General features: G+C 62.9%; 43 protein-coding genes (1 of these 43 cut by a window edge). 14 read left to right on the forward strand and 29 right to left on the reverse strand.

The window, feature by feature from the left end:
• From trxA to NKH16_RS20740, 12 genes are all read right to left on the reverse strand, one after another.
• Positions 1 to 137, reverse strand: partial view of a thioredoxin gene (gene trxA / locus NKH16_RS20685; protein WP_023677558.1) — the start only. Its footprint begins 187 nt before the window's first position; only the first 137 of its 324 coding nucleotides appear in the window; it begins with the start codon at positions 135 to 137; the stop codon falls past the left edge of the window.
• A 73-nt stretch (positions 138 to 210) separates the two neighbouring features.
• Positions 211 to 3,723 carry a double-strand break repair helicase AddA gene (gene addA, locus NKH16_RS20690; protein WP_352901548.1) on the reverse strand — a complete coding sequence of 1,171 codons (3,513 nt, stop codon included), beginning with the start codon at positions 3,721 to 3,723 and terminating at the stop codon, positions 211 to 213.
• Positions 3,720 to 6,857, reverse strand: coding sequence for a double-strand break repair protein AddB (addB, locus tag NKH16_RS20695; protein ID WP_352901551.1), 3,138 nt, complete (start codon positions 6,855 to 6,857; stop codon positions 3,720 to 3,722). Before addB ends, addA begins: the two co-directional genes overlap by 4 nt.
• Positions 6,854 to 7,612, reverse strand: coding sequence for a nucleotidyltransferase family protein (locus NKH16_RS20700; protein ID WP_352451649.1), 759 nt, complete (start codon positions 7,610 to 7,612; stop codon positions 6,854 to 6,856). Before NKH16_RS20700 ends, addB begins: the two co-directional genes overlap by 4 nt.
• Before the next feature lie 41 nt (positions 7,613 to 7,653).
• On the reverse strand, positions 7,654 to 9,165 hold the full coding sequence (gene tsaE / locus NKH16_RS20705; RefSeq protein WP_352451650.1) for a tRNA (adenosine(37)-N6)-threonylcarbamoyltransferase complex ATPase subunit type 1 TsaE: 1,512 nt from the start codon (positions 9,163 to 9,165) through the stop codon (positions 7,654 to 7,656).
• A gap of 8 nt (positions 9,166 to 9,173) precedes the next feature.
• Positions 9,174 to 11,735, reverse strand: a complete 2,562-nt coding sequence (locus NKH16_RS20710) for a sensor histidine kinase (RefSeq protein WP_352454805.1) — start codon at positions 11,733 to 11,735, stop codon at positions 9,174 to 9,176.
• A 188-nt stretch (positions 11,736 to 11,923) separates the two neighbouring features.
• On the reverse strand, positions 11,924 to 13,324 hold the full coding sequence (gene ahcY / locus NKH16_RS20715; RefSeq protein ID WP_023677552.1) for an adenosylhomocysteinase: 1,401 nt from the start codon (positions 13,322 to 13,324) through the stop codon (positions 11,924 to 11,926).
• A 156-nt stretch (positions 13,325 to 13,480) separates the two neighbouring features.
• Entirely contained in the window at positions 13,481 to 13,777 is a 297-nt protein-coding gene (locus tag NKH16_RS20720; RefSeq protein ID WP_352736768.1) for an HPr family phosphocarrier protein, read from the reverse strand.
• On the reverse strand, positions 13,774 to 14,175 hold the full coding sequence (locus NKH16_RS20725; protein WP_023677550.1) for a PTS sugar transporter subunit IIA: 402 nt from the start codon (positions 14,173 to 14,175) through the stop codon (positions 13,774 to 13,776). The genes NKH16_RS20720 and NKH16_RS20725 overlap by 4 nt, the downstream gene beginning before the upstream one ends.
• Before the next feature lie 164 nt (positions 14,176 to 14,339).
• A complete protein-coding gene (locus tag NKH16_RS20730) occupies positions 14,340 to 14,786 on the reverse strand; it encodes an HPr kinase/phosphorylase (RefSeq protein WP_352901557.1) in 447 nt (148 codons plus the stop codon).
• A 31-nt stretch (positions 14,787 to 14,817) separates the two neighbouring features.
• Positions 14,818 to 16,602: a sensor histidine kinase gene (locus NKH16_RS20735; RefSeq protein ID WP_023677548.1), complete on the reverse strand. Its 1,785-nt coding sequence runs from the start codon at positions 16,600 to 16,602 to the stop codon at positions 14,818 to 14,820.
• A 22-nt stretch (positions 16,603 to 16,624) separates the two neighbouring features.
• Entirely contained in the window at positions 16,625 to 17,326 is a 702-nt protein-coding gene (locus NKH16_RS20740; RefSeq protein WP_023677547.1) for a response regulator transcription factor, read from the reverse strand.
• A 342-nt stretch (positions 17,327 to 17,668) separates the two neighbouring features.
• On the opposite strand from NKH16_RS20740, the gene NKH16_RS20745 reads away from it, so the two are divergent.
• From NKH16_RS20745 to NKH16_RS20755, 3 genes are all read left to right on the forward strand, one after another.
• The gene (locus NKH16_RS20745; protein ID WP_352451655.1) at positions 17,669 to 19,279 is read left to right on the forward strand and encodes a phosphoenolpyruvate carboxykinase; all 1,611 of its coding nucleotides are present in this window, start codon (positions 17,669 to 17,671) and stop codon (positions 19,277 to 19,279) included.
• A 79-nt stretch (positions 19,280 to 19,358) separates the two neighbouring features.
• Entirely contained in the window at positions 19,359 to 19,796 is a 438-nt protein-coding gene (arfB, locus tag NKH16_RS20750; RefSeq protein ID WP_023677545.1) for an alternative ribosome rescue aminoacyl-tRNA hydrolase ArfB, read from the forward strand.
• A gap of 130 nt (positions 19,797 to 19,926) precedes the next feature.
• A complete protein-coding gene (locus NKH16_RS20755; RefSeq protein ID WP_352454809.1) occupies positions 19,927 to 20,544 on the forward strand; it encodes an alpha-ketoglutarate-dependent dioxygenase AlkB family protein in 618 nt (205 codons plus the stop codon).
• On the opposite strand, the gene NKH16_RS20760 is transcribed toward NKH16_RS20755, so the two are convergent.
• The 14 genes from NKH16_RS20760 to hisB all read right to left on the reverse strand — a co-directional run bounded on the left by NKH16_RS20760 (position 20,507) and on the right by hisB (position 31,774).
• The gene (locus tag NKH16_RS20760) at positions 20,507 to 22,120 is read right to left on the reverse strand and encodes a hypothetical protein (RefSeq protein ID WP_352901560.1); all 1,614 of its coding nucleotides are present in this window, start codon (positions 22,118 to 22,120) and stop codon (positions 20,507 to 20,509) included. The genes NKH16_RS20755 and NKH16_RS20760 overlap by 38 nt on opposite strands.
• A 91-nt stretch (positions 22,121 to 22,211) precedes the next feature.
• Positions 22,212 to 23,702, reverse strand: a complete 1,491-nt coding sequence (locus NKH16_RS20765) for a hypothetical protein (protein ID WP_352744340.1) — start codon at positions 23,700 to 23,702, stop codon at positions 22,212 to 22,214.
• A gap of 73 nt (positions 23,703 to 23,775) precedes the next feature.
• Positions 23,776 to 24,171 (reverse strand): GtrA family protein, encoded by a 396-nt coding sequence (locus tag NKH16_RS20770; protein ID WP_023677541.1) that lies wholly within the window; start codon positions 24,169 to 24,171, stop codon positions 23,776 to 23,778.
• A 7-nt stretch (positions 24,172 to 24,178) separates the two neighbouring features.
• The gene (locus NKH16_RS20775) at positions 24,179 to 24,949 is read right to left on the reverse strand and encodes a class I SAM-dependent methyltransferase (RefSeq protein WP_352744338.1); all 771 of its coding nucleotides are present in this window, start codon (positions 24,947 to 24,949) and stop codon (positions 24,179 to 24,181) included.
• Complete coding sequence (locus tag NKH16_RS20780) at positions 24,949 to 25,956, reverse strand: glycosyltransferase family 2 protein (protein ID WP_352451661.1); 1,008 nt, start codon at positions 25,954 to 25,956, stop codon at positions 24,949 to 24,951. Before NKH16_RS20780 ends, NKH16_RS20775 begins: the two co-directional genes overlap by 1 nt.
• 77 nt (positions 25,957 to 26,033) lie before the next feature.
• Positions 26,034 to 26,993: a type I pantothenate kinase gene (gene coaA, locus NKH16_RS20785; protein WP_352451662.1), complete on the reverse strand. Its 960-nt coding sequence runs from the start codon at positions 26,991 to 26,993 to the stop codon at positions 26,034 to 26,036.
• 18 nt (positions 26,994 to 27,011) lie between these two features.
• On the reverse strand, positions 27,012 to 27,338 hold the full coding sequence (locus NKH16_RS20790) for a phosphoribosyl-ATP diphosphatase (protein ID WP_352451663.1): 327 nt from the start codon (positions 27,336 to 27,338) through the stop codon (positions 27,012 to 27,014).
• 36 nt (positions 27,339 to 27,374) lie between these two features.
• On the reverse strand, positions 27,375 to 28,169 hold the full coding sequence (gene hisF, locus NKH16_RS20795) for an imidazole glycerol phosphate synthase subunit HisF (protein ID WP_352472589.1): 795 nt from the start codon (positions 28,167 to 28,169) through the stop codon (positions 27,375 to 27,377).
• On the reverse strand, positions 28,166 to 29,002 hold the full coding sequence (locus NKH16_RS20800; RefSeq protein WP_352901564.1) for an arginase family protein: 837 nt from the start codon (positions 29,000 to 29,002) through the stop codon (positions 28,166 to 28,168). Before NKH16_RS20800 ends, hisF begins: the two co-directional genes overlap by 4 nt.
• A gap of 3 nt (positions 29,003 to 29,005) precedes the next feature.
• A complete protein-coding gene (hisA, locus tag NKH16_RS20805) occupies positions 29,006 to 29,749 on the reverse strand; it encodes a 1-(5-phosphoribosyl)-5-[(5-phosphoribosylamino)methylideneamino]imidazole-4-carboxamide isomerase (RefSeq protein WP_352901566.1) in 744 nt (247 codons plus the stop codon).
• 2 nt (positions 29,750 to 29,751) lie between these two features.
• Complete coding sequence (locus NKH16_RS20810) at positions 29,752 to 30,042, reverse strand: DUF1330 domain-containing protein (RefSeq protein WP_352743935.1); 291 nt, start codon at positions 30,040 to 30,042, stop codon at positions 29,752 to 29,754.
• A 3-nt stretch (positions 30,043 to 30,045) separates the two neighbouring features.
• Entirely contained in the window at positions 30,046 to 30,696 is a 651-nt protein-coding gene (gene hisH / locus NKH16_RS20815; protein WP_352901567.1) for an imidazole glycerol phosphate synthase subunit HisH, read from the reverse strand.
• Complete coding sequence (locus NKH16_RS20820) at positions 30,697 to 31,170, reverse strand: DUF2628 domain-containing protein (RefSeq protein WP_352901571.1); 474 nt, start codon at positions 31,168 to 31,170, stop codon at positions 30,697 to 30,699.
• Between the two features lie 4 nt (positions 31,171 to 31,174).
• A complete protein-coding gene (gene hisB, locus NKH16_RS20825) occupies positions 31,175 to 31,774 on the reverse strand; it encodes an imidazoleglycerol-phosphate dehydratase HisB (RefSeq protein ID WP_352901574.1) in 600 nt (199 codons plus the stop codon).
• Between the two features lie 226 nt (positions 31,775 to 32,000).
• Here hisB and hslV point away from each other — a divergent pair, with 226 nt between their 5' ends.
• From hslV to NKH16_RS20850, 5 genes are all read left to right on the forward strand, one after another.
• Positions 32,001 to 32,552, forward strand: coding sequence for an ATP-dependent protease subunit HslV (gene hslV / locus NKH16_RS20830; protein ID WP_254815927.1), 552 nt, complete (start codon positions 32,001 to 32,003; stop codon positions 32,550 to 32,552).
• Complete coding sequence (locus NKH16_RS20835; RefSeq protein ID WP_352736755.1) at positions 32,542 to 33,084, forward strand: GNAT family N-acetyltransferase; 543 nt, start codon at positions 32,542 to 32,544, stop codon at positions 33,082 to 33,084. The genes hslV and NKH16_RS20835 overlap by 11 nt, the downstream gene beginning before the upstream one ends.
• Positions 33,085 to 33,088: 4 nt before the next feature.
• The gene (locus NKH16_RS20840) at positions 33,089 to 33,685 is read left to right on the forward strand and encodes a DUF2585 domain-containing protein (protein WP_352451670.1); all 597 of its coding nucleotides are present in this window, start codon (positions 33,089 to 33,091) and stop codon (positions 33,683 to 33,685) included.
• Positions 33,686 to 33,689: 4 nt separating this feature from the next.
• Positions 33,690 to 35,003 carry an ATP-dependent protease ATPase subunit HslU gene (gene hslU, locus NKH16_RS20845; RefSeq protein WP_254815924.1) on the forward strand — a complete coding sequence of 438 codons (1,314 nt, stop codon included), beginning with the start codon at positions 33,690 to 33,692 and terminating at the stop codon, positions 35,001 to 35,003.
• 180 nt (positions 35,004 to 35,183) lie between these two features.
• Positions 35,184 to 36,143, forward strand: a complete 960-nt coding sequence (locus NKH16_RS20850) for a DUF1402 family protein (protein WP_023677526.1) — start codon at positions 35,184 to 35,186, stop codon at positions 36,141 to 36,143.
• Positions 36,144 to 36,177: 34 nt separating this feature from the next.
• Here the strand turns inward: NKH16_RS20850 and NKH16_RS20855 are convergent, their stop codons facing one another.
• From NKH16_RS20855 to NKH16_RS20865, 3 genes are read right to left on the reverse strand one after another with little or no spacing between them, the layout of a single operon-like run.
• Positions 36,178 to 37,407: an NAD(P)/FAD-dependent oxidoreductase gene (locus NKH16_RS20855; RefSeq protein WP_352901590.1), complete on the reverse strand. Its 1,230-nt coding sequence runs from the start codon at positions 37,405 to 37,407 to the stop codon at positions 36,178 to 36,180.
• Between the two features lie 2 nt (positions 37,408 to 37,409).
• Positions 37,410 to 37,724 (reverse strand): MocE family 2Fe-2S type ferredoxin, encoded by a 315-nt coding sequence (locus tag NKH16_RS20860; protein WP_023677524.1) that lies wholly within the window; start codon positions 37,722 to 37,724, stop codon positions 37,410 to 37,412.
• 40 nt (positions 37,725 to 37,764) lie between these two features.
• Positions 37,765 to 38,892 (reverse strand): fatty acid desaturase family protein, encoded by a 1,128-nt coding sequence (locus NKH16_RS20865; RefSeq protein WP_352701749.1) that lies wholly within the window; start codon positions 38,890 to 38,892, stop codon positions 37,765 to 37,767.
• A gap of 137 nt (positions 38,893 to 39,029) precedes the next feature.
• On the opposite strand from NKH16_RS20865, the gene NKH16_RS20870 reads away from it, so the two are divergent.
• The 6 genes from NKH16_RS20870 (at position 39,030) to NKH16_RS20895 (ending at position 45,162) form a co-directional block, all read left to right on the forward strand.
• A complete protein-coding gene (locus NKH16_RS20870) occupies positions 39,030 to 40,061 on the forward strand; it encodes a LacI family DNA-binding transcriptional regulator (RefSeq protein ID WP_352901579.1) in 1,032 nt (343 codons plus the stop codon).
• A 310-nt stretch (positions 40,062 to 40,371) separates the two neighbouring features.
• Positions 40,372 to 41,313, forward strand: coding sequence for a sugar ABC transporter substrate-binding protein (locus NKH16_RS20875; protein WP_352901580.1), 942 nt, complete (start codon positions 40,372 to 40,374; stop codon positions 41,311 to 41,313).
• A gap of 114 nt (positions 41,314 to 41,427) precedes the next feature.
• Positions 41,428 to 42,504, forward strand: coding sequence for an ABC transporter permease (locus NKH16_RS20880; protein WP_292655972.1), 1,077 nt, complete (start codon positions 41,428 to 41,430; stop codon positions 42,502 to 42,504).
• Positions 42,505 to 42,506: 2 nt separating this feature from the next.
• Positions 42,507 to 43,274 carry an ATP-binding cassette domain-containing protein gene (locus NKH16_RS20885; protein WP_254815918.1) on the forward strand — a complete coding sequence of 256 codons (768 nt, stop codon included), beginning with the start codon at positions 42,507 to 42,509 and terminating at the stop codon, positions 43,272 to 43,274.
• 68 nt (positions 43,275 to 43,342) lie between these two features.
• Positions 43,343 to 44,344, forward strand: a complete 1,002-nt coding sequence (gene iolG, locus NKH16_RS20890) for an inositol 2-dehydrogenase (RefSeq protein WP_352454829.1) — start codon at positions 43,343 to 43,345, stop codon at positions 44,342 to 44,344.
• Positions 44,345 to 44,367: 23 nt separating this feature from the next.
• Positions 44,368 to 45,162: an SDR family oxidoreductase gene (locus NKH16_RS20895; RefSeq protein WP_352454830.1), complete on the forward strand. Its 795-nt coding sequence runs from the start codon at positions 44,368 to 44,370 to the stop codon at positions 45,160 to 45,162.
• The last annotated feature ends 241 nt before the right edge of the window (positions 45,163 to 45,403 follow it).

Raw genomic sequence — 45,403 nt, forward strand, 5'->3', positions numbered from 1 at the left:
ATGGCGATGTCCTCGAGCGCCGGGGCGATCATCTTGCACGGGCCGCACCATTCCGCCCAGAAATCGACCACGACCGGCTCCTTGGCGTTGAGCACGTCGGCCTGGAAATTGCTCTTGTCGACCTTGACGGTGGCCATGCTGAGATCCTTTCGATTTGTTCGTCGCACCAAATGTGGTGGTGATCGCGTCCGTCTTCAAGCAAGTGTTGTGTCACGCTCCCGTGAGTCTAGCAAGCGCATCGTCCATGGCCGCCGCCGGCAGCTCGATCAGCCGCGGCACCTCGGTGAACAGCAGCGCCGCCGAGACCTCGCGTCCCGGATAGAGCGGCTGAAGCAGCGCGCGATAAAGTGCGAGTTGCAGAACATAGGCTTGCGGCACTTCGGCGAGCGTAGCTGGCGCTGGCCGATTGGTCTTGTAGTCGACGATCGAAACCTTGTCCGGCGTTGCTGCCAACCGGTCGATCTTGCCGGAAATCGAGCGCAGTTTGCCCCATACCTCCAGGCTGCCCATGATGGCGACTTCGGCGCGCGAGTTTGGCGCAAACAGCGGCGCGAAGCGGCTGTCGGCAAGAATTCTGAAAACGCCAGCCACGGCCTTGTCGTGCTCGTCGTCGGGCCATTCCGCGCCGGCTCTTGCCAGATAGCGTTCGGCGGCATCCCGGCGTTTTCCCTCGGCGATGCCGGGCAGCATCTGCAGCAATTTGTGCAGCGCCAGCCCGCGCATGACGGCAAAGCCGGGCTCGGCGTCGGCATCCAGTACCGGCGAACGCGTGTCGGCCACCGCTTGCCGCGCCTCATCGATCAGCACCGAGGCGCCGGACGGTGAGAGCGGCCGCGGCAATTCCTCGAAGGGCGGCAGAGGCCGGAACAGGGTTTCAGGCAGTGGTGCAAAGCGTTCCGCCTGTCGTGCCTCATTCACTGCCGCCAGTGGCATGGGCGGCAGTTTCGTCACCTGGAAACGATGCACGGTCTCGCCAGTGGCGGGATGCCGGCGTTCTTCGCTCTCCGCGGCACCGACCAGTGCGCGGCTGACGATCGAATGCCAGGTGCCGGTATTCGGCGCCCGCTTGCCATGGTAGCCGCAGACGATCAGCCGATCCTCGGCGCGGGTCATGCCGACATAGAGCAGCCGGCGGTATTCGTCGTCGGCGAGCTCGCGGGCGCGGGCCGATGCGGAGCGTGAAAACCCATTGGCGACATCGCTGGCCGAACGCCAGAGATAGCCCTTGCCCTCCCAGCAGTCGCCCGAGCCTTCGAACGGCATCAATCTCGGCAGATGCTGGTCGCTGAACGGCGCGGAGCCACCATCGACAAGGAATACCACCGGCGCTTCCAGGCCTTTGGCGGCATGCACGGTCATGACGCGAACCTCGTCGCGGGTCTGGTCCATTTCGCGCTTGATCTCGGGGCCGGCGTTTTCCAGCGTCGACAGGAAGGATTCCAGCCCTGGCAGGCCGGTTCGCTCCTCGGCCAGGCAGAAATTCAGGAATTCGTCGAGGATATCGCCGGCCTCCGGACCGAGCCGCGCGATCATCTTCTTGCGCAGGCCGTCGCGGGCGAGAGCTGCGGCATAGAGTTCGAACACCGGCTTGAATGCGGCCTCATTCGACCATGTGTCGAGCCGGCTGACGACGGCGGCCAACGCCTCGCTTTCGCCGGCATGCCGGCGCAGCGAGGCGATCAGCGAGACGCCCGACGGCCTCTCCGCAGCAAGCGCGAAAAGCTGCTCTTCCGAGACATCGAAGATCGGGCTGCGCAGCACGGCGGCCAGTGACAGATCGTCCTCGGGCTGGATGAGAAAATGACCGAGTGCGATCAGGTCCTTCACCGCGACGTGGCCGGGCAGGCTGAGCCGGTCGGCGCCGGCCACCGGAATGTCGCGGCGCTTCAGCGCCCGCGTCAGCGCATGGACGAAGCGATCGCGCTTGCGCACCAGCACCAGCACGTCGCCGGGGCGGAGTTTCTTGCCGCGGCCTTCGATGACCTCACCGTTGCCGATCCAGCTGGCAATCGTTGCGGCGACGTTTTCAGCGACGCGGACTGCCGGCGCGTGGGCATGGTCGACCGCTTGCGTCCAATCGTCTGGTTCGTCGACGACGTCGGCGCCGATCGACGGCCAGACCTCGACATGACCCGGCGCATCGGTGCGGATCGCCTTGTGGTCGAGCGGATCAGGATCGTGGCTGATGCCGCGCCGCACGTTCGGGTCGGCAAAGACCCGGTCGACGGCGGCAAGAACATCTTCGGTCGAGCGGAACGACCAGGTCAGCTTGAGATCGGCGAAGGCGGCGGCGGCGGATCTAACTTTGCCGGCAAACAAAAGCCGGCTGTCGGCAAAGGAATCCGGGGCGGCTCCCTGGAAGGAATAGATCGACTGCTTTTCGTCGCCGACAGCAAAGATGGTGCGGTGGACCGCGTCGCGTGCGCCGAGCCCGGCAAAGAACTCCTCTGCCAGCCGCTTGACCACCTCCCACTGGTCGGGACTGGTGTCCTGCGCCTCGTCGAGCAGGATGTGGTCGATGCCCTGGTCGAGCTTGTACTGCACCCAAGGGCCGGCATCGGGCCGTGCCAAAAGGTTGACCGTACGGGTGATCAGGTCGTTAAAGTCGAGGAAGCCGCGGGCGCGCTTCAATTGCTCGTAACGGGCGATCAGCCAGTCGGCGATGGTCAGCGCCGCACGCGTGCCTTCCAGCATCCTGAACAAGGCCAGCCGGTCGGAGATTTCGAGAATGGCGTCGACCGCCGCCAGATAACGTTCGGCAAGATCGGGCAGCCGGTCAAGCAATGCCCTTTTAAATGTCTTTGCCGGATCGTAAGGCTCGCCGTCGGCCCTCAGGAAAGCCTTGGAGAGCAAATTCAGGCGACGTACCGGATCCTCCTCGGCGAAGGCAAGGCGGGCGTATGGCAGCAGATTGTTCAGCACGATGCGCGCATCGGCGGCCTCGGCCGCCCGTGAAAAGGTGACGAGATAATCCGGCAGGAAGCCGGGCAGCGGCCAGACCGAGGCGGCTATACCTTCGGCCGTCTGGCCGGCGCGGAAATGGAACTCGTCGAACAGCGCCTGAAACCCATCGCCGCCGGCCGCGGCGATGAACGCACGCAAACCATCGCGCTTGCGCACGATCTCGGCCAGCAGTGCGTCGAGCCCATGCTCGCCGCCGCGCTCCAGCACGGTGGCGAAGGCCTCGGACAATGCCGCATCGCCTGCAACGCCGCCCGAAATCATGTCGCGGCGGGCGGCGGCAAACAGCGAAGCCTCCATTTGCGGATCGAGCATTTCGAAATGCGCAGGGATATTGGCTTCCAGCGGGAACTGATGCAGCACCGATTCGCAGAAGGCGTGGATGGTCTGGATCTTCAGCCCGCCGGGTGTTTCCAGCGCCTCGGCAAACAACCGCCGCGCCCGGCGCATGGTTTCGCGGTCGGGCTGGCGGCCGTCCAGCGCCTCTATCCGTGTCGAGAGCTCGGCATCGCCCAGGGCCGTCCATTGCGACAGGGTCGAAAACACCCGGTTCGACATGTTGGCGGCGGCGGCACGCGTATAGGTCAGGCACAGGATCTTGGACGGATCGGTGCCGCGCAGCAACAGCCGGATAACGCGCTGGGCGAGTACATGGGTCTTGCCGGATCCGGCATTGGCCGACACCCATGCGGAATTGCGCGGATCGGAGGCGCTTGCCTGACTGGCGGCAGTGTCGCTTGGAATGGGATAGGCCTTTTTCATGCCTCCCCTCCCTCGTCATCGGCGTCGCCGCCGGCGGACCATTCGAGCACGCGGGCGAGATGGTCGTAGTCGCCGTCGGTCTCGCCCTCGCGGAACGGCAGCGCCCGCGACAGATAGCCGGTCGCCGGGTCGGCGTAGTGGATCAGCAGTTTTTCCAGCCGCGCCCACGCTTCTTCGGCGAGATCGGCGGCGGTTCGCGGCTTGCGGTTGTATTCGAGGATGGATTCCTCGAACACTTCGCCATTCGGCCTCAGCCGCACGAAGGCCAGTTGAGACGGCTCGCAAGCGCCAAGCTCCTTGAAAGCGCCGCGCCTGAGCAGCGCGCCCTCCAGTGCCAGTTGCGGCGCGAGCAGCGTGTGCGCCTGTGCTTTGGATGGCGAGGAGCCGGTCTTGTAATCGAGGATGTCGGCCATGCCGCCGGCCAGCAGATCGATGCGATCGGCATAGCCGGACAGGGTCACACCGGATCGGCCGACACCGGTCTTTTCGGCGCGTTCCTCGGCGTGCCGCCGTGCCACGGCTGCGGCCCGGCCGCGCTCCCATTCGATGATGCCGGCGGCAAGCTTTTCGAAGCGTGGCCACCACACCGCCTCGACATCGGCGGGCAGGGCCGCGCCTGCAAAGCAGGAGCGGCCTGCGGCGATGAGCCCGACCAGCGCCTCCGGCGCGCACGGGTCGGCCACCGTCGCTGAGAAGAGGTGCAGAACGGCGTGAAACAGCGTGCCACGCTCGGCAGCGCCCGGATCGCGAATGACCGGATCGAGCGGCATCAGGCCGAGTATCCTTCTGGCATAGACCGCATAGGGATCGCGACGCAGCGTTTCGATCTCGGTGACCGAGAAGTGGTGCGGCCGTGCGGCGATCGGCGGTTTCGGCTGCGGCCGCGGCGCAAAGTCCTGCTTTTCGCCGGCATCGAGCACACGCGCCCAGGCAAGCAGTTCATCGCCGCGCCGGCGAAGTGCAGCAGCGTGGTCCTCGCCAACGAATGTAAGGATGCGCTGCAGCCAGCGCGAAGGTACCGACGGTGCGTCGCCGGAGCGGCCGGAGCGAGCCAGCACCACTTTTTTGGCGCCCATGGCCATCTGGAAATCATGGGCGGCAAGGCCGATGCGCCGCTCGGGCGGTTCAAGATCGATGCCGGTCTTCATCAGCCGCGACATGAAGCGGTCGCTCTCCGGCTTGCGCGGCCACACGCCTTCGTTGAGCCCGCCGACGACCAGCGTGTCGACATCCTGAAGCCGCGCTTCCAGCACACCCCAGATTGCGATGTTCCTGTCGGTGCCCTGCGCCGGCTTGACCGTCTCGGGCGCGATCAGCGCCTCCATCACGTCAGGCCATTCGTCAGCGGCGAAGGAGAACGACACCGAGGCCGCGACCAGCCCGCGCAAGAGCTCGGCGAGCTTTTCGCCGGCATCGCCCGCATAGAGTTCGCTCAGGCTGCCGTCAGCGGCGCGGCCGAGACTTTCGAGCGCAACGACGCTGGCGCGCACAAGGGTGGCAAGATCGGCATTCTCGTCGCCGCGAAAAGCAACCAGCGGCGCCAGCGCGGCCGTTAGCCGGATCAGCAGGTCGCGCGCCTGTTCGATGCGCCTGACCGAAAGCCGCGGCCACCAGAAGGGTGGGCGGCGATTGCCGCCGCCGTCGAATTCGAGGAGCCGGGTGTCGAAGAGCTGCGGCAGCGACGCCACGTCCGGACGCCCTGTGCCGCCGCGCAGCCCCACGAGTTCGACGATTTCGGCCGCATAGCGCACGCTTGCCCGCTCCAGGCCGAGGCCAAGCAGGGGATGCTTGAGCAGCGACAGCAGGGCGATGGGGTCGCCCGGGCGGAAGGCTGCCTGAAGCGCCAGCCTGAGCAGGCTGGCGGCTGGTGTGTTGATCAGCGGCGTGCCGCCGGAATCGTCGGCGGCAACGCCGAAGCGCAGCAGCTCGACTGAGACGCGCCGCGCCAGAGCGCGGTCGCCGGTGACGAGTGCGGCGCGCTGGCCGGGCCGTTCGACGGCCTGTTTGAGCGCGACGGCGATCGCCACGGCTTCGTCGCGTTCGCTGGCGGCTTCGAGAAGCGTCACATCGGCGAAGGCCTCGGCAATATCGCCGGCCCTAAAGCGGGCGCGCGTCTCGGCCCAGAGCTCGGTGGTCTCCGCCGGGCGCAGCGCTTCGCCGACAAGTGCGGCGCGCAGCGCAAGCGGTCGCGGCGCAACAGCAATCTCCTCGACATCGGCGCGCGGCACGCCGATCTTGCCGATCAACTTTGCCAGGCCGTATTGCGGGTGGCCAAGCACGGCTGGGCGCGCGCCCGGTGTGGTGATCGCGGCAAAGGACGGCTCGTCCAACGCCCGGTCGAGCCCGGGCAGCACAACGGCGCCATTGGGCAGACCGGCGATCACGGCAAGCAGCTCGGCCGTGGCGGGAATGGAGCCGGTGGAACCGGCGGCGATCACCGGTCCGGCTGGCGGATTACGCTTCAGCCGCGCCGCCTCCAGCCTTATCAGGGCATTACGATGCGCAGCCGGATTGGAACGATGGCGTTCCTCGAGCAGGTTCGGCCAGTTCTCCGTCACGATGGTCAGGAAGTCGAGTGTCACCTGCCACCAGCCTGCAAGATTGCCGGTTACAAGGTCGGCGAGCCTTGCCCAATCCGTGCCTTCGGTGTCGATCTCATCCATCAGGCGTGCAAGGTCGCGCGCCAGCCAGATGGCGTCGGCGGCGGAGGCCGGTATGACGATCTCCTCGTCGAACAATGCCGCGACATGTGCCGGCAGGCGGCGTTTCCACGCCCGCACCAGCGGCGCAAGCAGCAGAAGACGCTCGACCGCGGCGATCGGCGGCGCAAGGTCGATGGCGACCGAAGCTCCTGCCTCGAAGGCGGCTTCATCTTCATCGAACTCACCAAGCGGGCGGATGACCGGCAGGATCGCCGAGCGGCTTCCCGAGCGCGAGAGAGCATCGACGAAGACGCCGCGAAGCGCCCGCGCCGCACGGCGCGTCGGCACATAGATGGTGAGATCGGCCAGCGCCAGCGGATCGCCGTCATAGGCGAAGCCGGGAACCAAGCGCCCCGCAAGCAGCGCCTCGGCCAGCGTCGGCAGGAACGGCGCTCCGGGCGGGATCGAGAAAACGCGGCGGGAGCCGCTCATTTCGACTCGGTAAGAGCGCCGGGTGCCTCAGCAACAGCATTGGGCGTGCCGGCAAGCGCGGCGGCGACCGCTGCTTCCGCCCGCGGGATCGCGTCAGGTGTGCCGACAGTAATCCAGTGACCCTGCATTTTCATGCCGAACAAGCGGCCGGCGGCGATTGCCGCATCGAAATAGGCGTTGAGAGAGTGTGGACCGGCCGGCGCATCCTTGAAGATGCACGGATGGACGATTGCGGCGCCGGCATAGATCAGGCCGGCCGGATCGTTGTTCGCACGCCGCAAGGCGCCGTCCGGCGCCACCAGGAAATCGGTGCCGCCGCTATGTCCGGTTGCCGACTGGAGATCCGCAAGCATCAGCAGAATGTCCATTGTCGCGCCCTCCCATGCAAGGGCAAGACGCCTGAGATTGGAAACGCCGCTGTCGATCCAGAAGGTGTCGGCGTTGAGCACATAGAAGGGCGCCCCTAACCTGGGCAATGCCTTGACGATACCACCGGCGGAGTCAAGCAAGCCCCTACTCTCATCCGAGATGACGATTCTCGGCGCACTGCGGCGGGCTACATGGTCCACGATCTGTTGCGGGAGGTAATGGACGTTGACGACGGCCTTGGCGACGCCGGCTTCGGCTAGGCAGTCCAGCCCCCAGTCGAGCAATGTCTTGCCGGCGACCTTGACCAGCGGCTTCGGCATGGTGTCGGTGATCGGCCGCATGCGCTTGCCGAGCCCGGCGGCGAGCACCATGGCGGTCGTCGGCATCGGCTGCTCATCCGACGCCTTCGGGCCCAAATCCTTAGCCGTCAAATCGAGCGTTCCTCCAGCAAGCCGTGGGCGATGTAGAAATCCTGCAGCCCGGCCAGCGCCGGATGCGCCAGTGCCCGGCGAAGATAGTCGCGGATGCGCGGCAGATGCTTCAGATAATAAGGCTTGCCGTCGCGTTTTTCGAGCCGCACGAAGATGCCGAGGATCTTGGAATTGCGCTGTGCGGCCATGATTGCATAGGTTTCGCGGAATTCGTTCTCATCGAAGGCACCGGCAGCGCGTCGCGCGGCGATGTAGGCGGCGAGCGTGTGCTTTTCGATTTCGGGTGAGATAGTGACGCGCGCGTCCATGGCGAGCGAGGCGACGTCGTAGGCGGACGGCCCGATCAGCGCGTCCTGGACATCGACGACGCCGAGGCGATCGTGACCGGAACGGTCAGCGCGCCAGATCAGGTTGGGTGAATGGAAATCGCGCAGCATCAGCGTGTATTCGCGCCCCTCCAGCCGATCGAGCACCGCACTCCATTCGCTGCGGTAACCGGCGCGCAGCGCCTCTCTAGGCGGAGCGCCTGATATCGCCGGGACATACCAGTCGACCAACAATTCGGCCTCGATCATCATGGCGTCGCGGTCGAAAGGCGGCACCTCGTGGAAGACGCCGGGGCCGGCCTGCATGCGGGTCGGCCATGTTTTGCCGTGCATCATGGCAAGCAGTTCGGCCGCCGCAGCGTAGCGCTCGGCCACCGGCTGGCCGCGCTTGTCGAGAAACCCTTGGGAACCGAGATGCTCCAGCAGGAGAAAACCCTGCTCGAGATCCTGGGCATGGATTTCCGGGACGCTGACGCCGCCGGCCCGCAAGGCCCGGTCGATGGCGACGAACGCCGAAACGGATTGCGCGGTGTGGGCGATCTCGGCATAGGGTTTGCCGTCGCGGACTGGCGGTCCGAGCACCAGCCTTGGCGAGTTCATCAGCACGCGCGGCGGAAATCCGGCGAGCGTGACGATCTCGTAGGAGCGAGCCGAGGCATCACCGATGAAATGTCGTCGCTGCGCTTCGCCCCAACCGGCCTGCCCGAGAAAATCGCGCATTGCCAGCGATCGCGCCGCGCGCTCGAAGGCGGCGCCCTCTCCCGATAGTCTCGCCAGTCGGCCGTCGCCCTGCTGGAGAAGTTCGACCAGCACCGAGGTTTTCGGCAGATATGCCTCTGCCCGCTCCGGCCATTCGACCAGCGCGGCGCCTTGCGTCAGCGCCTCGTCGAAGCCCAGCTCGTCCAGCTCGGATGCCGTGCCCAAGCGGTAGAGATCGAAATGATGAACCGGCACACGCGTGTCGTAGCTCTGGACCAGCGTGAAGGTCGGGCTCGGCACGTCGAGTCCGGCATCGTCGGCCAGTGCCCTGATCAGCGCCCGTGCCAAGGTCGATTTGCCCGCGCCGAGATCGCCCTTGAGGGCGAGCACATCGCCAATGCGCAGCGACATGGCGAGATCCTCGCCGAACCTTGCCGTCGCAGCCTCGTCGGCGAGAAAACGCTCCAGCACCAATACCGCCATCGAACGCGCTACTCGGCCGCCGCGCGGATGCCGGACGGCGTGTCGGGAAAGGCGCAAACAACCGTGGTGCCCTTATCCCTGCCGGTCTCGATGCGGACGCTGCCGCCATGCAGTTCGACAAAGCTCTTGACGATCGACAGGCCGAGCCCGGCGCCACGGCGGCGGCCGCCATTGGTGCGCGGCTCGAAGCGCCGGAACACTGAGTCAAGCAGGTCCGGCGGCATGCCGGGGCCGTCATCGTGAACGGAAAATTCCACGCCGTCGGCAAGTTGGCGGCAGGCGAGCGTTATGGTGCTCGCCTCCGGCGCGTAATTGGCGGCATTGCTGAGCAGATTGTAGAGGATCTGGCGGACGCGGATCTCGTCGCCGTGGAAGGTTTTCGGCGCTGCCGCCGCGTCGATCCTAAGCTTGATCGCATGTTCCTCCAGCCGGTCGGCGACCAGTTCGGCGGCAGCCGTAATGGTTCGATCGATGTGAACTTCGGAAATGTCGAGTTCCATGATGCCGGCATCCACCGTCGCCAGGTCGAGGATGTCGTTGACGATGGTGAGCAGGACCGAGGAGGACGAGCCGACATGCCCGATATATTCGCGTTGCTTCTGGTTCAGCGGACCAGTCGACGCCAGTGAAAGAAGCTCGGTAAAGCCGATGATGTTGGTGAGTGGCGAGCGCAGCTCATAGGAGACGTGCTGCACGAATTCGTTCTTGATCTGGTCGGACTTTTGCAGCGCCTCATTCTTGTCCTTCAGCGCCCGCTCGACATTGACGCTGTCGGTAACGTCGACGAAGGTCATCATCACCTGGCCGTTGGGCAAAGGGATGACGGCGTAGCGCAAAACGGTGCCGTTGTTCAATTCGGTTTGGCCGTGGCGGTCGCGGCGCTCGTCGTCGAAGCCGGTGATGGCGGCAACGAACCCGCCCCACGGACTGTCGACGGCACGGCGGTCGCAAAGGTCGCGGATCGTCGAGACATGGACGTTGGGTTTTGAGGCATCGGCATCCAGCCCCCACAATGCCGCGAACGCCGGGTTCGACAATCTCAGCCTGCCGTCGGGGCCGAACACAGCGACGCCTTCGGCGAGGTTGTCGAGCGTCTCGCCCTGGACCCGGACGGCGGTCTGGTAGCGGCTTTCAAGGTCCATCTTCTCGGTCAGGTTCTCGAACACCCAGGTGACGCCGCCCTTGGGCTGCGGATTGGCGACGACGCGAATGGTCTTGCCGTCCGGCAGATGCCACCAATGCTCCTGCGATTCAACCGCGCGGTAAGCGCCGAGCAGGCTCTCTTTCCAGCGCCGCCATTCGGGCTGCTCGGCGATCTTGCCTTCGCTGCGCAGGCGGTCGAGCAGTAAGGCGTTGTCCGGCGCGCTGTGCAGGAAGCCGCTGTCGAGGCCCCATAGTTTCTGGAACGCCTGATTGAAAAACCGCAATTTCTCGTCGGTGTCGAAAATCGCCACGGCGGTGTTGAGCTGATCGAGCGTGTCGGCGTGGCTCTGCATGGTCCGCTCATATTCGGCGCGAATGGCCTCGATAGCGCTGATGTCGCAGGCAAGACCAGCCGAACCATCCGCTCCGGCAAAATCGGTCACGGCAAACATACGGCGGTCGCCTTCGATGACCGTGGAGAGCGTCTGTTCAAAGACCGCGCGCGACTTGTGCTGCGCAGCGATCGTGTCGCGCGCCTGGCCGCCGAGGAATTCCTTGCCATCGCGGACCGCCGCTTCGGCATTCTCGGCCTCGACCGCTTCGGCATAGGCGCGGTTGACCCATTTCAGCCGCCCGTCGACAGTACGCAGCCATGACGGCATCTTGAGCGCATCCAGAAGACCGATCAGCGTCTCATGGTCGGCGGCTAAGCGCTGGTTCTCGATCTTCAGCCTGGCCTGGCTTCGCTGTGTCTCCGAAAGCGAGACGAAGCGAACCAGCACATGCGCCGCACTCTTGCGGCCGTGAACCTCGAGCGGCTGGCCGGCCTGCGATTCGATGACAAGATCGAACGGCTTTGCCTTGTCCCGCAGTGCCGCGACGGCATGTTCGAGTGCGGCCGCCGAACGCGGCATCAGCCAGCGGCCGAAAGCCAGGAAGGCCGCCCGGTCCTCCGGCGCGCCGCTCTCGATCGGCAATGTCCCGACAAGCTCGGGCTTCTTGTTCTCGGCCGCCCATACCACCACGCGCTGATCGCGGGAATGGAGCAGCGCCTCCGAGCGCTGCAGCGCGGCATTGACGTCGGCGATACGGGTCCTGAGCTCGGCATTTTCCGCCGCGGTGCGCGCCCGTTCGCGGATCAGAAAGATGGCCGACAGCAATGCCGCCCCCATGACGCCGACGAACATCGCGAGTTGCATGACCTCGACCGTGCTGACCGACAGCCCGGCCTTTTGCGCCACGCGGGTTTGGGCATGTGCAGTAAAGCCAAGCAGCGGACCAACCAGCGCGGAAGAAGCAAGCAGCACCCCGACACGGCTGCCGGCGCGCCATAGAAGGCTGCCGCCTCTGGCAGCGGAGCCCGTGATCGAATCGTTATGGCCGCCGGAAACGGCCTGTCCCGCGCAAGGCGGGTTATCCCCCGGCATGTCTTGGTCCTCTTCGCCGCCTGAATGCAAGACCGCCCTGATGCGTGCGCCCGGGCCTCGTCCCCGGACCGCGAATCAGCACCATAGCGCTTGCGCGAATCGGCGTGAAGAATCAATCAGCGCAAAAATAAAGCCGGGCGAAAAGTCAATCGCCCGGCTTCAATATCTAGTGGCAAGTTTCGCCGTGGTTAATAGCGGTAGTGTTCCGGCTTGAACGGTCCCTGCGGAGTGACGCCGATATAGGCGGCCTGTTCGCCGGACAGTTCGGTCAGGCGGGCACCGAGCTTGTCGAGATGCAGGCGCGCGACCTTTTCGTCGAGATGCTTCGGCAGGACATAGACCTGGTTCTCGTACTGGCCGGGCTTGGTGTACAGCTCGATCTGGGCCAACACCTGGTTGGTGAAGGACGCCGACATGACGAAGCTCGGGTGGCCGGTTGCGTTGCCGAGGTTGAGCAGGCGGCCTTCCGACAAAAGGATCATCCGCTTGCCGTCCGGGAAGGTGATCATATCCACCTGAGGCTTGATGTTGGTCCATTTCAGGTTGCGCAGCGAGGCCACCTGGATCTCGTTGTCGAAGTGACCGATGTTGCCGACGATCACCATGTCCTTCATCAGGCGCATGTGGTCGAGGGTAACGACGTCCTTGTTGCCGGTGGTGGTGATGACGATGTCGGCCGTCGGCGCTGCGTCTTCGAGCGTGACCACCTCGAAACCGTCCATCGCCGCCTGCAGCGCGCAGATCGGATCGACCTCGGTGACCTTGACGCGGGCGCCGGCGCCCTTGAGCGAAGCCGACGAGCCTTTGCCGACGTCGCCATAGCCGCAGACAACCGCGACCTTGCCGGCCATCATCGTGTCGGTGCCGCGGCGAATGCCGTCGACAAGCGATTCCTTGCAGCCATATTTGTTGTCGAATTTCGACTTGGTGACGGAATCATTGACGTTGATCGCCGGGAACGGCAGCAGGCCTTTTTTCTGCAACTGATAGAGCCGGTTGACACCGGTCGTCGTTTCTTCGGTGACGCCGCGGATCGCTTCCTTCTGTTTGGTGAAGAAGCCGGGCGATGCCTGCATGCGCTTCTTGATCTGGGCAAACAGGATCTCTTCCTCTTCGCTGCCCGGATTGGACAGCACATCCTCGCCGGCCTCGGCGCGGGCGCCGATCAGGATGTACATGGTGGCATCGCCACCGTCGTCGAGGATCATGTTGGAGGTGCCGCCATCGGCCCACTGGAAGATCTTGTCGGTGTAGACCCAATAATCCTCCAGCGTCTCGCCCTTGACGGCAAACACCGGAATTCCGGCCTCGGCAATGGCCGCGGCAGCGTGGTCCTGGGTCGAAAAGATATTGCAGGAAGCCCAGCGGATATCGGCGCCGAGCGCCTTAAGCGTTTCGATCAGCACCGCCGTCTGGATAGTCATGTGCAGCGAGCCGGTGATGCGCGCGCCCTTGAGCGGCTTCTTGTCGCCGAATTCTTCGCGGCAGGCCATCAGGCCCGGCATTTCGGTTTCGGCGATCTCGATCTCCTTGCGGCCCCAGCCGGCAAGCGCGATGTCTGCGACCACATAGTCCTTGCTACCCGTCATGGCAGTGCTCCGATGCGAATTGATTGCGGGACGCGCCCGCCCCGAAAGCGTGTCGGAGGGCGCGAGTTGCCGGCCTGACTAGCAGATCGGGAGTCGGACGACAATGGGATATAAAGAAATCTTTATCCGTGCATGTCTTCAGAAGCGATCAGCACGTCAGCATTCCTCGCCAAAACGGGAAGCAACCAGTTGCTCCAGCGCATCGATGACCTCTTCGGCCTCCGGGCCGGTGGCGGTGACGCGGATCGAATAACCGGGGCTCGCCGCCAGCATCATCAGGCCCATGATCGAGGTGCCGCCGACCTTGACGCCGTCCTTCTCGACCTGGACCGTGGCGTTGAAGCCGCTGGCGACTTGAACGAACTTGGCCGAGGCGCGTGCGTGCAGGCCGCGCTGGTTGACGATCGGAAAGTCGCGAACGATCTTGTCCTTTTCCGGCAACAGCGCGCTCATTTGCTGCTCAGGAGTTGACTGGCGACATTGATGTATTTACGGCCGGCAGCCTGCGCCTCATCCAGCGCGGCCGTCATGTTGTCGCCCTTGCGAACGCTGGACAGCTTGATCAGCATCGGCAGGTTCATGCCGGCAATGACCTCGATACGCCCGGATTCCATCACGGAAATGGCGAGGTTAGAGGGCGTGCCGCCGAACATGTCGGTCAAAACGATGACGCCTGATCCCGTATCGACGCGGCCGACTGCCTCGATAATGTCGCGGCGGCGCTGTTCCATATCGTCGTCGGCACCGATCGCCACGGTCTCGAAATTGTCTTGTGGCCCAACGACATGTTCCACGGCATTGCGGAACTCGGCGGCCAGTTGACCGTGCGTTACAAGCACGAGTCCGATCATTCTTTGGTGGCTCCCGTCATCGCCGCTTCACAGGCGCATTTTATGCTCGCCGACCGTTCCAGGTGGCGGGAGCGCTATCTTGTCGACGCAAGGCCCGTTGACAAGCCCAAAATTGCGCCGGCCCAAGCCAATTTGACGCATTGCAGCAAAAAATCGAAATCGGATCACAGGAAAGGTGCAATCGACAGGCGCGACATCACTGCCGGCAAGGCCGCCGCTACATTGCGCCCGGCAAGATCGATGCGCGGCACTGGTACGCCGACAACGAGTTCGCTGCAGTCTTCCTGGAAGCGGGCCATTTTGCCGGCTGGCACCAGCTGGATAATGAGGTCGATCACGCAGCTTGGCTCGAACCGTATCGGTTTGGGGCCGAATCCCGGCACCTCGACGAGGCCGGCTATGCTGGCTGGTGCGCGGCAGACCAGCCGCCCGTCGCAATCTGCAGCATAGAGCTGGTCATCGCCGATCAGCCGGGAAAACAGCCCACGCTGGCTGCAATGATCGATCAGGGCGAGCGCCAGCGTCGTCTTGCCCAAGCCGGACGGTCCGGTGATGAGAATGCCGCGATCACCTATCAGGATCGCGGTGCCGTGAATATTTTCAGGCTGCACAATAGGACCAGGCGTGATTGGAATTCATCCGTCAGCCTTCCGCCGGCAGCGTCACCACGAAGCGCGCGCCCTTGATCTCGCCAGGCTTGGTGCCCGGGATGTTCTCGGCGCTCAGCGTGCCGCCATGGGCTTCAACGATCTGCCTGGATATCGACAGGCCAAGGCCCGAGTTCTGACCGAACGCCTCGCCGGCCGGCCGATCGGTATAGAACCGCTCGAAAATGCGGTCGATGTTATCGGCCCGGATACCGGGTCCATTGTCGTCGATGGTGACGATGTTGAACTTGCCGGCGCGCGCCAGCGATATGGTGATGTGGCCACGTTCCTCGGGAACGAACGAGCGGGCATTCTCGATCAGGTTGGTGATCACCTGGCCGATCCTCAGATCATGACCGACGACGAAGTAGCCTTTCACGCCCTGCGGCAGTTTGGCGACCTTGAATTCGATCTCGACCGCCTTCTTGTTGCGCGTGGCCTCGCGCGAGACGGCGACCAGATCGGTGATGAACTTCTTGAGGTCGACGGTTCCTGCATCTTCCCGCGCCAGCTCGGCATCGAGACGGGAGGCATCGGAAATATCGGTGATGAGACGGTCAAGCCGCCTCACATCGTGCTGGATGATATCCATCAGCCGGCTGCGCGAATTGTCGTTCCTGGCCAGCGGCAATGTCTCCACCGCGCTGCGCAGCGAGGTAAGCGGGTTCTTCAACTCGTGCGAGACATCCGCGGCAAAACTTTCGATCGCCTCGATGCGGGCGTAGAGCGCGTTGGTCATGTCGCGCACGGCGATCGACAGATTGCCGATCTCGTCCTGGCGGTCGGAGAAGTCGGGGATTTCCTCGCGGTTCTTGACGCCGCGGCGAACCCTGACCGCCGCCGCGGAAAGCCGGCGCAGCGGGTTGGCGATGGTGGAGGCCAGCAGCATCGACAGGATGGCGGTAACCAGGGCGGCAATGCCGAACACGCGCAGGATCGCCTTGCGCTCGGCCGCGACGATCTTGTCGATGTCGCCGCCTTCGGTCGACAGCATCAGCACGCCGAGAACGGCACGGAAGCGCTGGATCGGTACCGCCACTGAAACGATCTGCTCGCCCTGCTCCGAGATCCGCACGATCGTCGACGGACTGCCGGTAAGCGCCTTGACCACTTCAGGAAACGCGGCGCCGTTGCCACCTGGCTGCTCGCGATAGACAGGCAGCTGCTTGTTGCGAAAGAAATCAAAGACGAATTTCTGGATGCGCTCCAGAAGGTCCGGCTGCTCCTCTTCGACCGGCGGCAGGTCGTAGCGAAGGATCTGGCCGCGCGAATAGAGATGGCGGGAATCGAGCAGCAGGTTGGCGTCGCGGTCGTAAATGCGGGCGCGTGTGCGCGTCGGCGAGATCAACCGCCTGAGCACCGGCGCCACGCGCTCCGGATTGATCGGGAAATCGAGGTTGTCGAGCTGATCGGAGCCCGGGCCGAGGCTTTCGCCGGCCTGCAACTCGAGCAGCTTCTCCGGATCGATGCTGATCGAATCGGTCTCGACCGTCGCCGAGGCGGCGATCGCCCCGGCGATGATCTCGCCTTGAGTCATCAGGCTCTCGACACGGGCGTCGATCAGCCCGTCGCGAAAGGTATTGAGATAGAGAATGCCGGTGACCAGGACGGCAAGGCCGGCAAGGTTGAGAAAGAGGATACGCCGCGTCAGGCTGGAAAAGATGTGATGGCCGAGAAACCGGCGCATCGGCACCGTAATTTTCGACACGAAGGCGGGCAGAATCCGCGGCGGGCGCCTGGCGGCGCCCGACCGTCTCACTCGCTCTACTTGCACTGCCATCGAATAGCAGCTCCCGCTCGACTCAAGCTTCGCGGAACCGATATCCGACTCCGTAAAGGGTTTCGATCATTTCGAAGTCATCATCAACGGCCTTGAACTTTTTGCGCAGCCGCTTGATGTGACTGTCGATGGTGCGGTCATCGACATAGACCTGCTCATCATAAGCCGAATCCATCAGCGCATCACGGCTTTTTACGACCCCCGGACGCTGTGCCAGCGAATGCAGGATGAGGAACTCGGTGACGGTAAGTGTCACCGGCTCGCCCTTCCAGGTGCAGGTGTGGCGCTCCTGGTCCATGACAAGCTGGCCGCGCTCAAGCGACCGGGCCTGCTGGTTGGGCGCCTTGGCCGCCGCCTCGCGGGTGCTGGCGCGGCGCAGCACGGCGCGGACGCGCTCCACCAGAAGACGCTGCGAGAAGGGTTTGCGGATGAAGTCGTCGGCGCCCATCTTGAGGCCGAACAGTTCATCGATCTCATCGTCCTTGGAGGTCAGGAAGATCACCGGCAGGTCGGATTTCTGACGCATCCGGCGCAGCAACTCCATGCCGTCCATGCGCGGCATCTTGATGTCGAGGATGGCGAGGTTCGGCGGGCGCGCCGCCAGTCCCTCCAGCGCCGATGCCCCATCCGTGTAGGTTTCGACCCGATAACCCTCGGATTCGAGGGCGATCGAAACCGAAGTCAGAATGTTGCGATCGTCGTCGACAAGCGCGATTGTTGCCATTTCAAGCGGCTCCCTCATGAGCTGTCCCTTCTTTCGTCGAGAAGGGGCTTTTGCAGGACAAATTAGGTACAAAATGTGGCACAGGCTGTATCCGCTGTCACGCGCGGCATGTCGACGGCCACAATTGTACCTCGATATGGATTGGACGAATGAACATCGCCAATCCTTTGGGCAACCATCAGTGTTTTTGCACATATAAACGATTTAAACAACTTTCAAAATATTTAAATCGATTAATGATTTGATATCATTCGCCTTTTCTGGTTTTGACGTTTTTAGCTCCTGCAATGGGGGTTCCGGAATTCGCCGGTAAAGACGCGGTAAATCGAAGAAGGGACACCCATGTCGGAAGCCGGCAAACGCAATCCTGCATGTGCAATCGATCGCATCGGCCTGAGAACCACGGGGGTGGTACGCTATAATTTCGGCGCGGCCGCGCTCTACGAGGAGGCAATCCGCCGTGGCGAGGCCCGACTCACCGCGCATGGCGCGCTTGCCGCCGAGACCGGGCAGCACACCGGCCGCTCGCCCAGGGACAAATTCGTGGTGCGCGACGAAAGCACCGCGCCGCATATATGGTGGGACAACAACAAAGCGATTTCGCCGATCCAGTTCGATACGCTGCTTGCCGATTTTCGCGCCCACGCGGCTGGAAAGGACCTTTATGTGCAGGACCTGGTCGGCGGCGCCGACGAGGAACTGAAGCTGCCGACCAGGGTGATCACGGAGCTTGCCTGGCACTCCTTGTTCATCCGCAATCTGCTCATCCGACCGGCCGCCGCCGAACTCGAGCATTTCATGCCCGATTTGACGATCATCGACCTGCCGTCGTTCCGCGCCGATCCCGCCCGCCACGGCACGCGCGGCGAAACGGTGATTGCCGTCGATCTTTCGCACATGATCGTGTTGATCGGCGGTACCTCGTATGCCGGCGAGATGAAGAAGTCGGTGTTCACCGTGCTCAACTACCTGCTGCCGGCAAAGGGTGTGATGCCGATGCACTGCTCGGCCAATGAAGGGCCCGTCGGCGACGCGGCCGTTTTCTTCGGCCTTTCCGGGACCGGCAAGACGACGTTGTCGGCCGACCCGTCGCGCACGCTGGTCGGCGACGACGAGCATGGCTGGGGACCGCACGGCATCTTCAATTTCGAGGGCGGCTGCTATGCCAAGACGATCAAGCTTTCGGCCGAAGCCGAGCCGGAGATCTTCGCCACCACCCAGCGCTTCGGCACGGTGCTGGAGAATGTGGCGCTCGACGCAGGCCGCGTGCCGGATTTCGACGACGGCGGGCTGACCGAAAACACACGCTGCGCCTACCCGCTCCACTTCATCCCCAACGCCAGCAAGACGGGGCGCGCCAGCCATCCGAAGAACATCATCATGCTGACCGCCGACGCATTCGGTGTGATGCCGCCGATCGCGCGGCTGACCCCGGCGCAGGCCATGTACCATTTCCTCTCCGGCTATACCGCCAAGGTGGCGGGGACCGAGAAGGGTGTTACGGAACCCGAAGCGACATTTTCGACATGCTTCGGCGCACCGTTCATGCCGCGGCATCCGTCGGAATATGGCAATCTGCTGCGCGAGCTCATCGCCCGCCACGGCGTCGATTGCTGGCTGGTCAACACCGGCTGGACCGGCGGCGCCTACGGCACCGGCAAGCGAATGCCGATCAAAGCAACGCGGGCGCTGCTTGCGGCGGCGCTCGACGGCTCGCTGAAAGCGGCCGACTTCCGCACCGACGCCAATTTCGGTTTCGACGTTCCCGTGACGGTTGCCGGCGTCGACCGCGCCATTCTCGACCCTAGATCGACTTGGATCGACAAGCCCGCCTACGACCGGCAGGCGGCAAGGCTGGTCGGCATGTTCGTCGACAATTTCGAAAAATTCGAAGCCCATGTCGACGCCACGGTGCTCGGCGCCGCACCACGCATGCAGGTAGCGGCTGAATAGCCGTCGCCCCTGGTGATGCTTCAAGGCCCGGCTTCGATCGGGCCTTTTCTTTTTTCGCCTGCCGCGCCATGAGTGCGGCATGAACGCCGACGACAAGATCATCATTACCGACGATGCGGTGATTAATCCGGGCGACCTGCACGAGGACTTCATCCGTTCGTCCGGCCCGGGCGGCCAGAACGTCAACAAGGTGGCGACGGCAGTGCAATTGCGCTTCGATGCCGCCAATGCGGCTGGCCTGTCGGAGCGGGTGCGCGAACGGACCATCAAGCTTGCCGGCCAGCGCGCCACCAAGGATGGCGTCATCGTCATTGAAGCCGGACGCTTCCGCACCCAGGAGCAGAACCGGGCGGACGCCCGGGCGCGGCTGACGGCACTGGTCGCCAAGGCCGCCGAACCACCACCACCGCCGCGCAAGAAGACCAGGCCGTCCAAAGGCGCGGTCGAAAGACGGCTCAAGAGCAAGGCCGGGCGCGGCTCGATCAAGAAACTGCGCGGCCGGGTCGGGGATGAGTGACAGCCGAAGCGGCTTCGGATCTCAGATCGCCGGTTAAAGCGCGCAGCCACCGTCGGAGGCGGCTTTCGGGTCGCCGTTTTCATTTGACGGTGGCATTCTGATTTCTCCAGACCAACGGATAAGCGACGCGATGCTCGTACTGCCCAAAGGCGTCCGCCATATGCCCGGCTACCTGTCGCGCGCCATGCAGGAAGTGCTGGTGGAAGATATCAGGCAGGTCGTGCAGAACGCGCCGCTGTTCGTGCCGGCGATGCCGCGTACCGGCAAGGAGATGAGCGTGCGCATGACCAATTGCGGTCCGCTGGGCTGGGTCACCGACAAGGAGCACGGCTATCGCTACCAGCCGACCCACCCGGTGACCGGAAGGCCTTGGCCGCCGATCCCGGAGATGCTGCTCGAACTGTGGCGGGATGTATCTGCCTATGCGCACCCGCCGGAAGCCTGCCTGGTCAATTTCTATTCGCAGGATGCCAAGATGGGTCTTCACCAGGACCGCGACGAGAGCGATTTCTCCGCGCCTGTCGTCTCGGTGTCGCTCGGCGACGATTGCCTGTTCCGGGTCGGCCAGACGACGCGCGACGGCGCCACCAAATCGTTCAGGCTGAGGAGCGGCGACGTCGTCGTGCTTGGCGGCGAAGGGCGGCTCTGCTTTCACGGCGTCGATCGTATCTACCCGTCGACCTCGGCATTGCTCAGGAGTGGCGGCCGCATCAATCTGACGCTGCGACGGGTGACGATGCCGAAATAGGCTGTTCGGGTGGCCGGTGGCCCGGGCGGACATAATCGTCGCGCAGATAGATGCGCTCGGTCTCGTCCTCGATAAGAATGCGGTAGTGCGCCAGGATGGCGTCAAAGCCAAAACGCCCCATCAGTTGGCTTGTCCACATCGTGTTGTTTTTCTTGAAGACGACGATATCCGGGCGCAGACGCACGAACTCTTCGCGTTTGCTTTCGACGTAGCGCGCCATGATGGCTCGGTAACGCATGGCTTCGGCGGTGTCACCCGAGAGAGATGCCTGCCGGGACAGGAAAAGTGCGAACGCTCCAAGCCAATCGCTGACGTGGGTCGAAACGAACTGCCCATCGATCATACGGTTCAACGGATGTCCCGAGGAAATATCCGAACTGACCAACGCTACGGTCGGCCGATCGGTGGCGGCGCGAATTGCGGCAACCAGCGCCGGCCCTGGTTTCTGGGTGCTCCAGTACGGCAAGAAAGCGATTGCCACCGCCGCCAATGCCCAAGCTCGCGAAGGAGCCGTCACGAACGTCAACAGCTTCGACGGCTGCTGCACGATCCTGGGCAGTGCCAACAGGCAGAAAATGGCTGCCACAGCGCAAAAGATCGCGGGATAGGCATGATAAGACCAGCCTTTGGCCTGGTAGAACAGGGGAAACATGCCGGCGATCGATGCCGCCAACGCTACCGCCGCCAGCTCTGGAAATCGCTTGGCAGGCCACAGCCACCAGATCAGGAAGACAAGGAAACACCACGAGAAACCGTAGCCGATCACAATCGGCCAAAAGATGCCGATCTTTGCATAAACGTCCGCCAAGAGGGGATAGATGTCGCGCACGAATTCCGGATGGATCAGCGTGACGGTGCCGAGATAGACAACGCAGATGCCGCCAATGACCCAGTGTTCCAGGGCGAAGATCGATTTCAGACTGCGCCGGCGCACTGCAACGACCAGCGCCGGCGCCAACACCATGATCGCATAGTAGGGCTTGACCAGCAGCAGAATGCTGCCCGACAGGCCGGCGAGTACGGCGAGCCCGGGGTCTGGTTGGGCAGCTGCATCTCTGCGCGCGCGCCAGGCATGAAGCGCAAGCAGCGGCATGAAAAGTGCCATGCCGATATGCTCCCGCTCGCTGAAGGCATTTCCGGGGAAGACCACCAACATTGCGCAAAACGCTGGCCCCAGTGCAAACAATGATGCAGTTTCGGTGAAACCCGCACGCTTGACGATCACGCCCGAGAGCGAAAGTCCGATAAGCACGGCAAGGTATGTCCAGGCCTCAACCAGGATTTCCGGGGCGGTGCCCAGCAATCTGGCCGCAGCCACTGGCGGCAGATAGAGCCAGACGCTGAATGGGGGATTGGTCTCGTAGATTTGCGAGTAAAGCCGCTCACCGGACAGCATACGCTCGCAGACCGTGATCAGCCAGCTAGTGTCGGGAACAGTCCCCCAACGTCGCTGCCAGAAGATCGAGAAGACGGTGACTGCGGCAATGGCCAGGACATTGCGGCTAGGAAGCAGCGACGCCGCAATATCCCGGTCGCGCCAGCGGCTCAAGCCGCCAACGTCGTTCGAGACGCTCATGCTGTTGCACCGAGGCTCTCGAGATCGAGCCATATGTCGTCCAGTGGAGCGATTGGATCCAGCCGTGTCATGGGTTTCCGGGGGCTCCTGCTCAATCGGTTTGGAGCGGCGCAGGCGCCGTGTAACGCAGATAGACAGTGATTTCCGGCTCGGCGTGCAGCAGACGATAGCCGGCCAAGGCGACCTGGATCCGCTTGTCCTGCAGCATCAGGGCAGTCCACGCCGGCGAGCCTGACAGCACGATATCGGGCTTCTTCGCTGATATCTCGGCGGCGTTTTCGCCGATCACCCGATCGCGGATGCTTTCAAGTTCCGGTCTCCGTTCGAGATCGCCGGTGACGCGGGCGAGCGTGTCCGCGTTGGAGACCGCCCAGGCGCTCGGATGGCGTGATATGAACCTGCCGCCGACCAGCCTGGCGAGGGGATGGGCAACCTGCATCTGGTCGGCAATCGACATGATGGCCGGGGTTTCGACCGTTGCGCGGATCGCGGCGACAGACCGGGCGATCGGGCCGTTATCCGTCGTCAGCGCCGCGTACTGTGCCCTGACCGCTATTTGCAGCACCAGCACGCAGCCGAAGATCAGGGCGGCCTTGCGAACGAAGCCTGCACTGCCGAATGTGCCGAACCGCACAAGCTGGATGCCAAATGCAAGTGTCGCAACAACGACCATCGGCAGCGCGTGATTGGGCCAACCCTTGCCCATGACAATGAAGGCCGGAATGAACCCCAGGGCGGTCAGGAGCGGAATCCTGACGTCCCAGTTCGTCTTTCTCAGGCCGCCGGCCGCAAGCACGGTGGCGGCGGCCAGAAGCAGCACCACTTTCGGCCAGTTTGCCAGCATATCGGCGGCAGAGGCCCTCAACGGAAGATAGACCTCCCTGACCAAGGGCAGGACGTCGCTGACGTAAGCGCGGTCGAAGAGCGCGATGGACGCTATATAGGCGGCCACGATCGCAGCGCCCATCAGGTTCTCTGCGACGAAGAGCGGTCTCAGCGACCGCCTTTCAAGCGCAAGACAGAGCGACGGCAACATGAAGGCCAGCACAAAATAGGGCGGCTTGACCATGACCACGACCGCCGCGCAGAGGCCCGCGACCATGTGCTCCAGGCGCGAGCCCGCGCTGAAATCCAGGTTCCGCTGACGTGTGCATTGCAACGCCACCCAAGGCAGAATGGCAATCAATGCGAAGTGCTCGCGTTGGCCGAATTGATCCGGCATGAAACACAGGATCAAAAACAGGGCCGCGGCTGCCGCCCACAGCGCATGGGGCTGCCGGTATACCGGTTCATCGCGCGCGAGAATGCGGACGGAAACGAAAAGACTGGCCAGGCTCAGGCAAACGATGCCAAGCGTCAGCCAGAATTCCGCACGCATGCCAGTGAGCTTTTCCAGGAGCATGAACGGCATGTAGAGCCAGATCGAGAAAGGGGGGTTGGTCTCCACGATGTCGGTGTTGAGCCGCTCTCCGCCAAGCAGGCGGTCGCAGACGACCAGAAGCCATGACACGTCAACATTGGTCGGAATTGCAACAGTCGATAGCCAGACGGCGTATGTGACGATCAGACTGGCCAGCAGCAACGGAGCACCCGCTACGCCCACAAAGGGCGAGAAGCGGTTGGCGCCGGGCAGCAGTTCACTGAGGGATCGCGCGCTAGAGACCACGAAACACCCAGCGCCCGAGGACGACATAGTTGATGACCGGCACGGCAATGCAGGTGAGCAGGATCGGGATTGCGGCAGGGACGCCGAGCATCTGGGTCAAAAGCCCCGGCAGGGCGATCGCGACGGCGAGCCCGGAAGCGGTGAGCAGGAGGAAGCGGGGCAATTCCATAGCGTGGCTGCCGCCCGAGGTGAACGTGAAATATTTATGCCCGGTGTAGGAGAACAACGCGGCGACGGCGTAGGCCGCAAACGATGTGAGCGCCGCCGGCAGGGCTGCCGTTGCCTGTCCACGCGACAGCAGAAAAGCGCAAACGGCGTAGATCAGCGTCGACGCGATGCCAATCAGCGCAAAGCGCGATAGTCGACGATACGAGCCGGTGCCCATGACGCGGTCAAGCTGCCAATTTCTCGTCGGGGCGAGCGGTTTCGACGGCGCTGTTCTTGCGGAATACCGCCAGCAGCGAAACCCCGAAGGGCAAGCTTGCATTTGGTATGATGCGGCCTTCCGCCGAAAACACTGCCTTCATCGCTGCATTCAGTGGTTTTGGCGGCGTGGCATGGCCGGCTGGCAAGGCCGACTTGCGCAACCTGTCCACCAGTCGTGCCAGCGCCGCTACCGGGAAGAGCGCGGCATTTGTGTAGCTCAGCCGGTCGATCGCGAAACCGGCCCTTTCGATTCGTTCACGCAGCAGATTGCGTGAATAGCGCCGCATATGATGCAGCCCCACATCATGCGTGCTCCACAGCCATTGGTGTGCGGGCACAGTGAGGACGACACTGCCGCCCGGTTTCAGCACTTGGCGGATCGCGGCAAGCGACGCCTCGTCTTCGGCGACATGCTCCAGCACGTCGAACAGGCAGACGAGGTCGCAGCTTTGCGGCGCGACAGGAATGTTGTCCGGCAGATGGCCGGCGAGGAAGTCGCGGCCGGTCTTTTCCCAGGCAATCCTGCGCGCGAGATCGCTCATCTCGACTGCCGTCACTGCGCCGAACTGCTCCAGCATCCGGATGTTGCCGCCGGTGCCGGCGCCGATCTCTACGATGCGCGCGTTTTCAGGCAGGCCGATGCTGCGAATGACCGCCTCGGCGATGGCGCGACGCCCGCAGAACCACCAATGCTCGTCTTCGGTGGCGGCCATCTGTCGGTAAGCGTCGATCTCCATCAGCTCACTCCCTCATATTTGCGGCGCACGATATAGATCGGACGCTGCTTGATCTCGGCGTAGACCCTGCCGAGGTATTGTCCGATGATGCCGATGCCGAGTAACTGGATGCCGCCAAGGAAAAGAACACTGACCAGCAGGGAGGCGTAGCCGGGCACATCAACGCCAAAGATCATTGTCTTGGCGACGATCAGCAGGCCGTAGAGGAACGACAGCGCGGAAATCGTCGCGCCGACATAGGTCCAGATTTCAAGCGGAGCGGTGGAGAAGCTGGTGATGCCTTCGAGCGCGAAGTTCCACAGCTTCCAGCCGGAGAATTTCGACTGGCCGGCGATGCGCTGATCGCGGACATATTCGACGCTTGCGGTACGGAACCCGACCCAGGCGAACAGGCCCTTCATGAAACGACGGCGTTCGGGCAAAGACCGCAGCGCCTGGATGACCTGGCGGTCGATCAAACGGAAGTCGCCGACATCGTGCGGGATCTTCTGCTGCGCGATCCAGTTGTGAACGCGGTAGAACATCGAGGCGGAGCGCTGCTTGAGAAAGCTGTCGCTCGACCGATTGGCTCGCTTGGCCAGAACAACCTCAAAACCCTCGCGCCACTTTTCCACAAGCAGCGGAATGACATGCGGCGGATCCTGCATATCGACATCCATCGGGATCGCTGCATCGGCATCGCAGCTGTCGAGCCCCGCGGTCATCGCGGCTTCCTTGCCGAAATTGCGTGAAAGGTCGATTACGTGGATGCGTGGATCGGTTTGTTGGGCTTCGATCAGCTTTTCGAGCGTCGTATCGCTGCTGCCGTCGTTGACGAAGATGAACTCGAGGGCAACGCCTTTGTCCTTCAGCAGCGCGGTGCTTTCGCATACCGCCTTCAGGAATGGAGCAATTGCGCCTTCCTCATTGTGGACAGGCACGATCAAGGCAATCGTTGCGCCGCCGCTGCCCGGACGTGCGATGCGGTCAGATGCCGGCCGATCGATGTTTAGGAATGGCGCATTCATTTGTTTGCCGAGCCCGCAGATCAGGCCCGACAATAGAAAGACTGGGTTAAGATGACTTTAAGGAATGTCCCGGGATTTCACAGTTTCCTGAGCGCCACTTCCTCGACCAGATGGTTGGCGCCCTTGCGCAGGATGAGATCGGCTCGGGCGCGGGTCGGCAATATATTCTCGCGCAGATTCTTCAGGTTGATGTTGGTCCACAGGCCCTCGGCGATGGCGCGGGCCGCATCTTCGGAAAGTTGCGAATAGCGGTGAAAGAAGGAGGCCGGGTCGCGGAAGGCGGTTTCGCGCAACCGCATGAAGCGGGCGATATACCAGTGATGGATCAGCGCCTCCTCGGCATCGATGTAGATGGCAAAGTCGAAGAAATCCGACAGGAAAGGCACGATCTTGCCATCCTTCGGCAGCTTGCCCGGCTGCAGGACGTTTATGCCCTCGAAGATCAGGATGTCCGGCCGGTCGATGGTCTGGAACTCGCCCGGGATGACGTCATAGGTCAGGTGCGAATAGACCGGCGCGCGGACGTTGCGCTGCGCCGATTTGATGCCGGACAGGAAGCGCAGCAGCGCGCCGACGTCGTAGCTGTCCGGAAAGCCCTTGCGCTCCATCAGATTGTTGCGGCGCAGGACTTCGTTCGGCAGCAGGAAACCGTCGGTGGTGACCAGGTCGACCTTGGGACTCGACGGCCAGCGCGCCAGCAGCTCCTTCAGCACGCGCGCCGTGGTCGATTTGCCGACCGCGACGGAACCGGCAATGCCGATGATGAACGGTGTCTTGGCCGCGTCCAGCGCGTTGAAGAAGGCCTGGCGCTGCCTGAACAGGAGTTGACTGGCTTCGACATGAGCCGACAACAGCCGCGACATCGAAAGATAGATGCGCTCGACCTCGTGGAGATCGACCGGATCGTTCAGCGACCGCAGACGACGGACCTCGTCCTCGGTGAGCGTCATCGGCGTATCGGCGCGGAACCGCGACCATTGCTCGGCCGAGAAGAAACGATAGGGTGAATACTTCTCGGTAGGAGCGAGCTGGTCCATCGAGTTCCTCCGCAGCGATCAGCCCCGGTCCAGCCGAGACGCCTTTTCGGCGATGCCCGAACGACCGGTGCGGCGTTCAAGCTCGTTGAGCACATCGCTCAGCGGAATGCCCGCTACGCCAAGAACGACAAGCCAATGATAGATGAGATCGGCGCTTTCCGAAACAAGCGCGTCCCGGTCGGCGCTGACGGCTGCGATCACCGTTTCGACTGCCTCTTCGCCGAGTTTCTGCGCTGCCTTGCTCATGCCACGCTGAAAGAGCTTGGCCGTCCACGAATCCGGATCGCCGGAACGTGCGCGTTCGCCAATAATCTTCTCCAGATCGGAGAGCGAGAACTCGGTCATGACGGCGTTTACAGCCTCTTCTTAGCCGGAAAGGCTCTAGGACCGATTACCCGGCGAGTCCAGCCGCATCGGCAGTCCGGCCTGAGCCATGTGCAGCTTGGCTTCGGCGATGCTGTAGGTGCCGAAATGGAAGATCGACGCCGCCAGCACCGCGCCGGCATGGCCGTCGCGAATGCCTTCGACAAGGTGGTCGAGCGTGCCGACGCCACCGGAAGCGATGACCGGCACGCGTACGGCATCCGCGACCGCGCGGGTAAGGGCTATATCATAGCCGGCCTTGGTGCCGTCGCGGTCCATCGATGTCAGCAGGATCTCGCCGGCGCCGAGGTCGACCACTCGCCGAGCGAACTCGACGGCGTCGATGCCGGTCTTCTCGCGGCCGCCATGGGTGAATATCTCCCAGCGATCAGCCTCGCTCCCAGCGGACACTTTCTTGGCATCGATGGCGACGACGATGCACTGGTTGCCGAATTTGTCGGCAGCCTCGGCGACAAAATTTGGGGTCTTCACCGCCGCCGTGTTGATCGACACCTTGTCGGCGCCGGCCAGTAGCAGCTTCCTGATGTCGGCGACCTGACGGACGCCACCGCCAACGGTCAGCGGCATGAAACATTGTTCGGCGGTGCGGGCGATGACATCGAAAATGGTCTCGCGGTTTTCCGACGAGGCGGTGATGTCGAGAAAGCAGAGCTCGTCGGCGCCGGCCGCGTCATAGGCTTTTGCCGCTTCGACGGGATCGCCGGCATCGACCAGGTCGACGAAATTGACGCCCTTGACGACACGGCCGTTCTTGACGTCCAGACAGGGGATGACGCGGGCTTTCAGCATCAGATCCTCTCGATCGCCCCAAGAAAGTCGACAAGCAGCTGGCCGACGACGGGCGGAACTTCGGACTGGGAATCAAAGGCCGGGTCGTAGGCCGAGAGCGTCACACCGACAATCGGGATTGACCTGGCCAGTCCGCAGGCAAGCTGCCGCAGCTGTTCCGGACTCGGGCCGCCCGGGTGCGCGTAGCGGTTCACCTGCAGCACATCCGGATCGAGGACATCCAGGTCGAGATGCAGATGCGCCCGCACAGTCCCTGTCGCCGTGAGCTTTCCGATCATATCGAGTGCACCGGCACATTCGGTGCGCACGATCGGCAAAGTTTCCAGCAGTCGCTTTTCGTCGGGATCGAGGTCGCGGGCATCGACCAGCATGCAGCGCGCCGGGTCTATCGGCCGGAACCCCGGAATTGCTGCCGCCATCGGATGCCAGCAGAGCCCGAGCGTCGCCGCCAGCGCCATGCCGTCGAGAAAGCCGTAGGAGGACGTCTCCGGCGTGTTGAGATCGCCATGCTGGTCGATCCAGATGATCGAATCCGCAACTTCACCGGCGACCGCACCGGCGGCGGTCAGGCAATTTCCAGCAAGGATAATGGGGAAGCGCCCTCCATCGCGGGCGAGGTTAACCTTGGTCGCGACGGCGTTGCAGACGGCGAAGCCGGTTGCAATTTCGCGCCCCTGCTCGTCTCCGACCTTGCCGATATCTTCGACGGCGACGTCATGGCCAGCCACGGTCAGGGCTTCGACCAGCCCACCGCCGATGATGGCGTCCGGCCCCTGGCCGCACCCTTCGTGATAGTGCCCGCTGTCGTAGGGAGCAACGATAATCGAGACCTTCACGTTTCACACCCCTGCCATCGGTTTGCCACGCAGGATCGCCAATGCCTCGGCCGGGTCGATGCGGCCGTCGTAGAGGGCGCGTCCGGAGATCGCGCCTTCGAGCTTGCGGGCATCGGGCATGGTCATGCGCACGATGTCGGCGATCGAGGCGAGCCCGCCCGAGGCGATAACCGGGATCGACACCGCGTCGGCGAGATCGATGGTGGCGTCCCAGTTGATGCCGGTCAGCACACCGTCGCGGTCGATATCGGTGTAGATGATGGCGGCGACGCCGGCACCCTCGAATTTCCTCGCCAGTTCAATGACGCCGAGGCTCGAGGCTTCAGCCCAGCCTTCGACCGCGACCTTGCCGCCCTTGGCGTCGATGCCGACGGCGATCTTGCCCGGGAATGCCTTGCAGGCCTGCCTGACCAGATCCGGATCGCGCACCGCCACGGTGCCAAGAATGACGCGGGCCAGCCCACGGTCGAGCCAGTCGTCGATCTGCGCCAGGGTGCGGATGCCGCCGCCGAGCTGCACCGGATTGCTCGTCGCCTTCAGGATGGCGCCGACCGCGGCGCTGTTGACGCTCTGGCCCTTGAAGGCGCCGTTGAGGTCGACGACGTGCAACCATTCGAAGCCCTGCTCTTCGAAGGCGCGCGCCTGAGCGGCGGGATCGTCATTGTAGATGGTGGCGGTCGCCATGTCGCCATGCCTGAGGCGCACGCATTTGCCGTCCTTGAGGTCTATCGCCGGAAACAGAAACACCTTCAGGCGCCTTCGACGATGACAAAGTGGCCGGTCGAGCCGGCTAGCCTGTACTTCAAGGCCTCCTGGTATTCAGGCGAGCCGTAGCATTCCAGCGCCTTTTCATAGGATTCGAATTCCACCAGCACGTGGCGATTGCCTGCCGGTCCTTCCGGGCTGGTGTACCGCCCGGCGCGCACCGGGAACTTCGCGCCGTATTTCGCGAAAGCCGCGGCATTGGCCTCGATGTACTGCTTGTAGATCTCGGGATCGTGGACATCGACCATTGCCATCCAATAGCCCCTCTTGCTCATGGTTCAGGGCCTCCAGCCTAGGAAATTGGTGATCAGCGCCAGGCCCAGCGCCTGGCTCTTCTCGGGGTGGAATTGCGTTCCGGCTAGGTTGTCGCGGGCGACAGCGGCCGTTACCGGGCCGCCATAGTCGGCAACCGCCAGCACCTCATCCTCCTTCCGTGCATCGAGATAGTAGGAGTGGACGAAATAGGCGTGCAGTCCCTTGCCACCCGTCGCAATGCCGGAAAACAGCGGATGCTTGCGCTTCAAGTCAATCGTGTTCCAGCCGATCTGCGGGATCTTCAGTGTCGGATCGGCCGGCGTGATCTCCTTGACGTCGCCGGCGACCCAGCCAAAGCCCTTTGTGACGGTCTTTTCCAGGCCTCGCTCCGACATCAGCTGCATGCCGACGCAAATGCCGAGGAACGGCCGAGCCTTGGCGATCGCCACCTCCTCGACCGCTTCCCACATGCCGGCGACTGCACGCAGTCCAGCGGCGCAATCGGCATAGGCACCGACGCCGGGCAGGACGATGCGGTCGGCGGTCCTGACCCGCTCGGCATCGGCGGTGAGTTCGATCGCGGCGGCAATGCCGGCTTCATGCGCGGCACGCTCGAAGGCCTTGGTGGCCGAGCGCAGATTGCCCGACCCGTAATCGATGATCGCCACCCTCATCTAGGGCTTTCCCGGAATATGGTTCAGCCCCAGCGCCAGGCCCATCTGCGCCGACCGGGCATGTGCTGCGTCTGGGACGATGCGTTGCACCGTCGGTTGTTCAGCCGATTGAGCATTGGCTTCCAATGCATAGCGGACGTCTGCGTCGTCGAGCGTGTCGGCCTCGACCACGCCCCATTCATGCCAGCCGCGACGGCGCAGGGCTGCGATCCGCAAGCCCTGCCCTTCCAGTCCGACAAAGAGCATGACAAGCAGGGATAAAAGCGAGCCGGCTGTTTCCAGGTCCAGCCTTTCGCCCAGCATCGAGAGCAGGCCCATGGCGACAAACGCCAATGCCGCCTCGACCCACAGCCGGTGCCAGGCCAGCCACAGCGGCGGCACCAAGAAGCCGAGCCAGGCAAAGCCGTCACGGATAAAGGTAGTGTCCACGCTTTCGCTGTGGCCTGGCGGCTCCATCACGACATAAATGGCCATGACGCTATCCTTTCAGGGATCCCTTGGTGGAGGGAACCGCGTCCGGCTGGCGCGGGTCGCGCTCAAGCGCCGAACGCAGCGCACGCGCCACGGCCTTGAAGCAGGTCTCGGCGATGTGGTGGTTGTTGGCGCCGTAATGATTGGTGACATGCAGCGTGATGCCGGCATTCTGCGCCAGCGCGTGGAAGAATTCGCGCACCAGCTCGGTGTCGAACGTACCGATCTTCGGCGACGAGAATGAAACATTCCAGACCAGAAAAGGCCGGCCGGAGACATCGATTGCCGCCCGCGTCAGTGTCTCGTCCATGGCGAGATCGATCGAGGCGTAGCGCATGATGCCGCGCCGCTCGCCCAATGCCTTGGCCAGCGCCTGGCCGAGCGCAATGCCCGTATCCTCGACCGTGTGGTGGTCGTCTATGTGCAGGTCGCCCTTGGCCTTCACCGTCATGTCGATCAGCGAATGGCGGGATAGCTGGTCCAACATGTGGTCGAAGAAGCCGACGCCCGTCGAAATGTCGGATTTGCCCGAGCCGTCGACCTGAACCGACGCGGCGATGTCGGTTTCCTTGGTCTTGCGGCTTATCTCGGCCGAACGGGGCGCCATGACCTCATCCTTGTCTCAGATTTTGCACGATTCAGGCTTTCACATGCCTGAAAACGAAAGCCTTCTAGCAGCATGATCCGGCGATTGCCAGTTACCGCTGCGGAGCCCGATCCGACCCGGTGGATGGCCGGTTTGCAATCATCCGGCCTATACATACATATGGCCGATCAAATCACTCGTAACGCGCCGATCGCCTTAATGGGATCGGTGCTGAACGGAGCAGAAAATGTCGAATGAACTGACCATGCATGCCACGACCATCCTGACCGTGCGCAAGGGCGGCAAGGTGGTGATCGCCGGCGACGGCCAGGTCAGCCTCGGCCAGACCATCATGAAGGGCAACGCCAAGAAGGTGCGCCGCATCGGCAAGGGCGGCAACGTCATTGCCGGCTTCGCCGGCGCCACCGCCGATGCCTTCACGCTGCTGGAGCGGCTCGAAGCCAAGCTCGAACAATATCCCGACCAGCTGACACGCGCCTGCGTCGAGCTCGCTAAGGACTGGCGCACCGACCGTTATTTGCGCCGGCTGGAAGCAATGATGCTGGTGGCCGACAAGTCGGTGTCGCTGGCGTTGACCGGCACCGGCGACGTGCTGGAGCCCGAATTTGGCGTCATGGCCATCGGCTCCGGCGGCAACTACGCGTTGGCCGCGGCCCGCGCCCTGATGGACAGCGACAAGGGCGCAGAGGAGATCGCCCGCAAGGCGATGCAGATCGCGTCAGACATTTGCGTCTACACCAACAACAACTTCGTCGTCGAAACCCTCGATGCCGCCTGAGCGGAGCCTCCGCTATGGTTTTCGGCCGGTGACCCAGAGGGACCTGCCGATGATCGCCGGCTGGCTTGCCGAGCCGCATGTCGCCGAATGGTGGAACGACCCAGAGACCGAGATTGCGGAGATCCGCGAGCATATCGACAGCATTTCGGTCGAGCCGCTGATTATCGAGCTCGACGGAAAGCCCATCGGCTATTTGCAGAGCTACGATCCGCATCTGGAGGACGGCCATCCCTATAGCGACCAGCCGTTCGGCACGCTCGGCATCGATCTGTCGATCGGCGTGCCGGAGCTTGTCGGGGTCGGCCACGGCTCCGCGATCGTCCGGCAGTTCGTCGAGCAGCTTTTCGAGGAAGGTACGCCGCGCGTCATCATCGACCCGGACCCCGCCAATGCACGGGCTATCCGTGCCTATGAAAAGGCCGGTTTCACGGCTATCGATCGCAGGAAGTCGGAATATGGCGATGCCGTGCTGATGGCGATTGATGCCCCAGAGGGTGATGCCGGACAGGGTGATGCAGAAGAGGGGCAATAGCAGCATGAGCGTATCCAGCGACAAAACCGTCTCGGCCTACGAAGACAGCTGGCGAATGGGGCTTCTGCTGGTTCTCGGCCTGGTCATCTTCCAGGCGGGGGTCCTCTACGGCATGGGGCGGACGCCGATTTGTACCTGCGGCTACGTCAAGCTGTGGCACGGCATTGTGCAGAGCTCCGAGAATTCCCAGCATATTTCCGACTGGTACAGCTTCTCGCACATCATTCACGGTTTCCTGTTCTATGCGCTGGCGTGGTTCCTTTTCCCGCGCTCGCCGATCGGGCTCAGGCTGGCCTTTGCGGTGGTTATAGAGGGCGGCTGGGAGCTACTCGAGAACAGCCCTTTCATCATCGATCGCTATCGCGCCGGCACGATTTCGCTCGACTATTATGGCGACAGCATCATCAATTCGGTGTCGGACACGCTGGCCATGGTGCTCGGGTTTGTCATGGCGCGAAGGCTTCCTATATGGGTGGTCGTGACCCTCGCCCTCATCTTCGAATTCGGTGTCGGCTATCTCATCCGGGACAATCTGACACTCAACGTGATCATGCTGCTGCATCCGTTCGAGTCCATTCGGCAGTGGCAAAGTGGAATTTAGTGACATGAGCACCTTCTCTCCTCGCGAAATCGTTTCGGAACTCGACCGCTTCATCATCGGCCAGAAAGACGCCAAGCGTGCCGTGGCGATTGCCTTGCGCAACCGCTGGCGCCGCCAGCAGCTCGAGGGCCAGATGCGCGAAGAGGTGATGCCGAAGAATATCCTGATGATCGGCCCGACCGGCGTCGGCAAGACCGAGATTTCGCGCCGCCTGGCACGCCTTGCCGGTGCGCCTTTCGTCAAGGTCGAAGCCACCAAGTTCACCGAGGTCGGTTATGTCGGCCGCGATGTCGAGCAGATCATCCGCGACCTGGTCGAGATCGCCATCGGGCTGGTTCGCGAGAAGATGCGCGAGGACGTCAAGGCGCGTGCCCACATCAACGCCGAGGAACGGGTGCTCGAAGCGCTCGTCGGCAAGACGGCGAGCCCGGCCACCCGTGACAGTTTCCGCAAGAAGCTGCGCGACGGCGAGCTCGACGACAAGGAGATCGAGATCGAAGTGGCCGATACCGGCAATGGCGGCATGCCTGGCTTCGAGATCCCCGGCATGCCGGGCGCCAATATCGGCGTGCTCAACATCAACGATATGCTGTCGAAAGCGATGGGCGGCAAGAAGACCAAGTTGCGCAAGACGACCGTCAAGGAGTCCTACGGGCTATTGATCAGCGACGAGTCCGACAAGCTGCTCGATCAGGACGAAGTGGTGCGCAGGGCACTCGAATCGACCGAGAATGACGGCATTGTCTTCCTTGACGAGATCGACAAGATCGCCTCGCGTGAAGGCGGCATCGGTGCCGGTGTTTCGCGCGAGGGCGTCCAGCGCGACCTGTTGCCACTGGTCGAAGGCACCACGGTTGCGACCAAATACGGACCGGTGAAGACCGACCACATCCTGTTCATCGCCTCGGGTGCGTTCCACGTCGCCAAGCCCTCCGACCTGCTGCCGGAATTGCAGGGCCGCCTGCCGATCCGCGTCGAGCTGCGGGCGCTGGAGAAGGACGATTTCGTCCGCATCCTCACCGAGACCGAGGCCAGCCTGATCAAGCAGTATATCGCGCTGATGAAGACCGAAGGCGTCGACCTGGTCTTCACCGATGACGCGATCGATTCGTTGGCCGGCATCGCCGTGGACCTTAACGCCAGCGTCGAGAATATCGGCGCCAGGCGGCTGCAGACGGTGATGGAACGGGTGCTGGACGATATCTCCTATGACGCGCCGGACCGCAACGGCACCTCGGTGACCATCGATGCCGCCTATGTCGAGAAGCATGTCGGCGACCTCTCCAGAAACACGGACTTGTCGCGTTTCATCCTGTAGGAGACGCTTCATTCTCGAAGAGGTGGGGAATTGCTCCCGGCCTCCCCAATTTGGCCCAGCATTCCCGATGTGTGGCCAAATGGAAGCATCCGGCAAGCTTTCGTCCCGTCGGGTGCAGGCGTCTCTCGACTCCCGGTGGAGCATTACCTAGTTTGCCGGCGACTATTTGGGCGGCGGCGCATGAAAAAACTGATCCTCGTCATTTTGGGGCTGACGCTGGCGGCAGCCATGTTCGCCGCGCAAGCGGCAACGATGGTGCCGCCGGGCAACCGCAACACCGAGCAGCCCGACATACCGGGCGCTTCGAGCCGGCGCACCCAGGCGACCAACACCACGTTTCAGGCGAAATACCGCAAAGTCTTTGCGCTGCTCCAGAACGATGCCGAGCTGCGCGGCAAAATCAAGCAGGCAGCCGCGGCCTATGGCATCGACCCAATGCATATCGTCGGCGCCATCGTCGGCGAGCACACCTACAATGTCGACGCCTACGACCGGCTGCAGACCTACTACGTCAAGGCGATTTCGTATCTGTCGAGCAAGCTCTCCTTTGCCTATGATGGCGAGGACATCTCCGATTTCGTGCAGCGGCCGCAATTTGCGAAATGCGCAGGGAAGTCCGACAGCTACGATCTGTGGGAGTGCCGCGAACAGGTGTGGAACCGGTCGTTCCGCGGCAAGACCGTTGACGGCGAGAGCTTTCCCAACGACCGCTTAGGCGCCACTTTCTTCCAGCCTTATTATGCCGGGCAGACTTTTGGCCTTGGCCAGCTCAATCCGCTGACGGCGCTGCAAATGAGCGACCTCGTGCACAAGGTTTCCGGCCTGCCGGAACTCGACGTCGGCGATCCCAACGCGGTCTACAAGACCATCATGGATCCTGACCTGACACTACCTTATGTCGCAGCAACAATCCGGAAATCGATCGACGCCTATAGAAGCATTGCCGGCTTTGACATCTCAGGCAATCCCGGCATCACGTCGACGCTCTACAATGTCGGCAATCCCGAACAGCGCGCCTATGCGCTGAAAGCCGAGAACGACAAGCGCCGCGCTGCGGGCGAACCGGAAAAGCTGCCCGAGGAAAATTACTATGGCTGGCTGGTCAACGACAAGCTGCCGGAGCTGAAAGCGCTGTTTTAGCCGAACGCGTTCGGCCTATTATCCACGCGGCGGATCAAGCCGCCAGCAGCGATTTTAATTTGACCGCCTGCGAGACTAGCGATTCCGGCGCCGGCCTTGCCTGCTTTGCAATCAGCATCTCGGCCAGCCTTATGTCGCGGGCGACCGCGTTGCCGGGGCCGATGCCGCTTGCCGCAACCAGCCTGCCGTCCTCGGCGAGGTGGAACAGGATGAAGGCGCCGTCGCCGAGGTCGCGGCGCACGATGCTGCGGCCTTCGTCCGACAGGCCGGCGATCTGCAAGGTCAGGCCGTACTGATCCGACCAGAACCACGGCACCGCCGCATGGGACTCGCCGGCGCCAAGCATATTCCTTGCGGCAAGCGCGCCCTGCTCCTGTGCATTGCGCCAAGCTTCGAGCCGCACGCGCCGGCCGCCATAGATGGCGAGCGGAAACGAACAGCAATCGCCGGCGGCAAAGATATCCCGGTCGCTGGTGCGAAGCTCGGCGTCGACGGCGACACCATTGTCGACGGTCAGCCCCGCCTCCGCGGCAAGTCCGGTCACCGGCACGGCGCCGATGCCGATCACGGCAAGATCGGCGACAATGTCGTGTCCACCGGCGAGCGCCATGCGCACTTCGGCGCCATCATCGGCAATGGCGGCGATGCCCTCGCCGCACAGGATTTTCACCCCTTCGGCTACATGCGCCTGATGGATGACCTCAGCGATCTCGGCCGGCACGCCGCGCATCAAGATGCGCGGCTGCGCCTCGATAACTGTGACCGCCGCACCCAGTCTGCGTGCCGCCGCGGCAAGCTCAAGCCCGATGAAGCCGCCGCCAATGATGGCGATGCGATTTCCGGCGCTGAGATGGGCGCGAATGGCCAGCGCGTCGTTGAAGGTCCGGAGGTAGACGCAGCGCCCGCCAAGGCCCGGCATCGGCAGCTTGCGCGGCACCGAACCGGTCGCCAGCAGGAGCTTGTCGTAGGCCAGGACGGAACCGTCCGAGAGGCGCACGACATGCGCCGCGCGGTCGATCGCCACCGCCTGAACCGAATGGATATGCCTGATCGATCTTTCGGCCAGGATCGCGTCGGTGGCGATTGCCTTGAGCAGGGGCGCGTCGGCGACCATCGCGTCTTTCGACAGCGGCGGCCGCTCATAGGGAAGATGCGGCTCGTCGCCGACCAGCGTCACCGGGCCATCATAGCCGAGCTCGCGCAGCGCAAAGGCGGCGCGCCCGCCGCATTCGCCGGCGCCAATGATGACCATTCCCTGCGTCATCATCAACCAATCCGGACAAGGACTTTGCCGGCGTCGACTTTGACCGGATAAGTTCTCAGATCGACGCAGACCGGCGCGCCCCTGGCAGCCCCTGTCTTGTAGTTGAAGCGGCCATTGTGCTTCGGGCACTCGATGATGTCGTCCATGACCAGCCCGTCGGCCAGATGCACCTTCTCATGCGTGCAAAGCCCGTCGGTGGCGAAATACTCGTCGTCGGGGCTGCGATAGATGGCAAAGGTGCGGCCGCCATGGTCGAAGCGCATCACGTCCTCTTCGTCGATGTCCTCGGCGTCACAGGCCTCGACCCAGTCGCTCATTTACGGGTCCCTCGATGTTTGGTGCCTTGGCATGGGCTTGTCATTCAGCAGCCACCGCAACAGCAGCGTTATCGCTGTGGAAATCCTCGCGATAGGGCCTCGCCGTCGGCGGCAGTTCGCGCTTGATGAAATAATCCTCATTGCGCAGCTGGCGCAGGAAAGCCGGTATCATCTCGCGGTAGCCGGCCAGGATGGACGGTGTCGGCGCCGGCAGATCGTGCTTGATCAGTTCGTGCAGCCTGGGCAGCGCGTGATAGGGCACCATGGGAAACATGTGATGCTCGACATGGTAGTTCATGTTCCAGTAGATGAAGCGGCTTATCGGGTTCATGTAGACGGTGCGGCTGTTGAGCCGGTGATCGGTGACGTTTTCAGCCAGGCCGCCATGCTGCAGCAGGCCGACCATGACATGGTGCCAGGCACCGTAAAGCCTGGGCAGACCGACCAGCATCAGCGGCAGGAACGAGCCGGTATAGAGCGCCAGCGCAATGGTCGCGGCATAGATTGTCGTCCAGATGCGGGCAATGCGAATTGCCTTCGGCTGCTCCTGGTCGGGAATGAAGGTTCTTTCGGCCGGACTGACGATACCGGCTGCATTGCGCAGCATGTCGCTCATCGCCTGCCAGGCGTCGAGAATGCCGACGAAGTTGAGCACCACGCGCAGCAGATCGGGCGGACGCATCACCGATATCTCCGGATCGCGGCCGACGATGATGGTATCGGTATGGTGGCGCGTATGGCTCCAGCGCCAGGTCACGGGATTGCGCATGATCATGAAGCAGGCGATCTGATAGACCACATCGTTCATCCACTGCGTCCTGAAGGCGGTGCCGTGGCCGCATTCGTGCCAGCGTGAATCGGTGGAGGAACCGTAGAGGACGCCATAGACGAAGAAGAACGGCACGCACCACCAGCTGCCCCAGAACCAGGCGGCGCCGGCGCCGCTGAGGATCATGGTGCCGAGCCAGATGATGGTATCGCGGATCGCCGGGCCGTCGGAGCGCTGCATCAGCTCCTTCATCTGCTTGCGCGGCACGTCGGTGTGATACCACTCGGCCGCCGCCAGCCCGCTCTCGACGGCAAGCTTCGCGTCGCGGCCGATCAGGCTGTAGTCGCGTCGGGACGCTGCTGCGGAGCTCGTATTCCCGGTTCGGAGTCCAATATCCACCATAGCGGAGGCCTCGATCATATTCGGTCAGCGTTCAAAATAACGCCAAGCCCTGATAGGCTCAATATCACAAAGATAGTTTCTATCATTTTACATCAGAATGGTGTAAAAGGGCCAAACAGTGGAATGAGGCAGCGATGGCGAAACGGCCGACGATCACCGACCTGGCGCGCATTTCGGGGGTCAGCGTTGCCACCGTCGACCGGGTGCTGAACAACCGCTTGCCGGTGCGCGAGGAAACCGCGCGCCGCGTCTATGAGGCCGCGACCAGCATCGGCTATCACGCAGCCGGATTGATCAAGCAGCGGATGCGCCATGAATTGCCCGAATACCGGCTCGGGTTCCTGCTGTTGAGACGGGAGGACGTCTTCTACAGTGAATTTGCCCGCGAGCTTGAACTGGCGGTATCGCAGTCGCCGCGCTTTCGCGGCGTGGCCACCATCGACTTCGCCGCTTCGCTGGCGCCGGACGAGATCGTCGAGCGGATGCGCAAGCTGGCCGCCAAATCCAGGGCCGTCGCCCTGGTCGGGCCTGATCACCCGACGCTGACGGTCGCCGTCGAGGCTCTCAAAGCCAATGGCGTACCGGTGTTCTCCCTGCTTTCCGACTTTGCGTCCGGTATTCGCGAGGGCTATGTTGGCCTGGACAATCGCAAGGTCGGCCGCACCGCTGCCTGGATGATCTCGAAGGCCGCGAAGAGACCTGGCAAGGTTGCCCTCTTCGTCGGCAGCCATCGCTTCCATGGCCATGAGCTTCGCGAGATCGGTTTTCGCTCCTTCTTTCGCGAGCAGGCGCCGGAATTCACTCTCCTCGAGACGTTGGTCAATCTGGAAGCGAACCAGATCACGCATGATGCAATGATCGAGCTTCTGGCCCGCCACCCTGATCTCACCGGTTGCTATGTCGCCGGTGGCGGCATGGAAGGCGCGATCTCGGCACTGAGGGAGGCAAAGCCGGCTGAGATGCCGGCGGTCGTCTGCAACGAGATCACGCCCGACTCCCGCGCGGCGCTGGCAGATAATTTCCTGACCATGGTGATCTCGACGCCACTGGCGGCGCTTTCCCGCGAGCTTGTCGGGCTGATGGCGCATGCCATCGAGACCGGCGCTGCGAATGCGCCGGGCCAGACCTTTCTGCCCTTCGACATTTATCTGCCGGAAAACATCTGACGTCGCGGTCATCGACGGCAGATATGATGTAATCTATCAGAACGCTTTCAGGCCTGGCTTGCGTTAGCGTCCGTCTAAAAGCGCTCGAAATGCCGAAAATCCATTCCTCATGGCGAAATCTCGCTTGACGCCCAAGCGAAATGGAATAAATATTTCACCAACTGAGAATTTTGGTTCTTTCGTTCCGGAAGATCTGTTTCAGGCAAAATGCCTCCGGAACCAAAAATGGCAATCGGGAGAGAATTCCCTGCGAGATCGGGGATTCCGGGTAGATCGGTGCAGCCGGACACCAATGTGGAGGAGAAATAAAATGAAAAAACTGCTTTTGGGCGTCGCGTTCGCGGCGCTGATGAGTTCGTCCGCCTTTGCTGCCAAGATCGGCGTGTCGATGGCGTTGTTCGACGACAATTTTCTCACCGTGCTGCGCAACGGCATGATTGAACAGGCCAAGGGCATGGACGGCGTCGAGCTGCAGGTGGAGGATGCGCAGAACGACGTCGCCAAGCAACTCGACCAGATCAAGAACTTCGCCGCCTCAGGCGTCGACGCCATCATCGTCAACCCGGTCGACACCTCGGCGACTCAGGCGATGTCGGACGCAGCCGCCGCTGCCAAGATTCCACTGGTCTATGTCAATCGCGAGCCGGTCAACGTCGACACGCTGCCCGAAAACCAGGCCTTCGTCGCCTCGAACGAAGCCGATTCCGGCACGCTCGAGACCAAGGAGGTCTGCCGCCTGTTCAAGGAGGCCGGCAAGAAAGAGGCCAATGTCTATGTGATCATGGGTGAGCTGTCGAACCAGGCCGCGGTGCAGCGCACCAAGGACATTGACGACGTGATCGCCACGCCGGAGTGCAGCTTCATCAAGATCATCGACAAGCAGACGTCGAACTGGAAGCGCGAAGAAGCGCAGAACCTGATGACCAACTGGCTGTCGACCGGCAAGCCGTTCGACGGCGTCATCGCCAATAATGACGAAAGCGCCATCGGCGCCATCCAGGCGATGAAGGCCGCCAACATCGACATGAAGTCGGTTGTCGTCGGCGGGGTCGACGCTACCCAGGATGCGCTTGCCGCGATGCAGGCGGGCGACCTCGATGCGACGGTGTTCCAGGACGCGGCCGGCCAGGGTGCCGGCGCGCTTGACGCGGCGCTCAAGCTGGCGAAGGGCGAGAAGGTCGAGCACAAGGTCTACATCCCGTTCCAGCTGGTCACGCCGGCAAATATCGACAAGTTCCTGAAGAAGAACTGAGGCGGACCTGTCCGATACGGAGCGGCGCGCCGAAGTAAGACAGCGCCGCTCCGCTTTTTCCCTCTCGGCCTGAACAGCGCCGAGTGGAGACCGTGGCTGACGGAGGAAGCACGATTGGCACAGACATCTCACGGCGTCGGCGGGCTCAGCTATGATGCGAAGCGGCGCGCATGGCCGGCCGAATTCAACGTCTTCCTGGCGCTCGTCATCCTGGTCGGCGCTTTCGAGCTGATCGGCCGGGTTTTCCTGGGCGACAGCTTCCTGTTCAACACCCGCGACAATATCGATGCGATCTTCAACGAAGCGCGCCTGCAGATCATCATCCTGCAGGTGTCGATCGTCGGCATTATTGCCATCGGCGTGACGCAGGTGATCATTACCGGCGGCATCGACCTGTCCTCAGGTTCGATCGTCGGCGCCACGGCAATGATCGCCATGAGCTTCGCCCAGGTGGCGACGGTCAACGGCAACCCGAACCCCAAGGCGATGTTCATCGCCCAGGGCTGGACCGACCTGCCGGTGATCGTGCCGGTGCTGGTCGCGATCGGCTGCGGACTGCTGGCCGGCCTGGTCAACGGCGCTTTGATCGCCTACACGCGCATCCCGCCGTTCATCGCCACGCTCGGCATGATGGTCACCGCACGCGGCATCGCCAAATGGTGGTCAAAGGGGCAGCCGATCTCGTTTCCGACCGAGAGTTTCGCCGCCATCGGCAAGGGGCTGATGCCGGTCATCATTTTCATATCGCTCGCAGTGCTGTTCCAGCTGATCCTGAGTTACACCAAATATGGCAAGCACTGCTATGCAATCGGCTCCAATGAGGACGCCGCGCGCATGTCCGGCATCAACATCGCCAACCACAAGATCCTCGTCTACGTCATTGCCGGCGTCCTCGCCGCGCTCGCCGCCGTGGTGCTGAGCTCCAAGAATCTCACCGCCCAGGCCGGCATGGGTGTAATGTACGAGCTCGACGCGATCGCCATGGCGGTTATCGGCGGCGTCTCGCTGTCGGGCGGCCGCGGTTCGATTATCGGGACGGTGATCGGCTCGCTGATCTTCGGCGTCATCATCTCCGGCTTCACCTTTCTGCGCCTCGACGCCTATTATCAGGAGATGGTCAAAGGCGTGATCATCGTCGGCGCAGTCGTACTCGACCAGTGGCGCCAACGCCTGCGGGCGATGAGGGCTTGATTATGTCGGACATCGTCCTGAAGACCGAAAACCTGACCAAGTATTATGGCGGCGTCCATGCGCTGGAGGGTGCCAACTTCGAGCTGCGCAAGGGCGAGCACGTCGCCATCATGGGCGACAACGGCGCTGGCAAATCGACCTTCGTACGCCAGATCACCGGCGTCGAGCAGCGCACCAGCGGCAGGATGTGGTTCGACGGCAAGGAAGTGAATTTTGCCGGCCCGATCGAAGCCCGCGAGGCGGGCATCGAGACGGTGTTCCAGAACTTGGCGCTCGCCGACGACCTCGACGTCCCGTCGAACCTGTTCCTCGGCCGCGAGCGGGTGCTTTTCAATCTCGGGCCCTTCTCGATCCTCGATCGTAAGTTCATGCGCAAGGCGACCGAGGCAGCCTTGGTCCGGACAGCGGTCAAGATCCCCAATCTTTCCAATACTATCCGCCACATGTCGGGCGGCCAGCGCCAGTGCGTGGCGATTGCCAGAACCGCGACCTTTGCTTCCAAGCTCATCATCATGGATGAGCCGACGGCGGCACTCGGCGTGCAGGAGACGATGCAGGTCGAAAACATCATCCGCACGCTGAAGGAGAATGGCGAACCGCTGATCCTGATCTCTCACAACATGCGCCAGGTGTTCGACCTGGTCGACCGCATTGTCGTTTTCCGGCGCGGCCGCATCGTCGCCAATTTGCGCAAGCAAGACACCGACGGCAACGATATCGTCTCCTACATCACCGGTGCCAAGACCGGGCAGGCAGAACTTGCGGCGTAACGGCCAACGCCGAGCCACAGGCGCTGACACGCCCTCCCTTCCGAACCATCCTCAAAGGAAAATTCTTCATGCCTCTTCGCTTTGCTCTTCTCGGTGCCGGCCGTATCGGCAAGGTCCATGCTCGCGCCGTTGGTTCCAATCCGCAGGCCAGGCTGGTTGCGGTTGCCGACGCCTTCGAGAAGGCGGCGACCGATCTGGCCTCTGCCTATGACGCCGAAGTGCGCAGCATCGATGCCATCGAGAAGGCCGGCGATATCGACGCGGTCGTCATCTGCACGCCGACCGACACTCATGCCGATCTGATCGAACGCTTCGCCAAAGCGGGTAAAGCGATTTTCTGCGAAAAGCCGATCGACCTCGACGCCGCCCGGGTGGAACGTTGCCTGGCCGTCGTCGACAAGACCGGCGCCACCCTGATGGTCGGCTTCAACCGCCGCTTCGATCCGCATTTTGCCGCCGTGCGCAAGGCGATCGACGACGGCGCTATCGGCACTGTCGAAATGGTGACAATCACCTCGCGCGATCCCGGCCCGCCGCCGCTCGACTATATCGGCCGCTCGGGCGGCATCTTCCGCGACATGACCATTCATGATTTCGACATGGCGCGCTTCCTGCTCGGCGAGGAGCCGGTGGCGGTCAGCGCGCATGCTTCGGTGCTGGTCGACAAGAAGATCGGCGAGGCCGGCGACTTCGACAGCGTCAGCGTCATCCTCGAAACTGCCTCCGGCAAGCAATGCGTTATCTCCAACTCACGCCGCGCCACCTACGGCTACGACCAGCGCATCGAGGTGCATGGCTCGAAAGGCATGATTGCGGCCGAGAACCAGCGGCCGGTGTCGATCGAACTGGCCAATGAGAAAGGCTATACGCGGCCGCCGCTGCACGATTTCTTCATGACCCGTTATCTCGACGCTTATGCCAACGAGATCGCTGCCTTCATCGCGGCAGCGACGTCAGGCAAGAAGGCGACGCCGAGCGGCAAGGACGGGCTGGTGGCGCTCAGGCTGGCGGATGCGGCGCTGAAATCGGCCAAGGAAGGCAAGACCGTCCGCCTCGACAAAACAATCTGACTATCAAGCACAGGAGCAAGGCGATGAACGGTTCAGCCGGTCGCAATTCCGAAACACGCGCCATCGTCACCGGCGGCGCACAAGGCATCGGCTTTGCCGTCGCCGAAGCGCTGGCCGATGAGGGCTGCCGGGCGCTGGCGCTGATCGGCCGCTCGCAGGAGAAGGGCGACAAGGCTGTCGCCATCCTCAAGGGGGCAGGCGTCGATGCCATCTTCATCAGCGCCGACGTCTCAAAAGTGGCCGACTGCAAGCGTGCGGTCGAAACGGCGATTGGCCATTTTGGTACCGTCAACGCGCTGGTCAACGCCGCTGCCACCTCGGCTCGCGGCTCGCTGGTCGAGACCTCCGAGGATCTCTTCGACCAGATATTCCAGACCAATGTGCGCGGCCCGTTTTTCCTGATGCAGAGCGTGGTGGCGCATTTGCTGGCGCGCCAGGCACCGGGCTCGATCGTCAACGTGCTGTCGATGTCGGCGCATTGCGGCCAGTCGTTCCTGGCGCCCTATTCGTCGAGCAAGGGAGCGCTGGCGACACTCACCAAGAATGTCGCCAATGCCTATCGCGGCAATCGCATCCGCTGCAATGCGGTGCTGCCCGGCTGGATGGACACCGAGGGCGAGGCGATCGTTCAGAAGAAATGGCACGACGCGCCGGAGGACTGGTTGGAGAAGGCCGAAGCCGCGCAGCCGATGGGCCAATTGGTGAAGCCGGCGCAGCTTGCCCGGTTGATCAGCTATATGATCAGCCCGCAGTCCGGCGTCATGACCGGGTCGCTGGTCGACTACGATCAGAGCATCGCCGGGGCGTCACCGGAATAACGCCGGCAAGTCTAGCGGAACGCCGCCCATCACTTCGTCATCCACGGGCGGAGCAAGGAGCGCAGCGACGCGGCGCAGACCCGAGAATCCATGCCGTGACATCTAGGCGTCGCTACAATGCAGAATTTAGTTCCGCAGCACTCCTTGGCCAAGGCAACGGCATGATGGGGTGGACGGCGCCCGACGGCATCGGATGTGCCAGAATGAGTTCGTTGAGATCTCAAACAAGGGAGCCGTCCGT

It is taken from the genome of Mesorhizobium sp. M1307, assembly GCF_040318155.1.
GTDB lineage: Bacteria > Pseudomonadota > Alphaproteobacteria > Rhizobiales > Rhizobiaceae > Mesorhizobium.

Bases quoted from the DNA above. Each gene is read 5' to 3' on its own strand.
- NKH16_RS20740 (WP_023677547.1), bottom strand. From the start codon at position 17,326: ATGGCAACAATCGCGCTTGTCGACGACGATCGCAACATTCTGACTTCG.
- NKH16_RS20735 (WP_023677548.1), bottom strand. From the start codon at position 16,602: ATGGCAGTGCAAGTAGAGCGAGTGAGACGGTCGGGCGCCGCCAGGCGC.
- hisB (WP_352901574.1), bottom strand. From the start codon at position 31,774: ATGGCGCCCCGTTCGGCCGAGATAAGCCGCAAGACCAAGGAAACCGAC.
- NKH16_RS20855 (WP_352901590.1), bottom strand. From the start codon at position 37,407: ATGACGCAGGGAATGGTCATCATTGGCGCCGGCGAATGCGGCGGGCGC.
- NKH16_RS20885 (WP_254815918.1), top strand. From the start codon at position 42,507: ATGTCGGACATCGTCCTGAAGACCGAAAACCTGACCAAGTATTATGGC.
- NKH16_RS20760 (WP_352901560.1), bottom strand. From the start codon at position 22,120: ATGAGCGTCTCGAACGACGTTGGCGGCTTGAGCCGCTGGCGCGACCGG.
- addB (WP_352901551.1), bottom strand. From the start codon at position 6,857: ATGAGCGGCTCCCGCCGCGTTTTCTCGATCCCGCCCGGAGCGCCGTTC.
- NKH16_RS20840 (WP_352451670.1), top strand. From the start codon at position 33,089: ATGAGCGTATCCAGCGACAAAACCGTCTCGGCCTACGAAGACAGCTGG.
- NKH16_RS20775 (WP_352744338.1), bottom strand. From the start codon at position 24,949: ATGGAGATCGACGCTTACCGACAGATGGCCGCCACCGAAGACGAGCAT.
- NKH16_RS20870 (WP_352901579.1), top strand. From the start codon at position 39,030: ATGGCGAAACGGCCGACGATCACCGACCTGGCGCGCATTTCGGGGGTC.
- coaA (WP_352451662.1), bottom strand. From the start codon at position 26,993: ATGGACCAGCTCGCTCCTACCGAGAAGTATTCACCCTATCGTTTCTTC.
- tsaE (WP_352451650.1), bottom strand. From the start codon at position 9,165: ATGGCGGTATTGGTGCTGGAGCGTTTTCTCGCCGACGAGGCTGCGACG.
- NKH16_RS20835 (WP_352736755.1), top strand. From the start codon at position 32,542: ATGCCGCCTGAGCGGAGCCTCCGCTATGGTTTTCGGCCGGTGACCCAG.
- NKH16_RS20820 (WP_352901571.1), bottom strand. From the start codon at position 31,170: ATGGCCATTTATGTCGTGATGGAGCCGCCAGGCCACAGCGAAAGCGTG.
- arfB (WP_023677545.1), top strand. From the start codon at position 19,359: ATGAACGCCGACGACAAGATCATCATTACCGACGATGCGGTGATTAAT.
- NKH16_RS20710 (WP_352454805.1), bottom strand. From the start codon at position 11,735: ATGCCGGGGGATAACCCGCCTTGCGCGGGACAGGCCGTTTCCGGCGGC.
- NKH16_RS20780 (WP_352451661.1), bottom strand. From the start codon at position 25,956: ATGAATGCGCCATTCCTAAACATCGATCGGCCGGCATCTGACCGCATC.
- NKH16_RS20850 (WP_023677526.1), top strand. From the start codon at position 35,184: ATGAAAAAACTGATCCTCGTCATTTTGGGGCTGACGCTGGCGGCAGCC.
- NKH16_RS20790 (WP_352451663.1), bottom strand. From the start codon at position 27,338: ATGACCGAGTTCTCGCTCTCCGATCTGGAGAAGATTATTGGCGAACGC.
- NKH16_RS20810 (WP_352743935.1), bottom strand. From the start codon at position 30,042: ATGAGCAAGAGGGGCTATTGGATGGCAATGGTCGATGTCCACGATCCC.
- NKH16_RS20725 (WP_023677550.1), bottom strand. From the start codon at position 14,175: ATGATCGGACTCGTGCTTGTAACGCACGGTCAACTGGCCGCCGAGTTC.
- NKH16_RS20745 (WP_352451655.1), top strand. From the start codon at position 17,669: ATGTCGGAAGCCGGCAAACGCAATCCTGCATGTGCAATCGATCGCATC.
- hisH (WP_352901567.1), bottom strand. From the start codon at position 30,696: ATGAGGGTGGCGATCATCGATTACGGGTCGGGCAATCTGCGCTCGGCC.
- iolG (WP_352454829.1), top strand. From the start codon at position 43,343: ATGCCTCTTCGCTTTGCTCTTCTCGGTGCCGGCCGTATCGGCAAGGTC.
- addA (WP_352901548.1), bottom strand. From the start codon at position 3,723: ATGAAAAAGGCCTATCCCATTCCAAGCGACACTGCCGCCAGTCAGGCA.
- NKH16_RS20720 (WP_352736768.1), bottom strand. From the start codon at position 13,777: ATGAGCGCGCTGTTGCCGGAAAAGGACAAGATCGTTCGCGACTTTCCG.
- NKH16_RS20700 (WP_352451649.1), bottom strand. From the start codon at position 7,612: ATGCCGACGACCGCCATGGTGCTCGCCGCCGGGCTCGGCAAGCGCATG.
- NKH16_RS20895 (WP_352454830.1), top strand. From the start codon at position 44,368: ATGAACGGTTCAGCCGGTCGCAATTCCGAAACACGCGCCATCGTCACC.
- hslU (WP_254815924.1), top strand. From the start codon at position 33,690: ATGAGCACCTTCTCTCCTCGCGAAATCGTTTCGGAACTCGACCGCTTC.
- NKH16_RS20875 (WP_352901580.1), top strand. From the start codon at position 40,372: ATGAAAAAACTGCTTTTGGGCGTCGCGTTCGCGGCGCTGATGAGTTCG.
- ahcY (WP_023677552.1), bottom strand. From the start codon at position 13,324: ATGACGGGTAGCAAGGACTATGTGGTCGCAGACATCGCGCTTGCCGGC.
- NKH16_RS20755 (WP_352454809.1), top strand. From the start codon at position 19,927: ATGCTCGTACTGCCCAAAGGCGTCCGCCATATGCCCGGCTACCTGTCG.
- NKH16_RS20770 (WP_023677541.1), bottom strand. From the start codon at position 24,171: ATGGGCACCGGCTCGTATCGTCGACTATCGCGCTTTGCGCTGATTGGC.
- NKH16_RS20860 (WP_023677524.1), bottom strand. From the start codon at position 37,724: ATGAGCGACTGGGTCGAGGCCTGTGACGCCGAGGACATCGACGAAGAG.
- hslV (WP_254815927.1), top strand. From the start codon at position 32,001: ATGTCGAATGAACTGACCATGCATGCCACGACCATCCTGACCGTGCGC.